The sequence below is a fragment of the Streptomyces sp. NPDC104381 genome (assembly GCF_055583745.1).
On the sequence record NZ_JBVJNK010000009.1, the window covers coordinates 165,252 to 222,007 of the forward strand.

The window sequence follows — 56,756 nt, forward strand, 5'->3', positions numbered from 1 at the left end:
AGGGGGGCGGACCGGGGGGGTTGCGCGGGGGGGTGGGGGGGGCCGGGGTGGGGGGGTGGGGGGGGGGGGGGGGGGTGGGGGGGGTGCGGGGGGGGGGGGGGCGGGGGGGGGGGGGGGGGGGGGGGGGGGGGGGGCGCCCCCCGCGCCCGGTCTTCCCGGGGTCAGGACAGGGCCAGCTCGGGGGAGTACATGTCGAGCCAGAGGGCCAGGTCCAGGGTGCGTTCGAGGCCGCGCCGGGATGCCTGGGAGATCTGCGGGGTGTCCTGGTCGGCGGCCCGTCGGACGCGGGCGGGGTCGACGAGGTCGAAGACCCGGTGCGAGGGCTGGGAGAGCAGGTCCTTGGCGTGGTCCTGGAGTGCCAGGGCGTACTTGGGGTCCTGGGTGGAGGGGTAGGGGCTCTTGACCCTGTCGTACACGGAGCGGGGCAGGACGTCGGCGGTGGCTTCGCGCAGCAGGGTCTTCTCCCGGCCGTCGAAGGACTTCAGGGCCCAGGGCGTGTTGTAGACGTACTCGACGAGGCGGTGGTCGCAGAAGGGGACGCGCACCTCCAGGCCGACGGCCATGCTCGCGCGGTCCTTGCGGTCGAGGAGTACGCGGACGAAGCGGGTCAGGTGCTGGTGGCTGATCTTGCGCATCGTGTATTCGAAGTCGCTCTCGGCGTCGAGCCGCTGGATGCCGGAGACGGCGTCGCGGTAGCTGTCGGCGACGTACGAGGTGAGGTCGAGGCGGGTGGTGAGATCGGGGCGGAGTACGTCGGTGTCCTCGCCGAAGTGCCGGCTGAACTGGGCCAGCCAAGGGAAGGTCCGGCCCTTGCGGGCCTCCTCGTCGAAGAACTGGAGGTAGCCGCCGAAGACCTCGTCGGCGGACTCGCCGGACAGGGCGACCGTGGAGTGTTCGCGGATCGCTTTGAAGAGGAGGTACAGCGAGGCGTCCATGTCCCCGAAGCCCATGGGTAGGTCGCGGGCGCGGATGACCCGGGAGCGGACATCGGGGTCGGCGAGGGCGTGCGAGTCGAGCACGATGTCGCGGTGGTCGGTGCCGGAGGCCCGCGCCACGTCGTGGACGAAGGGGGTGTCGGGGGTTCCGCGGAGTTCGTCGGCGACGAAGTTCTCGGTCTGTCCGGCGAAGTCGACGGCGAAGCTGCGGACGGTCTCCCCGGTCTCGCCGAGCTGACGGGCGGCCAGTGCGGTCATGGCGGAGGAGTCGAGTCCTCCGGAGAGCAGGGTGCAGCGGGGGACGTCCGAGACGAGCTGGCGGCGCACGATGTCGTCGAGGAGGGTGCGGACGGTGGCGACGGTGGTGTCGCGGTCGTCGGTGTGGGGCCGGGTCTCCAGTTGCCAGTACACGTGTCGGCGCAGGCCGGTGCGGTCGACGGTGATGACGGTGCCGGGTTCGACCTCGTGCATGCCGTCCCACACCGCGTGGCCGGGTGTCTTCACGAAGGTGAACAGTTCGCGGAGGCCGTCGAGGGTGACGCGGGGCCGGGCGAGCGGGTTGGCGAGGATGGCCTTGGGCTCGGAGCCGAAGAGGACGCCGTCGGGTGTCTCGTAGTAGTAGAACGGCTTGATGCCCATGCGGTCGCGGATCATCACGAGCTTGTCGTGCCGTCCGTCCCACAGGGCGAAGGCGTACATGCCGTTGAGGCGTCCGGCGACCGCCTCGCCCCATTCCAGGTAGCCGCGGAGCACGACCTCGGTGTCGGAGTCGGTGGTGAACCGGTGGCCGCGGCGGGCGAGTTCCTGCCGGAGTTCGGTGTAGTTGTACGTCTCGCCGGAGTAGACCATGGCGACGGCGCCCTGGGGGGTGTCGACGGTCATGGGCTGGCGTCCGCCCGGCAGGTCGATGATGGCCAGTCGTCGGTGGCCGAGCGCGGCGGGTCCGTCGATCCAGGTTCCGCGGTCGTCCGGGCCGCGGCAGGACATCGTCTCCGTCATGGCGTCGAGCGTTCCGGCCGAGGCCCGCAGGTCACGGTCGAAGGAAATCCAGCCGGTGATGCCGCACATCCGGTATTCCTCCTGCTTCCGGTCGCGTCCCGGCCTCCGGGCCGCCGCTTCCGGCCGGTGACGCCGGGGGGAGGGGCGGACAGACAGCCGGCGAAACCAGTTGTAGTGAGCACCTATGTGACGAGCGTGTGACATGCCGGGGTCCGGGTCAACCAGTTGGTTGCACACCGGGCGGGACCGCCCCGCGATTTTCGGACGCACACGGTGGGCTCTTTGCGAAGACGCGCCCCCCGAAGGCCCGTCCCCGAGTGGGGTGGGGGCTTCCGGAGGGCGCGCGGGTGGGCAGGGATCCGGCCATGGGCAAAGCTTTGGCCAACCCGGGCGGGCCGTATCCGATCCATCGGCCGGCCTCGGTCGCCCGGGTGGCCGGAGACCGGATGCCCGGGTGTTCAGGGGCGGTTGGGGCCGGCGGGGTCCTGGTCGTCCCTGAGCTCCCTCGTGCCGGTGCTGTCCGGGCCGGCCGTCCTGTCGGTGCGGGCGGTGCCGTCGCCGTCCCGCCGGCCCGCCGGGCGGCTGTCGGCGGGCTCCCCGGCGGCGGGGGCGCGCGCGGGTGCGTCGGCGGGGGTGGCGGTGTGGAGCGCCCCCGCCGCCGGTGAGGCCTCGGAGGGGGCTTCCGGTGCGCGGGAACGGTCGTCGCCCCGCCTCCGCTCGCGGGAGTCGCCCGGCTTCTCGGTGGAGCCGCCGTCCCTCGGCGCCTTGGTGCCCCCTGCCTCCTCGGTGTCCTCGCCCTCCCCGCTCTCGTCCGGGTCGGGCTCCTCGGGTCCCTCGTCGGCCTCCAGGTCGAAGTCCTGCACCTCGCTGCCCTCCAGGGCGGCCCGGGTGTAGGCGGCCCAGGTCTCGGCGGGTGCGCCGCCGCCGTTCATGCGGGCCAGGCCGAGCGCGCCGTACAGGGGCTTCTGTACGCCGGATTCGGGGTCCTGGCCCATGACGGCGATGACGGTGGCGAGGTCGGGGGTGTAGCCGGCGAACCAGGCGGCCCTGTCCTCCTCGGCGGTGCCCGTCTTGCCGGCGGCGGGCCGGCCCGCGCCCTGGGCGGCGGTGCCGGTGCCGCCGTCGACGACGCTGCGCAGGACCGAGGTGGTGGTGTCGGCGGCCTCGCGGCTGATGGCCCGGCGGGTGTTCCTGGCGGGGAGCGGAAGCGCGTCGGCGTTCTTGCTGATCTTGGAGACCAGGGTGTGGGGCCGCTGCTTCCCGTGGTCGGCGAGGGTGGCGTAGGCCGAGGCCATGTCCAGGACGCTGGCGGTGGCGGGGCCGAGCGCGATGGAGGGGGAGGCGGTGAGGTCGGGGGTGTCCTTGGGGATCCCGAGGGCGATCGCGGTGTCCTTGACCTCGTCCGGGCCGACGTCCTGGGCCATCTGGGCGTAGACGGCGTTGACGGACTTGTCGGTGGCTTCGCGGACGGTGATGGAGCCGTAGTCGACGTCGTCCTCGTTGGCGGGGGAGTAGCCGGTGGAGCCGGTGGCGCTCTGGACGGTGCGTTCGTTGGTGCCGTCGTAGCGGGTGTTGGGGGTGATGTCCTTGTGCTTCTGGGTGGTGGACCCGTTGGCGAGGGCGGCGGCGAGGACGAACGGCTTGAAGGTGGATCCGACCTGGTAGTCGCGGCGGGTCGCGTTGTTGACGTACTGCTTGGTGTAGTCGATGCCGCCGTAGAGGGCGACGACGTGGCCGGTGGCGGGGTCGATGGAGGCGCCCCCCGCGCGGACGTTGCGGTCGGCTTCGCGGTCGTCGCTGGTCTTGGCGAGGACGTTCTCCTTGACGGCTTCGACGAGGGCGTCCTGCTTGCTCTTCTGGAGCGTGGTGGTGATGCGGTAGCCGCCGGTGGCGAGGGTCTTCTCGTCGATGATCCCGTTGGCGACGAGGTAGTGCTCGACGGCCTGGACGATGTAGCCGCGCTGGCCGGAGAGGGCGTTGGCGGGCTTGGCCTTGTCGGGGACGGGGAAGGTCATCGCTTCGCGGTCGGCGGCATCGAGCCAGTGGTGCTTGACCATGCCGTCGAGTACGTAGTCCCAGCGGGCCAGCACGGCCTTCTTGTTCTCGGGGTGGGCGACGACGTCGTAGGAGCTCGGGGCGTTGAGCAGGGAGGCGAGGTAGGCGCCCTCCCCGGCGTCGAGGTCCTCGACGTCCTTGCCGTAGTAGGCGTGCGAGGCGGCCTGGATGCCGTAGGCGTTGCGGCCGAAGTAGCTGGTGTTGAGGTAGCCCTCGAGGATCTCGTCCTTGCTCTGTTCGCGGTCGAGCTTGATCGAGATGAAGAACTCCTTGGCCTTGCGGACGACGGTCTGTTCCTGTCCGAGGTAGTAGTTCTTCACGTACTGCTGGGTGATCGTGGAACCGCCCTGCCTGCCCTTGCCGGTGACGGTGTTCCAGCCGGCGCGGAGGGTCGCCTTGATGTCGATGGCGTCCTCGGAGTAGAAGTCCCGGTCCTCGGCGGCGAGTACGGCGTGCTGGATCGGGGTCGGGATGCGGTCCAGCGGGATCTTCTCGCGGTTGATCTCGCCGTCGCGGGCGATGACGGTCTTCCCGTCCGCGTAGACGTAGACGTTGGCCTGGGCGGTCGCGGCGGCGTTGGCGGCGGGGATGTCGATGAGCTGGTAGCCGGCGATGAATCCGCCGACGAGGAGCAGCGCGAGGAGGAGTACGCCGCCGAGGGTCATGCGCCAGGTGGGGACGGCCCGGCGCCAGCCGGTGCGCTTGGGCCGTTTGGGGCGTTTCGTGCGCCCCTCGGCCGCTGGTGCGCCGTTCGGGTGATCGGCGTCGGGGGTGGGGGCCGCTGCCGAGGTGTCTCGGGGGGCCCAGCCCTGGGAGCCCTGCTGACCAGGGTCTCCGCCGTGCTGCGGTGGCTCGTCGCTCATGACTGTGGAGGCTCCTCGACTGCGGATGATTTTCCTATAGTGCACTTTTCGGGCGGATAACCCTCGGATCCCTCCACGGAAATGGGGTCGCGGCGGCCGAACGCCGTGAACTAAGGTCGTGCGCTTTGGCGGAATGAGGGGGGCGAGGTGCGGCTCTATGCCGTGGTGGCGGCCGGAGGGTTCCGGCGGTATGCCACCTATCGGGTGGCGACGCTCGCGGGGGTGTTCACCAACACCGTCTTCGGTTTCATCATGGCGTACACCTACATCGCGCTGTGGGACGAGAGGCCGCAGCTCGGCGGCTACGACATGGCGCAGGCGCTGACCTATGTGTGGCTGGGTCAGGCGCTGCTGATGACCTGCGCGATGATGGGCGGCGGTTTCGAGGACGAGCTCATGGAGCGCATCCGCACGGGTGACATCGCGGTCGATCTGTACCGGCCCGCCGATCTGCAGCTGTGGTGGCTGGCGGGGGACCTGGGCCGGGCGGCGTTCCATCTGCTGGGGCGCGGGATCGTGCCGATGGTGCTGGGGGCCCTGGCCTTCGACCTCGCGATGCCGCGCTCCCCGTGGATCTGGCTGGCCTTCCTGGTGTCGGTGGGGCTGGGCGTCGTGGTGAGTTTCGGGGTGCGCTTCCTGGTCGCACTGTCGGCGTTCTGGCTGATGGACGGGGCGGGCGCGATGCAGATCGCCTGGCTGGCCGGGCTGTTCTTCTCGGGGATGATGCTGCCGCTGACGCTGTTCCCCGGCTGGCTCGGGGACCTGGCCCGCGTCCTGCCGTGGTCGTCGCTGCTCCAGGTCCCGGCCGATGTGTTCCTCGGAAAGTACGCGGGCTGGGACGTCCTGCGGGCGTACGCCTTCCAGGCCGGCTGGGCGGTGGTGCTGCTGCTGGCGGGCCGGATGCTGCAGTCGGTGGCGACCAGGAGGGTGGTGGTCCAGGGTGGCTGAGATCCAGGCCGAGCGGACGGCCGCCCCGCCTCCGGTCGTGTTCGCCCAGCGGTCGCGGCTGGTCGAGGGGGTGCGGGCGTACGGGCTGATCGTGGCGATGTGGCTGCGCTCGACGATGGCGTACCGCGCCTCGTTCGTGATGACGACCGTCGGGAACTTCGTGTCGACCGCGTTCGACTTCGTCACGATCACGCTGATGTTCGCGCACGTCGATGTGCTGGGCGGGTTCACGCTGCCGGAGGTCGCGTTGCTGTACGGCACGTCGGCGACCGCGTTCGGGCTCGCCGATCTGGTCCTGGGGTCGATGGACCGGCTGGGACGGCGGGTGCGGGACGGGACGCTGGACACGCTGCTCGTGCGGCCCGTCCCGGTGCTGGCGCAGGTGGCGGCGGACCGCTTCGCGCTGCGCCGGCTGGGGCGGATCACGCAGGGGCTGCTGGTGCTGGGCTACGCGCTGTGGACGCTGGACATCGCGTGGAGCCCGGTGAAGGTGCTGATGCTGCCGCTGATGGTGCTGAGCGGGGCGGCGATCTTCGGCGCGGTGTTCGTGGTGGGGGCGGCGTTCCAGTTCTACGCCCAGGACGCCTCGGAGGTGCAGAACGCCTTCACGTACGGGGGGACGACGATGCTCCAGTACCCGCCGACGGTCTTCGCGAAGGACCTGGTGCGCGGGGTGACGTTCGTGGTGCCGCTGGCGTTCGTGAGCTGGCTGCCCGCCCTGTACGTGCTGGGCAGGGACTATCCGCTGGACCTGCCGCGCTGGGTGGCGGGCCTGCCGCCGGTGGTCGCGGCGGGGTGCTGGGTGCTCGCGGGGCTGGCGTGGCGTGTGGGACTGCGGTCGTACCGCAGCACGGGAAGCTGAGGAGTGGGCGTGGACGACATGGACTTCATCGAGCTGGACGGCGTCGAGAAGGTCTTCGACGTGCGCCGCAAAACGGGCTTCATGCGCCGTGAGCGGCGTGAGGTGCGGGCGGTGGACGGCATCAGCTTCCGGGTGCCGCGCGGTGAGATGGTCGGCTACATCGGCCCGAACGGCGCGGGGAAGTCGACGACGATCAAGATGCTGACGGGCATCCTCACGCCGAGCGGCGGCCGGCTGCGGGTCGCGGGGATCGACCCCTCCAGGGAGCGTACGAAGCTGGCGCACCGGATCGGTGTGGTGTTCGGGCAGCGTACGACGCTCTGGTGGGACCTGCCGTTGCGTGACTCGTACCGGCTGATGCACCGCATGTACCGGATCCCCGACAGCCGTTACCGGGAGAACCTGGACCGCTGTGTCGAACTCCTCGACCTCGGGGCGCTGTTGGAGGTCCCGGTGCGGCAGCTGTCGCTGGGGCAGCGGATGCGGGGCGACATCGCGGCGGCGCTGCTGCACGATCCCGAGGTCCTGTACCTGGACGAGCCGACGATCGGGCTCGACGTGATCTCCAAGGCCAAGGTGCGTGAGTTCCTGCGGGACTTGAACGCGGAGCGGTCCACGACGGTGCTGCTGACCACGCACGACCTGACCGACATCGAGCAGCTCTGCAAGCGGGTGATGGTGATCGACCACGGCCGTCTGGTGTACGACGGGGCGCTCGCCGGGCTCCATGAGGTAGGGCAGAGCGAGCGCACCCTCGTGGTGGACCTGGAGCGGGAGCTTCCGCCGATCGAGCTGGGGTCGGAGCCGTCGGTGCGGGTGGTGAAGGTGGAAGGCCCCCGGCAGTGGCTGGCGTTCCCCGCGTCGGCGTCGGCCGCGCCGCTGGTGGCGCGTATCGCGGCGGGCTATCCGCTGGTCGATCTGTCGGTGCGGGAGCCGGACATCGAGTCCGTGATCGCGAAGATGTACGTGTCGGATCCAGCTGTCTAGGCCCGTCCCGCTGTTGCTCTATAGGGTGCCGGTATGACAAGTGAGAGCCCGGACATGCGTGCCTCCGACGCGGAACGTGAGCGGGTCGCCGAGACCCTGCGGGAGGCCGTGGCCGAGGGCCGGTTGGAGATGGACGAGTTCGAGCAGCGGCTCGACGCGACGTTCAAGGCGCGTACGCACGGGGAGTTGGTCCCGCTCGTGCGTGACCTGCCGGTGCCGGGCGGTGTCGTACAGCCGGTGACGGGTGCGGTGGCCGAGCGGAAGGGTTCGTCCGCCGGCTGGCCCGCGCGGATCGGCGGCACGCCCACCTCGTCGGGCGCCTTCGCCTTCTGGGGCGGCTTCAACCGCAAGGGCCGCTGGACGGTGGGCCCGAGGTTCACCGCGTTCGCGATGTGGGGCGGCGGCGAGATCGACCTGCGGGAGGCGAACTTCGCCGAGCGCGAGGTCGTGATCCGCTGCTTCACGATCATGGGCGGTATGCAGGTGACGGTGCCCCCGGATCTGAACGTCCAGGTCAGTGGTCTCGGCATCATGGGCGGGTTCGGCGAGCACTCCAAGCTCGACGACGATGTCGAGCCCGCCCCGGACGCCCCCCGGGTGAAGATCACCGGCTTCGCGCTGATGGGCGGGGTCGGTGTGGAGCGCAAGCGGAGCAAGGCGGAGAAGCGGCGGCTCCAGGAGCAGGAGCGGCTGCGGCTCCAGAAGCCGGACACGGGGGACGGGCGCAAGGAGCTCGGCTGATCCCGCGGTCCCGCGGTCCCGCGAAGGCCGGCGGTGAGCCCGGCCTTCGCGTTCGTACGCGTCAGAAGGTGTCGGTCTTCGGTGTGCCGTCCACCGCGCCCAGGTCGATGGCGTGGCCCAGCGCGCGGTAGCCGGCGTCGTTGAAGTGCAGCCGGTCGCCGGAGTCGTACTCGGGCAGGATCCGGTTGGGCGCGTAGGGGTCGCGCACGGCCCGGTCGAAGTCGATGAACGCGTCGAAGACCCGGCCGGAGCGGATCTCCTGGTTGACCGCCAGGCGCACCCGGTTGTGTTCGGGCGTCCAGGTCCGGTAGCCCTGGAAGGGCGTCAGCGTCGCTCCGACGACCCGCAGCCCCTGGGCGTGAGCCCGCTCGGTCAGGGCGCGGAGGCCGTCGGTGAGGCGCCGGGGGTCGGGCTCCTGCGGGAACTGCTGTACGTCGTTGATGCCGAGCGCGATGATCACGGTCCTGGCCCCGGCGACGGACAGGACGTCACGCTCGAAGCGCCGGGCGGCGCTGCGGCCGCCGATGTTCTGGACGCCGCTCGCGGTGAGCGGGCTGTCGCGCAGCAGACGGTTGCCCGCTATCCCCTGGTTGGCGATCCCGTAGGCGTGCCGCAGCCGGTCGGAGAGGACGTCCGGCCAGCGGGTGTTGGCGTCGGTGGTGGAACCGCTGCCCGCCGTGAGGGAGTCGCCGATCACGACGATCGCGCCGGGCGACGCCTCGTTGCGGACGTCGACGGCCGTCAGGTAGCGCCACCGGGTGGTGCTCCAGGTGCCCCGGCCGTCGGCCAGGTAGGACGTCTGGTGGGCGTTCGGGTGCTGGGTGACGGGCCCGGTGGCGTACGGGGTGCGGAGGGTGACCTCCAGGTCGGCGTCGGGGGCGACGGGCACCACGACCGGGTCGCTGACGACCTGGAGACCGGCGCCGACGGTGACCGAGGACCGGCCGCGGAAGGTGACCGGGCGGGTGTTGACGGTGGCCTGGTCGATGACGAGCGGCGCGGTGCCGAAGAGGTTGGACAGGGTGATCCGGGCGGCGTCCCCGCCGACGCTGGTGTGCACGATGTTGCGGACGGTGCTGCCGGGGTAGCCCCGCCGGGCATCGGGTTCCGCGCTGACGGGGGCGGCGGTCCAGGTGGCGACCCAGGCGCCCGTGGAGTGGGCCGGTGCGGCGGGATTGCCGGCCGCCGCGTGGGTCCGGGACCCGTCGAGCGGTGCCTGCGGCTGACCGGCGGTCAGCGAGGTGCCGAACGCGACGGCGGCGGCGAGCGCGGCGGTACCTGCCACGAGGGCGATGGACAGGGCATACCCCTGGCGCCTGGGCATCTGCGGTGATTCTCCTTGCGGTGTCCGGCCCGGCGTCCGGGGCGGTGTGCGGCCCGGTGTTCGGGTCACTCTCATGATGCGACAGGTCCTGGGGAACTCGACGTGCGGCCCAGGAGTAGGTGAGGTAGGGACAATGCGTACGGCACGGGGTGACGCGTAGGCGGACGGGTGGAGCGGATGGAACAGGACGCGGGACAGGCAACGGCCTCCGGAGCGGGGGGCCGCGGGCCCGGGCACCCCGGTGGTTCCGGCGGGCGGCCGAGGCCGGCGCCGGCCGGCTTCGCGTACACCGCCGCCGATGAGGAGAAGCGGCGCGGTGTGCGCCGTATGAAGACCACCGCCACGGGTCTGCTCCTGCTCGTCGCGCTTGTGTACGTCCTCGCCACCTGGGCGAGGAACGAGGGTGTGGGCGGCTGGCCGGGCTACGTCGCGGCGGCTGCCGAAGCGGGGATGGTCGGTGCGCTGGCGGACTGGTTCGCCGTCACGGCGCTCTTCCGGCGCCCGCTCGGTCTGCCCATCCCCCACACCGCCATCATTCCCACCAAGAAGGACCAGTTGGGGGCGTCACTCGGTTCCTTCGTCGGGGAGAATTTTCTCTCCGGGGACGTCGTTCGTGACCGAATTCACGCTCTGAGGGTCGGTTCGAGGCTCGGGACGTGGCTCGCGGAGCCGGAACACGCGGACCGGGTCACCGCCGAGCTGGCCACCGCGCTGCGCGGGGCGCTGACCGTGCTGCGGGACTCCGATGTGCAGGCGGTGGTCGGGGAGGCGATCACCCGGCGGGCCGACGCTGCGGAGGTCGGCCCGGGCATAGGGAAGATGCTGGAGAAGATCGTCTCGGACGGCGGCCACCGCAGGGTCGTCGACCTCGTCTGCGTACGGGCGCACGACTGGCTGGTCCTGCACGGTGACTCCGTGATGGACGCGGTGCAGGGCGGGGCGCCGGGCTGGACGCCGCGGTTCGTCGACAAGCGGGTGGGGGAGCGGGTCTACAAGGAACTGCTGCGCTTCGTCACGGAGATGCGGGACATGCCGGGCCATCCCGCGCGGGGTTCGATCGACACGTTCCTGACGGACTTCGCCGCCGACCTCCAGACGGATTCCGACACCCGGGCCCGGGTGGAGCGGCTGAAGTCGGACATTCTGGGGCGCGGTGAGGTGCAGGACGTCATCGCCTCCGCCTGGTCCTCCGTCCGCACGATGATCCTCGCGGCGGCCGAGGACGAGCGGAGCGAGCTGCGGATGCGGGCCCGGGCCTCGCTGATCTCCCTGGGCACCAGGCTGTCGACGGACGAGCGGTTGCAGGGCAAGCTGGAGGGCTGGCTGGAGGACGCGGCGGCCTATGTCGTCACGACGTACCGCACGGAGATCACCTCGCTGATCAGCGACACGGTGGCCGGCTGGGACGCGGACCAGACGTCGAAGAAGATCGAGGCGCACATCGGCCGGGACCTGCAGTTCATCCGGATCAACGGCACGGTGGTGGGTGCGCTGGCCGGCCTGGCGATCTACACGGTGTCCCACGCGCTGGGAGGCTGACCGGGGACGTGCCCGTCCTGTCGTACGGGCACGCCCCCGGGTCGTGCGGGGAGTTGCTCTTCCGTACGCACCCGGGGGCGCCCGCGTTCAGCCCCGGGGACGCGGATGTCCGGGGCCGGGCACTCCCGCGAGCGCGGCGGGGGCGCCCGTACGGCGTGCTACCGGCCGCCGCGCCCGGTGACCGCCCAGGACGCGGCCGCGACGCCGCCCGCCACGGTGAAGACCGCGGGCCAGGCGCCGATTTTCTTGGCCAGGGCGTGCGAGCCGGCGAAGGCCGCGACGTAGGCGACGGTCAGCCCGGTCGCCGCGCGGGCCCCGGCCTGCCGGTTCCACTCGTACGCCGCCACCGAGCCGGCGGCGGCCAGTGCGACGCCGCCCAGTGGGCGCTTCCTGGTCCAGCGGGCGATTCCGTACCCGCCGACGAGTCCGCCCGCCGCCACTGCCGCTGCCGGGACCTTCGCCATTGCCGCCACCTTCTTCTTGCCTGCGTGTCCGTCGGCGTGTGCGCCGAGGATCCGAGGATAGGTTCCCGCGCGGGCCGGCCGGTCGGCAGGTCGGCCGGCCCGCGCGTCCGTCAGTCGGTACCGAACTCCATGGCGGCGCGGTCCAGCAGCTCGTCGTCGCCGGAGACCTCGCCGCGTGAGGCGATGGCCTGGGCGCCGCCCTCCGGCATGGCGCCGATCAGCCCGGTGGCCGCCGCCTGCGCGGCACCGATCAGCGAGGGCTGGGTGCCGACGAGGCCGAGGCTCGCGAACTGTTCGAGCCGGGCGCGCGAGTCCGCGATGTCGAGGTTGCGCATGGTGAGCTGGCCGATGCGGTCCACGGGGCCGAACGCGGAGTCCTCGGTGCGCTCCATCGACAGCTTGTCCGGGTGGTAGCTGAACGAGGGGCCGGTGGTGTCGAGGATCGAGTAGTCCTCACCGCGCCGCAGCCGCAGCGTCACCTCGCCGGTGACGGCGGAGCCGACCCAGCGCTGGAGCGACTCGCGGACCATGAGCGCCTGCGGGTCCAGCCAGCGGCCCTCGTACATGAGACGGCCGAGGCGGCGGCCCTCGTTGTGGTACTGGGCGAGGGTGTCCTCGTTGTGGATGGCGTTGACCAGGCGCTCGTAGGCGGCGTGCAGCAGCGCCATGCCGGGGGCCTCGTAGATCCCGCGGCTCTTGGCCTCGATGATCCGGTTCTCGATCTGGTCCGACATGCCCATGCCGTGGCGGCCGCCGATGGCGTTGGCCTCCATGACCAGTGCGACGGCGGAGGGGAACTCCTTGCCGTTGATCGTGACCGGGCGGCCCTGCTCGAAGCCGATCGTCACGTCCTCGGTGGCGATCTCGACCGAGGGGTCCCAGAACCGGACGCCCATGATCGGGTCGACGGTCTCCACACCGGTGTCGAGGTGCTCCAGCGTCTTCGCCTCGTGGGTGGCGCCCCAGATGTTGGCGTCGGTGGAGTACGCCTTCTCGGTGCTGTCGCGGTAGGGCAGCCCGTGGGCGAGCAGCCACTCCGACATCTCCTTGCGGCCGCCCAGCTCGGTGACGAAGTCGGCGTCGAGCCACGGCTTGTAGATCCGCAGGTGGGGGTTGGCCAGCAGGCCGTAGCGGTAGAACCGCTCGATGTCGTTGCCCTTGAACGTGGAGCCGTCGCCCCAGATCTGGACGTCGTCCTCGAGCATCGCCCGGACCAGCAGGGTGCCGGTCACGGCGCGGCCGAGCGGCGTGGTGTTGAAGTAGGCACGGCCGCCCGAGCGGATGTGGAACGCGCCGCAGGCGAGCGCGGCCAGGCCCTCCTCGACCAGCGCCGCCCGGCAGTCGACCAGGCGCGCGATCTCGGCACCGTAGGCCTTCGCGCGGCCGGGCACCGACGCGATGTCGGGCTCGTCGTACTGGCCGATGTCGGCGGTGTAGGTGCACGGGACGGCACCCTTGTCGCGCATCCACGCGACCGCGACCGAGGTGTCGAGGCCGCCCGAGAAAGCGATGCCGACGCGCTCGCCGGTGGGCAGGGAGGTGAGAACCTTAGACATAGGAAGAGTATGCACTCGATTGTATGTATATGCAAATGGCGATGCGGGAGCGGTGCGGGGCCCGGCCCGGGCGCCGCAGGGGCGGTCATGGGCGTACGGATCCCGGGGGGGTGCACAAGCGTTTACCCTGGGGGGTGAACATCTGTGCACCCCTCTGCGTACGGAGACCCCATGACCGCACCCGCACCCGCCGCCGCCCCGGACCACCCCCGCTTCGCCGTCGGCGTCCTGGCCTTCTGCGGCGTCGTGGTCGCGATCATGCAGACCATCGTCGTCCCGCTGCTTCCCCACATACCTCAGCTCACGGGAGCCACCCCCGCCGCCGCGAGCTGGCTGGTCACCGTCACCCTGCTGACCGGCGCGGTGTTCACCCCCGTGCTCGGCCGGGTCGGCGACATGTACGGCAAGCGCCGTGTGCTGGTCGCCTCGCTGGGCGTCCTCGTCGTGGGCTCCGTGCTGTGCGCGGTCAGCTCCCACATCGGCGTACTGATCGCCGGGCGCGCCCTCCAGGGGGCGGCCATCGCCGTCGTGCCGCTGGGCATCAGCATCCTGCGCGACGAGCTGCCGCCCGAGCGGGTCCTGTCGGCCGTGGCCCTGATGAGCTCGACGCTGGGCATCGGCGCCGCCGTGGGACTGCCCGTCGCGGCGGTGGTCATCGAGAACTTCGAGTGGCACACCATGTTCTGGGTCTCCGGCGTCATCGGCCTCCTCGACATCGCGCTGGTGCTCCGCTTCGTACCGGAGTCCCCGCTCCGCTCCCGTGGCCGGTTCGACGCGCTCGGCGCGCTCGGGCTGACCGCCGCGCTGGTCTGCCTGCTGCTCCCCGTCACCCAGGGCGGCGGCTGGGGCTGGACCTCGGCGCGCACCCTCGGGCTGTTCGCCGCCGCCGTGGTGATCGCCCTGATCTGGGGGGCGTACGAACTGCGGGTCCGCACCCCCATGGTGGACCTGCGGATCTCCGCGCGCCCCGCCGTGCTCCTGACCAACGTCGCCGCGCTGCTCATCGGCTTCGCGTTCTACGCCAACTCGCTGGTCACCGCCCAGATGGTGCAGGAGCCGAAGGCCACCGGCTACGGGCTCGGCGCCTCGCTCGTCGTCAGCGGGCTGTGCCTGCTGCCCGGCGGGGTGACCATGGTGGCGCTGTCACCCGTGTCGGCGCGGATCTCCGCCGCCCGCGGTCCGAAGACCAGCCTGGCGCTGGCCGCCGGGATCATCGCCGTCGGCTATGTGGTGCGGTACTTCACCAGCCACAGCCTCTGGCTGATCATCGCGGGCGCCACCGTCGTCGCGGCGGGTACGGCGATCGCGTACTCCGCGCTGCCGGCGCTGGTGATGCGTGGCGTCCCCGTCAGCGAGACGGGCGCGGCCAACGGACTGAACACCCTGATGCGTTCGATCGGCCAGGCGTTCTGCAGTGCCACGGTGGCCGCCGTCCTGGCCAACATGACCTTCCTGGCGGCCGGCCGCCAGGCCCCCACGCTCGGCGCGTACCAGCTTGTCTTCCTGATCGCGGCGGGCGCGGCCCTGCTGGCCCTCGCGGTGACCCTGTGCCTCCCGGGCGGCCGCGCGGCTGCGGGTACGGTCGGAGGGAAACGCCGGAGCAGCGGCCGTACGCGGACGATGCCGATCCAGGGAGGCGCATGACCACCCGAGCCACCGCGCCCGCACCGCCCGCAGCGGTGACGGACACGGCCGCCCCCGCGGCGGCCGCGACGGGTCGGGACGCGATCCTGCTCGCCGCCCGCCGGGCGTTCACCCAGCGCCCGTACGCCGAGGTGACGATCCGGGGGATCGCGGCCGACGCCGGGGTGAGCGCGTCCCTGGTGGTGAAGCACTTCGGCCGCAAGGAGCAGCTCTTCAACACGGTCGCCGACTTCGGGCCCGCCGCCGAGGAGCTCTTCGACGCCCCGCTCGACGGGCTCGGCCGCCACATGGTGCTGACGCTCGTACGCCGGCGCAGGGAGCAGAAGGGCGACCCGCTCCTGCGGGTGGTCTTCTCCCTCGGCAACCACGACGAGCGCTCCCTGCTCCGCGACCGCTTCCACGAGCAGGTCACCGCCCGGCTGACGGAGCGCCTCCCCGGCCGCGAACGCGCGCTGCGCGCCGAGCTGATCGCCGGTCACCTCATCGGTCTGGGCGCCACCCTGAGCCTCCACCGCGAGGGCGCGGGCTCCCGTGCGACTCCGGAGCACCTCGCGGACCTGTACGCCCCGGCGCTGCAGAGCCTGGTGGAGGGCTGATCCGCCGGAGTGGGGGATAAGGTCTGGTCCAACACGACGAGGGGGGCCTCATGTTGATGATCCGGACCGGCTTGCGCGCCGCCGTACCGGCCATGGTTCTGGGAGCGTTGCTGGTGGGCTGCACCGCGGCGACCACCACCGACGGACCGGGCGGCGACGTCCCGTACGTGGACCCGTCGGTGGCAGCAGCCGCCGCCGGGAAGGCGCAGGCGTCGACGGCACCCACGCCCTCACCGACGCCCACGCTCAGCCAGGCGGACCTGGACGCGCCGCAGCTGGTCCGCGACGCCTTCGCCGGACTCCAGGCGACCTACCAGGACGGCTGCTCCCCCGGGGACGGCAACTGCGCCTACTTCCTGGGCCGGGTCGACGAGGAACTGAACCGGCTGGACAAGGCGATGAAGGCGGACGCGCAGGGCCCCGGCCACTTCAAGGAGCCCATCGCGTGGATCGGCACACTGCGCACGACGCTGGCCGGTGACGTCTCCACCCCGAACCTGGAGAAGCACCGTACGGAGCTGATCGGCACCCGGGACCGCGTCAACACCTGGATGCAGGGCCACCCGGAGGACTACCGCTGACCACCGCTGACCTCGTGCCGGCCTTCCGCCGGGGTCACACCCGCAGGACGTCGATCCCCAGGGCGGTGAACTCCTCGACGACGTCCTCGGGGGCGTCCCGGTCCGTGACCAGCACCGAGACCGCTCCGGTCTCGCAGACCTGGGCGAAGGCCCGGCGCCCGAGCTTGGAGGAGTCGGCCACCACGATCACCGTGCCCGCGCACTCGGCGAGGGCGCGGTTGGCGCCGGCCTCGGACTCGTCGTGCGTGGCCGCGCCGAACCGGGCGTGCACGGCGTCCACGCCGAGGATCGTGTAGTCCAGGGCGAGGCCGCGCAGGAGCGTGTCGACGAGGGGGCCGACGAGTTCGTACGAGTTCGGCCTGGCCACCCCGCCAGTGACGACGATCTTCACCTGGGGGCGGACCGCCAGCTCGTTCGCGATGTTGATGGCGTTGGTGACGACGGTCAGCGCCACGCCTCCGCCCGAGGGCTCCGGTCGCAGGGCGAGCTCCCTGGCCACCTCGGAGGTCGTCGTGCCGCCGTTGAGGCCGACGGTCGAGCCCGTCGGGATCAGCTCCGCCGCGGCCTTGGCGATGCGCTGCTTCTCGTCGGCGCGGCGGGCCGCCTTGTAGCGCAGCGGCAGGTCGTAGGCGACGGTGCTGACGACCGCGCCGCCCCGGGTGCGGGTCAGCAGATTCTGCCGGGCGAGCTCGTCCAGGTCGCGGCGGACGGTGGCGGCGGAACAGCCGAGCCGTTCGGCGGCGTCGAGTACGTCGATCTGGCCCTGGTCGCCGAGGATCTCCAGCAGCCGGGTCCATCGCGTGTGTGCCGCCACCTGACCTCCTTGTTCCCGGTGAACCCTATCTGCCGCCCCGGGCCAGCACGTCCAGCAGGCGCGCCACCTCCGTGGCCACCGCGTCCCGGGCCGGGCCGAGGTATTTCCGCGGGTCGGCGGCCTCGGCGTGGGAGTCCAGGTAGCTGCGGACGGCCCGGGTGAACAGCTTGTTCAGGTGCGTGGAGATGTTGACCTTCGTCATGCCGGCGCCGACCGCCGTCGCCAGGCCCGTGTCCCCGACGCCCGAGGAGCCGTGGAGGACGAGCGGGACGCCCAGCGCGTCGCGCAGCCGGGAGATCAGCGCGAAGTCGAGGGCGGCGTCACGGGTCAGCATCGCGTGCGAACTGCCGACGGCCACGGCGAGCGCGTCGACGCCGGTGGCCTCGACGAACGCCCGCGCCTCGTCCGGGTCGGTGCGCACACCGGGGGCGTGTGCGCCGTCCTTGCCCCCGATCTCCCCCAGTTCGGCCTCCACCCAGACCCCGTGGCTGTGGCAGTACGCGGTGATCTCGCGTGTCGCGGCGACGTTGTCGGCGTACGGGAGCTTGGAGGCGTCGAACATGACGGAGGTGAAGCCGAGCCCGACGGCCTCGCGCACCAGCCCGGCCGACTCGGCGTGGTCGAGATGCACGGCGACCGGTACGCCCGCGGCCCGGGCGACGGCGAGCGAGGCGAGCCCGATGGGTTTGAGGGCGCCGTGGTAGCGGGCCGTGTTCTCGCTGACCTGGAGGATCACCGGCAGCCCGGCGGTCTCCGCCCCGCTCACGATGGCCTGCGCGTGCTCGATCTGCACGACGTTGAACGCCCCGACGCCGGTCGCGCCGGCGCGGGCGTCGTGCGTGAGGACACCGGTGGATATGAGCGGCATGGGCTTCCTTCGCGAGTGCGGGCTGCGTGAATCCAGGCGAATGGTGCTCGAAGTTGCTCATTTATAGCGCGTTTGAAGCAGGTTGGAAAAGAGCAGCCGCCTCCGGCGGGGCCGGAGGCGGCTGTTGAGGTGGCTGTTGAGGTGGGTGAAAGGGGGGCGGGACTACTCGCAGGCGACCCCGTCGCCATCACGGTCGAGGTGGGATCCGTAGCCCGGGTCGCCCCGGTGGATGGGGGCGGCCCCGGCGGCGCGTACGGCGGAGCAGTTGGCGTACGAGACACTGCCACCCCCTCCGCCGGAGCCCCCGCTGGTGCTCCCCCCGCTCGAACTGCCGCCGGAGGAGCCGCCGCTGGACGACCCGTACGGCTCGCACCCGACGCCGTCGTCGTCCCGGTCCAGATGGGCGGCGTAACCGGGGTCGCCGCGCCGGATGGGGGCCGCGCCGGCGGCTCGTGCGGCGTCGCAGTTCTCGTAGTACACGGAGGGTTCGGCGGGCTTCGTGGCCTTCGGCTTCGGCTTCGGGGACGGTGCGACGGTCGGGGTGGGCGTGGGCGTCGGGGACGGCGTGGGCTCGGCGACGGTGATCCGTACGACGGCGCTGCCGCCCGCCGGACCCTTCCCCTTCACCGTGACCTCGTACGTGAACTCGTCCTCGCCGGCGTACCCGCTCGCAGGGGTGTACACGAGCGTGGTGCCCTCGACCGTGACCGTCCCGTGCGGTGCCGGGCTCTCCGCGGCGAGGGTGAACTCCGCGGGCCGGTAGGTGTCCAGGAGCGCGGCGTCGGTGCCGTCCTCCAGGGTCACGAGGTCGTTGGCCAGCGCGTCCACGGTGACCTCCTGGCCGGCCTCGGTGCTCGCCGTGTCGTCGGCGAGCGCCAGCGCCCGCTGCGCGGACGGCGACGCGGACGCCGCCGCCGGCTTCGCGTCCCGGCCCGTACCGTCGTCGCCCCCGCACCCCGCCAGGGCCAGCGCGAGGACCGCCGCCCCCGCCGACATCCCGAGCCGGCTGTGTGCCACGCGTGTGTTCATGGTGCCCCCAAGGCGCTTCCGTGCTGCTGTGCGGTAGACGGGCGATGCTCGCAGCGGGGGCCCGGCGGGGCGGCGCGTTCCAAGGAACGGTGTCGAAACTGTGATGAACGTGTGAAGAGCCGGTGAACTCAGGTCATCGCCTGGGTACCGATGACGTCGAGCAGACCGAGACGGGCGGCGGCCTCGCTGCCGGGGGCCGCGGTGTACGCGACGACCCGCAGGTCGCTGCCCGCGGCGATCAGGACGTCGCAGTCCAGGGTGAGCGTGCCGATCTCGGGGTGGACGATCGCCTTGGCGCCGGACCGGTGGGTGCCCACGATGCCCGAGTCCCACAGGCCGGCGAAGGTGGTGCCGGTCTCCCGCAGGTCCTTGACCAGGGCGCGCAGACCCGGATCGGCGGGGTAACGGGCGGTGGCCGCGCGCAGGTCGCCCACCATCGTCGCCTCGAACTCCGCCTTCTGCTGCGGGGTCTGGCGGACGCGGCCCGGCCGGCCGGTGAAGTGCCGCCAGATCAGGTTGCGTTCGCGTCCGCGCAGCGCGGAGGGGTCACCGAGCAGGGCCGCCCAGGGGCGGTTCCACTCGATGAGGTTCCAGGCGGCGTCGTGGACGCTCAGCGGGGCGCCGTTCATCTGGTCGAGCAGCCGGCGGAGTCCCGGCGGGATGTGGTCCGAGATGTGGCCCGGGCCGGGCTCGGGCTGCCCGGCGAGGAGGTACAGATAGGTGCGTTCGTCCGCGGACAGGCGCAGGGCGCGGGCCAGCGAGGCGAGGACCTGCGGGGAAGGCGAGGTGGCACGGCCCTGTTCGAGGCGGGTGATGTAGTCCACGGACAGCGCGGCGAGCTGGGCCAGCTCCTCGCGCCGGAGCCCCGCCGCCCTCCGTACCCCGCCGACGGGCAGCCCCACCGTCTCCGGGGCGATCCGGTCCCGCCAGCCGTGCAGGGCCCTGCCCAGCTCGTTGGTGCCCGTGGCCCCGGACCCGGCCCTGGGCGGTGCTGTCTTCTCGGATGCGCTCACCCCTCCAGTATCCGGGCGAAGCCGCCGTACAGCCTGGTACCGGCAGTCCACCCGCTGAGGCGGGCACTCCCTGTCCGCCGGGGACACGGGCACCGTGAGGGCATCAGCCCATCGCCTGCCGAACACGGGAGCACCAGCATGACCACCACCCTCATCACCGGAGCCAACAAGGGCCTCGGCTTCGAGACCGCCCGCCGTCTCGTCGAGGCCGGGCACACCGTCTACGCCGGGGCGCGCGACCCCCGGCGCGGGCAGGAGGCGGCGGAGCGGCTCGGGGCTCGTTTCGTCCAGCTCGACATCACGGACGAGGACTCCGTCGAGGCCGCCGCCGCGTTCGTACGGAAGGACGCGGGCCGCTTGGACGTCCTCGTCAACAACGCCGGGATCGTCGGTGTCCGCAAGCCCGTCGGCGAGGTGACGGGGGCCGACATGCGGAGCACGTACGAGACCAACGTCTTCGGCGCCGTACGCGTCACCAGGGCGTTCCTGCCGCTGCTGGAGGCGGGCAAGGACCCGGTCGTCGTGAACGTGTCCAGCGGTCTCGGCTCGCTGGCGGCGACGAACGACCCGACCCGCGTCGAGTTCACCGTGGCGGCCCTCGACTACAACTCGTCCAAGACCGCGCTGGTCATGGTGACGTCGCAGTACGCCAAGGCCTACCCCGGCATCAGGTTCAACGCCGTCGATCCGGGCTACACCGCGACCGACCTCAACGCGCACTCGGGCCCCAAGACGGTGGAGGAGGGCGCGGACATCATCGTCCGTATGGCCCTCATCGGTGCCGAAGGCCCGACCGGCGGCTTCTTCGACGCGGAGGGCCCCGCCGCCTGGTGACCCCGCCCGTGGGGCCGGGCGCTATTTCGATGGCCCGGCGCGCGGGTGCGCCCGTACGGTGCGCGTATGACTGCGCAGCTCCGCCTGGAGAGAGTGACCCCGGACAACGTCCTCGACGCGTGCCGGCTGAAGGTCGCACCCGAGCAGGAACGGTTCGTCGCCCCGGTCGCCCGGTCCCTGGCCGAGGCGTACGCGGCTCCGGAGACGGCCTGGCCCCGGCTGGTCCACGACGGAGACCGGCTGGTCGGCTTCGTGATGGCGTTCTTCGACGTACGGTTCGGGCTCGAAGCCCCCGCGGGCTCCGAGGACCCGCTCCGCTCCGGGCTCTGGCGGCTGGCCATCGCCGACGGCGAGCAGGGCAAGGGGTACGGGCGCTTCGCCGTGGACGCCGTGTGCGAGGAGATCCTCCGGCGCGGACGGCAGAGGGTGACCGTGACCTGGGCGCCGGGGGAGGGCGGCCCGGAGGGGTTCTACCTCCGGCTCGGCTTCCGCAGGACCGGCGAGATGAGCGGGGACCAGGTCGTGGGTGAGAGGGACCTGCCGCGCGGGTGACGGCCCCGCCGCCCTGGTGATCCGCGCCGCCCCCGGTGATCCACATGCGGTCCGGGGGCGGGGGCGCGAGGATCGGGGTTACGGGCGGTGGCCCGGCCGCGCCTCGGCCCTCTCGGGTCGGTTCTCCCTTCCAGGCGCTCCGGTCCGCCTCCCGGCCAAGCCACCAGGGGGGTCTGGAGGTACCGGATGCCGCGGCCCCTGTGGACAGGAGCGATCAGCTTCGGGCTGGTCACGATCCCGATCAAGGTCGTCTCCGCCACGGAGGACCACTCGATCTCCTTCCACCAGTACCACCGGGAGGACATGGGCCGGATCCGCACCCGCAAGGTGTGCGAGCTCGACGGCAAGGTCCTCTCGCAGGACGAGATCGGCAAGGGGTACGAGGTCGCCAAGGACCGGACCGTGCCCGTCACCGACGAGGAACTCGACCGGATGCCGCTGCCGACGGCGAAGGCCATCGAGATCGTCGCGTTCGTCGAGGCCGACAGCATCGACCCCGTACGGATCAGCGACAGCTACTACCTCGCGGTCGACGGCCAGGTCGCGGCGAAGCCGTACGCCCTGCTGCGGAAGGCTCTGGAGCGCAGCGACAAGGTCGCCGTGGCGAAGTTCGCCTGGCACAACCGTGAGCGGCTCGGCCTGCTGCGGGTCCGGGACGACGCGATCGTCCTGCACTCCATGCGCTGGCCGGACGAGATCCGCAGCCCGGAGTCCCTCGCGCCCCGGGAGACGGAGCTGGACGAGGGCGAGATCGAACGGGCCGTGCAGCTCACCGACAGCATGGCCCTGGACGGCATCTCCGGCTTCCGCGACCGCTACCGGGAGTCCCTGGAGGAGCTGCTCACGGCCAAGTCCGAGGGCAAGGCACTCCCGGCGACCCCGGGCGAAGAGGAGGAGGAGCCCGGAAAGGTCATGGACCTCATGGCCGCTCTGAACGCCTCGGTGAAGGCGGCCAAGGAGACGCGGGGCGAGGACGCCACGGTGCACGAGATGACACCGGGGAAGTCCCGGACGCGGAAGAAGACCGCCCCCGCGAAGAAGAAGACCGCCGCCAAGAAGACGACGGCGGCGGCCAAGAAGCAGCCCGCGAAGAAGACGGCGGCGAAGAAGCGGACCGCGTCCTGAGCCGGACCGCGTCCTGAGCCGCGACCCCTGAAGCACGACTCCGGTATCCCGGGCGCCGTCACTCCAGGTCGTCGGGTGCCAGGTCCGGGCGCAGCCGGTGCCAGGAGGGGTGGCGCAGCCGCCCCGCCCTGGTGCGCGTCGAGTACCGCACCTCGCCGACCAGCCGAGGCAGCACCCAGTGGGCGCCCGCGACCGGAGGCGTCTCGTCGAAGGGGCAGGTGTCGACCGCGGCGACGCCGAGCAGTTCGGCCAGCCGGCTCCGCTCGGCGTCGCTCCAGCCCGTGCCGACGCTGCCCGCGTACCGCAGGCCTCCCGGGTGCCGCTCGCCGACCAGCAGTGCGCCGGGGAGGCCGCCCAGCCGCCCGCGTCCGGGCACCCAGCCGCCGACGACCACGTCCACCGTCCGGGTGTGGCGGATCTTGATCCACGTACGGGCGCGGATCCCGGGCTCGTACACCGAGTTCAGCCTCTTCGCGATCAGGCCCTCCAGTCCGGCCTCCCGCGTCATGGCCAGTGCCTCCTCGCCGTGGCCGACGACCACCGAGGGCGTCGACCAGTGCGGCCCGTCGAGCCCGAGCTCCTCCAGGGCGGCGCGGCGCTCGGTGTAGGGCAGGGCCACGAGGCTCCGGCCGCGCAGGAACAGCGCGTCGAACAGCACCAGGTGCGCCGGTACCCGCTGCGCCATCCGGGCGGCCTTCCCGGGCGACCCGGAGAGCCCCATCCGTGACTGGAGCCGCTCGAAGTCGCTGCGCCCCTGCTCGTCCAGCGCGACGATCTCGCCGTCCAGCACGGCGGGTACGCCCCCGAGCGCGGTGCCGAGCGCCGCCAGATCCGGGTACGCCGGGGTGATCTCGGCCCCGGACCTGGCCAGCAGCCGGAGCGAGCCGTCCCCGGGCAGCTGGACGAGGGCGCGCTGGCCGTCCTGCTTCACCTCGTACGCCCACTGCTCGTCGGCCGCGGCGGACGGCAGGCGGCCGGGGGTGGCGAGCATGGGCGCGTACCGGGGCAGAGAGGCCATGACAGCAGGCTCTCAGCAGTCACGCCTCCGGGCCCGCGGACACGGCCCGGTCCTCAGCGCGCCGCTGAAGGTGTGGACGCGGGCGGGGCGGCGGTCGGTGCGGGGCGGCGGAACACCGGGGTGAGGCCCCCGCACGTGGCTGCGGACGACTCCCGGGTGGAGACACGGGGCCCGCCGCCCCGCTCCAGCCGGACATCGAAGACGTAACACCCGTCCACGTACGTCGCGGACGCGAGGATGAACCCCGGCCCGACCCCTGTGAGTCCGACGGTGAGACGGACGGATCCGGCTTTCCGCTCGACGGCGAGCAGCCCTCGCGCCGGGCCTCCCCCCGGGAATTCCGCGGCTAGTTCGGCGTCCGTCAGCAGGCCGTCCGCCGCGGCCCCGGCGAGTCGTTCCCCGTGCGCGTCGGCGCCCGCACGCATGTCGGCACGTGCCTTGTCCTCGTTGCGCCCGGGTTGCGTGGACGCCCAGATCCAGAAGGCGGTGACGAGCGCGAGACACACGCCGAGAACGCCGATACAGCCGGTGAAGAGGCAGCTGCCGGCCGTTCGCATGCCCCCACGGCCTCCGCCAGGTGTCCTGTCCATGCGGGACAGCCTGGACGGAGGCGGATGACGAGGCCGGGTGGGACGCCGATCCGTGACCGTACCGAAGGGTGTCCGATACGGGGCCCGCCGTCAGTTGTAGCCGAAGCCCCTCGGCAGCGGAGCCTGGCGGAACAGCCGGGTGGGGACGGCGTCGGCCATCGCCCGGTAGCCCGAGGGATTGAGGTGGAGGTGGTCGCCGGTGTCCAGCGCGGCCCGGAGCTGCCGGGGCGCCTGCGGGTCGCGGACGGTCCGGTCGAAGTCGATCACGCTGTCGAAGCGCCCGCTCGTACGGATCCAGGTGTTGACGGTCTGCCGGGCCTGCTCGCGGTACCCGTCCGGGTCGTCGTACGGCGTGTTCCCGCCCATCGGGGTGAGCGTCGCCCCGTACACGCGGATGCCGTGGGTGTGGGCGCGGGTGATGATCTGCTCGTACGCGGCGATGACGTCGGCCGCGACCTGCTTCTGGGCGGCCGGGGTGGCTTCGGCCGTGCCGATGTCGTTGATGCCCTCGAAGACGAGCAGCCAGTCCACGCCGCTCTGCGCCAGGACGTCACGGTCGAGCCGGGCCAGGCCGTTGGGGCCCAGGCCGTCGTTCAGGAGCCGGTTGCCGCCGGCCGCCTGGTTGACGACGGCCGCCTTCGACGTGGCGGCCCCGGCCCTCAGCCGTTTCTGCAGCAGGTCGGGCCAGCGGTCGTTCGCGTTGGTGGTGGAGCCCCGGCCGTCGGTGAGCGAGTCGCCGAGCACGACGGCCGCCGAGGTGGTGCTCCTGGACCACACCTCGACGCCGCTGAGGAAGTACCAGTGGTCGGTGGGCGTCGCCCCGGGCAGGTCCGCGTCGTTCACATGGTCCCCGGACCGCAGGTAGGACGTCGTACGGGAACCGGGGTGAGAGGTGATGGACGTGGAGGCCTGACCGGTCGCCAGATACACCGTCGCCGTGAGGTCGGAGCCCGGCGCCAGCGTGAAGTCCAGCGGGTCGGAGACCGCCTGGGCGCCCACCGGGACCGACACCGAGGAGCGCCCCTGGAAGGTCACGGACCGCGTGGTCCCCGCCTTCACCGCACTGGTCCCGGCCCTTCCGCCGAGCGGCAGGGCCACGGACACCTTGGTGATCGGCAGTACGGCGCCACCGAAAGCATTCGAGAAGCGGAGCCGGATGTGCTCACCGCCCGCCGAGACATGGACCGTCTGACGGAGGGTGGCATCGGTCAGGACCGCGTCGTCCTGGGTGAACGGCGCGGGCGGCATGTTGCCCGGCTCCGTCAGCTGCGGCATGGACGTCCAGGTGCTCACCCAGCGGGCGTTGCGCTCCCCGGGCGCCGGTGAGCCGCCAGGCCCGTGGCCGTCCCCGGCGCCGAGCGCGGGGGTGACGACGGCGGCGGTCAGCGCGGCGGCGGCGAACAGGCTGAGCATCGACGATCTTCGGATCACGGTGGTGCTCCCTCGGGCTGGGTGGGGGAAGCAGGGTGAACCCATGGATGAGGACGGCGACATGACCGAGGTCCGGGGATTCGAGCGGCAGGCTAGCCGCTCCGACAAATTTCGGTCAACGCTCCGAAACGTTCGAAAACTTTCGGTGGGAACGGCGCCCCCGGCGGTACGCGGCACGGGTTCAGCCGAAGAGGCCCCGGGCGGCCTTCCTGAACGCCTCCTTCGTGAGGGGCCCGAGCACGGCGTGGTCGACCAGGCCGTCGTCCCGCAGGGCCGCGTCGTACGGGATGCGCACCACGTCCCGCACGAGGGGGCCCAACCGCCGCTCCGCCTCGTCGAGTCCGGCCAGGCCGGCGGTGGTCCCCGTGAGGTCGGACAGGACCAGGAGGGCGTCGGAGACGAGCGAGGCATGACGGTGCCTGATGAGCCAGTCCAGCCGGCCGGCGGCCCCGGCCACCTGGTCCGGGTCCGCGGAACAGGCGATCACGAGACGGTCGACCTCGCCGAAGGTGCCGCGCAGCGACGGTCCGGGCGGTTCGAAGCCGCCGCTGAAGTCGACCACGAGGGTGCCCATCCTGCGCACACGGGAGAGGACGTCCCGGTGTTCGCGCGCGGGGGGCGGGGGCTGCCCGGCCGGAGCGTGCTGGTGGACGAAGTCCGCGCGGTTGGAGTCCTTGAGCGTCACCCAGACCCCGGTGGGGGAGAGCCGGATGTCGGCGGGTGAGAGCGTCGCGGACACCCGGTAGCCGGGAAGGCCCCGCCGGTACGAGGCGCCCTCCTCGGCCACCATGCGGTATCCGATGACGTGCGCCGCGGGGTCGAACGGCAGCATCAGCACAGGGGGTCGCCGGGATGCGGGGGCCGCCGCCGCGAGAGCGGAGGCGAGCTGCACGGCCACGGTCGACCGCCCCGAGCCGGTGCCCGCGCCGAACACCACGGCGAGACGGCCCGGGTGGTCCGGCCGGTCGTCGAGCGGACGGATGACGGTCTCCTCGCCCGGCTTCGCGCGGCGGCGCAGGACACGGCGCGAGGCCTGCTCGGGGCGGCCCGGCAGACGGAACCACTTCGTGAGCTGCCGGCCACGGCGGCCCGGCTCATGCGTCCCGTCGTCCGCGGTGGGCGCCACGTCCGGAACGGGAATCTCGGCGCCGGGCGGCAGCTGCGCCGGGAGCAGGATCTGCGGATCCGGCGCAGCTCTGGAGGAGAGGTCGAGCCGGGCGTGGTCGATGACGGCCGTCGTGCTCGCGGGGAGCCACCAGGAGAACGGCTGCAGGAACGCGTCCCGGGGGACACGGTCGCGGAAGGCGGCCAGCATGGACTCCGCCGTCATCGCCCGGTGGTGCGTCGGGAGCGTCAGGAACGGGCGGAGGAGGGCGGCCAGGGACGGATCGGAGATCTCCTCGGCGAGTTCCCGGCCCACCTCAGGAGCGTTCTCCCCGTCGGTCAGCAGGGGCGCGAATTTCCGCGTGCCGGACGGGTGCCAGTCCGTATGGGCCCCGAGGAGACCGAGCAGGGCGGCGAGCGCGCGTACGTCCCCGGCCGCCCGGCCCGGCGCGGGTGCGGCACCCGGGGCGGCGATCTCGGAGCGGTGCCAGCCGATGAGCAGCGGGCCGTCGAGGGTGAGCAGGACGCGGTCCGCCGACAGATGGCCGTGCACGACCCCCGCGTGGTGGCTGTGGTCGAGGGCCGAGGCGAGCCGCTGGCCGAGGACCAGGATCAGGTCCGTGCCGAAGCTCTCGTACACCCGCAGCGCCTGCGCGACGCCTCGCAGCGCCGGGGCTCCCTGCCCCAGCCGGTTGAGCGCACCGGTGGCGGCGGCCCAGGGGGTGCCGGCGCCGAAATCGGCATCGAGGAGCGACGGGAGGCAGGGGTGGTCGAACCGGGCGAGGGCGAAGGCCTCCCGGCGGACCTCCGCCACGCTCCGGGGGTGCGTCGAGGCGGCCCGGATCACCGCCTGGTCCTCGCCCTTGGACCCGGCGAACAGCGACGGCCCGCCGGGCTGGTTGGCCTGCCCGGTGAGCCGGTATCCGCCGAGGGTCACGAGGGAACCGCCCTCGACCGCGGACCAGGTGGTGTTCGCCGGCGAGTAGCCCACGAGCGGGAACTGGGGGTAGATGCTCCCCGGCGGACTGAGCCGTATCTCCCGGGGCAGCGTGGGCTGTTCGGTCCACTCCTGCGCCGACAGCCCGGTCAGCCCGAGCCGGTCCTGGAGCGCCGGGCTCAGCCAGGCGAAGGCGCTGCTGTCGTCGGGCAGCCGGCTCGTCCCGTCGGCGCGGTCCAGCCACGCGGGGAAGTCCGGCGAACGGCCCACCAGTTCGGCGATGTGCTCGGACACCCGGCGGGTGGAGGCGAGGACCTCGGTGGTGGGGACCGCGTCCAGAAGGATGTCCCGGGAGCGGCTGGTGAACGCGAACACACGCTGCTGGGGCAGGACATCGGCGGCCGGGGGCCCGTGCTCCGCCTCCGCCGGGCGCAGCATCCCGCTCAGGAACACCTCGGCCAGATGAGCCGTGGTGACCGGGCGCGGAAGGGAGTGGACGACGAGGCGCATCACCGGGATGGTCAGCGGTGAGACCGCCGCGAGATGGGCGGCCAGACGGTAGGCCTCCGGGGAGACGGCCCGGCGGAACCGCTGCACCTCCGCGTCGGGCCGGACCCGCCGGGGCGGCTTCTCCGTACGCGGACGGGCCCGGACACCCGACGGGCGCTGCCGTTCCGCCGTGTCCGCGTCCCACAGGGCGAGCACACCTCCGGAGCCGCCGGCCGCGGTGACCCTGGCCCAGTCGGCGAACGACCGCGGTGACGGCGTCAGCACCGGGATCGGAACCGTGCCGAACGAGGAGAGGGCCTCCGGCAGCACCGGATCCCGCACCCGCCACGTGGAGTTGGCGGCCCCCGGCCCCGGCGCCTGGACCGACCGGCGTCGGGTGGGCAGCCCGGAACCCCGCCACATGCGGGGCGGCAGCGTGTGGATCACCGCTGTGGGACCGTGCGCCGCCCAGCGGGACAGCACGGCCCGCATGGCACCGGTACGCCACCCGGGCCCCGCCCCGTCGGAGATCACCAGCGTCATGGTCCGGCCCGACGGGTCGGTGAGCACCTCGGCGGAGACCGTCGGCGCGTCCGGCACGAAGGGGCGGGAGCTGAGCCGCGGCGCCCGCCCGGGCCTCAGCCGCAGTCCGTACGTACGGATCTGGCGGAAGGCGCCGAGGTGCGCCAGCAGCGAGTTGAGCTCCGAGCAGAGCTGCTGCCACAGGAGCATCGAGACACCGTCGTCGACGACGACCGTGAGGTCCAGCCAGCGGTCACGGGCGGGGCGGGTCACCACGTCGATCAGGCCCGAGTGGGCGATCCGCGCCGCGGTCTCCGCCTCGTCCAGCTCCTCGGCCGAGGGGTGCGGGCGGTACTGCTTCAGCGGCCGCAGCGCGCGAGCCGTACGCAACGGGAGGGCCAGCGCGTGCGGATGGGGGATGCGCACGGGCAGCGCGGCACTGCGGTCCTCCACGGGCTCCGCCTCCGCCGCCGGCACGGGCTCCGGGTCGGCGGGGCCTTCGTCCTGGCCGACATCCTCGGGGCCGCCCGCGTCGACGGCCTCTCCCCGGGGCACCTCCGCCGGCGGGCCCGCGGAGGCGTGCAGTTCGGCCCGCTCCGGCTCGTCCGCCGGGGCGTCCGGCCGGCCGGTGCTCTCCTTCTCCTCCGGCCACGATGCCGGGGGAGGGGCGCCGGGTTCCCGCGCCGGCGCGGGCGGCCGGGCGCCGCCTCCCAGGAGCCCCGTGGCCACCGCCAGCGGCGCGTCGCCCGGCATCCGCTCGGCCAGCCACAGGCAGTCGACCAACTCCTCGGCGGTGACGTCGAAGCCGACGTCCCGCAGCAGGGAGAGAAGACGGTCGGGCACGGCTACAGAGCACCCCCCAGCCGGTGCAGCACCGCTTCCAGCAGCCCCTCGGCGTCCAGATCGACCCCTCCGAGCCGCAGGAACGCCGCGTTCAGCAACTGGTCCGTGGCCAGCTCACCCGGAGCCCGCCGGGCCAGGAACGCCCGTACCAGGTCGTCCACCCGGGGCAGGGCGTCCGCACCCAGATGGGCGGCCACGATGGCGCGCAGCCGTTCCTCGTCGGGGTCCGGCAGGTCCAGCCGCAGACACCGCCGCAGGAAAGCGGGCGGGAACTCCCGCTCGCCGTTGCTCGTGATGACCACGACCGGGAACTCCTGGCAGCGCACCACTCCCCGGTGGACGGTCACGGTGTCACCGCCCCGCGAGCTGTGGACCTCGATGTCGTCCTCACCGGGGGGCAGCCGGGAGAGCTCGGGGATCTCGAACTCGCCCTCCTCGAACACCGTCAGCAGGTCGTTCGGCAGATCGACGTCACCCTTGTCGAGTTCGTCCACGAGCAGCACGCGCGGCCGCCCGTCCGCCACCAGGGCCGTCCCGAGCGGGCCGAGCCGGATGAAGTACCCGATGCCCGGGGCGGTCCCGTCCGCATGCTGCCTGAGGTTCGTCTCGCGGAGCCTGCCCACCGCGTCGTACTGGTACAGCGCCTCGGCGAGGGTGGACCGGCTGTTGACCGGCCACCGCAGTACGGGACCCAGCGAGAGCTCATGGGCCACGGCATGGGCCAGCGACGACTTGCCGGTGCCCGGATGACCGGTGACCAGCAGCGGCCTGCGCAGATGGAGGGCCGCGTTCACGATGTCCCGCTGGGTCGGCCCGATCAGGTACGGGCGCGGCGCCCTGGGCGCGGCTGCCTCCGGCCCTGCCGTGTCCGGCCCTCCGAACCGCCGCCACGGCGGTGCGGGTGGCATCGTCACCTGGCGCGGCGGCCCTTCACCGCGGAAGAGCCGCCAGCCGTCGGGGTCCTGCGGCGTGAGGTGATCTGCTGCCGTCATGAGGTCGCGTCCTCCCAGGACGGGTCGCTCCAGTAGGGATCGGGCGGAGTGCGGGAGGCGTCGTCCCACACCAGTACGGGGGCCACCGTGTCCTCGCCGGAGCCCCCCAGCGTCCGGGCGCGGTGCGCCCGGACACGCTCGGGCAGGCTCCGCGGGTGGCCGTTGAGCATGAGCCCGGTGAGCTGGTCGATCCGCCGCGGTGAGTCGTTGCGGTCCCACAGCACGACGGGGATGCCGTGTGCCAGACAGACCACCTGGAGCCTGCGCCGGTGCTCCGGCGCACAGCCCACGGCCAGGCGGCCGGTCTTCTGGTCCTGGTGCAGCAGCTTGTACACGTGTTCCGGCTCGCTGTGCTCCGGCATGAGCCGGGCGAACCCGCCGGAGGGGAACCCCACCGACCGGGTCTCCCAGGCCCTGAGCCTCTTCAGCGACTGCGTGCGCAGCTCCGGGCACCGCACCACGACGGCGTACTCCACGCCCAGGACGGACGGGAAGCCGTCGTCCGCGTCACCGTCGTCCCAGTGGTCCACCGGCAGGTCCAGGTCCTCCGGCTCGACCACGAACTCGATCAGCGGGGTGCTGCGCACCCGCACCGCGGCGGGGACCTCGCGCAGCAGGACGTCCTGGACCAGCCGGGCCACCTCCTGGGGTCCGCGCGGGTCGTCGTCCGCCCGCACCAGCCGGAGGGCACCGTCCTGCCCGGTGCCCGGGTCGTACCAGACGGTGCAGCGGTGCCCGCCCGACGGGTCCCGGTCGAGCCGCACGGTCAGCCGGGGCTCCGCAGGTGTCGTACGGGATCGCCTGGCGCGGGCCCAGTCCTCCGCGTCGGTGCGCCGGGACAGCAGCACCGACTCGTGCACGCCGGTCCTCTCCGCCACCACCGCGACCCACTCGCGCAGTTCCCGCCGCTGCCCGGGGCCGGTGAGAGCGGCGACGTACTCGACCGCCGTCAGCAGGGCGGGCACCCGGTGCGGGGTGTCGGTGGACGCGCTGTCACCCCAGTAGTTCTCCAGGGCGAGCACGAGGGTGCGCACGGCGTCGTCCGGGTCGCCCCGGAGGGTGTCGAGCGGCTCGTCCCAGAACGTGGTGTTGACCAGCGCGTCACGCGCCGCCTCCTCCAGCAGCCGGCCCGGCTCCCCTTCCAGCAGGGCCAGCAGGGACGCGAGCTCCAGCGGGGTGAGGATCCCCGGGACCAGCGCGCCACGGCACAACGACAGCAGCTTCAGCGCGGTTTCGCGCAGCCTGCCGGGCAGTTCGTCGGTGAGGACCGCCGCCGCCCGGGGCCGGGTCAGCACGAGGTCCACCAGCGCGGCCACCGAGGCGTCGGCCGCGGAGTCGCCCGGCAGCCCGAGGGCCGACAGCACCCGGTGGGTGTGGCGCAGGCGCTGCTCCTCATCGGGCAGGAGGCTCAGGACGACCTTGTGGAGCTTGTGCCGCAGGACCGGGGCGACCGGCCCGGGCGTGAGCCGGCCGGTGTCGCCGGGTGCCGGGCCGGCCTTCATCTCCTTGGCGGCCAGGAACCGTTCGACGCTCTGCCACGGGGCGACGATGGCGCGGCGCTGGACGTTCTCGGCGCGGAAGGGACCGTCCGGCGGCGACATCACCCCGAGGACGAGCCCGACGGCCGCCTGTTCCTTCTCGCACCACAGCAGCCCACCGCTGTAGCCGGGGCCGATCGCGGCACCGCGCGGCGCGCCGTCGACGAAACCGTGGTCCTGGTGCACCGCGCCGACACTGCTGTCGGCGTAGGTGAACGTCGCGCCGTCGCCGTACCACGCACGGACCTCCTGGCCGCGGTCCATGTACTGCCAGGGCGCGGGTGTCACGGGCGCCCCGGGTTCCTCCGCCAGTTCCAGTACGGCCAGGTCGCCGCCCCAGAGGGGCTCGCCGAGCAGCACGGGGATGTCGGGCGCCCCCGCGCGGTGGGCGGGTTTCCACGCCACGAGCCGTGCCGCGAGATCGGGCCCCTCGGGAAGGCACGGGAAGCCCACCCGCAGGGAGGCGTTCTCCGGGGCGGGCCGGGTGAACATGGCACGGCCCAGTGCCTCGTTGACCACATGGGCGCACGTCAGCAGCCGGCGCCCGCCCATGTAGACGCCGCTGCCCACGACGCGCGCGGTGCCCGGGCTCAGGACCGACACCAGGGACAGCCGCGCGGCGTCCTTGCCGGACGCGCCGCGATCCCCCCGTCCGAGCACCTCAGCCGTCCGTGGTGGCTTGCTGCCCCAGGTGCCAGTTGGCGGTGACGGTCAGCGTCGCCTCACCCGCCACGCCCACCACCCCCAGCTTGAGGTCGTGCCCGACCCGTACTCCGAAACTCACCGAGATCTCGTCGGGCGGGTCGGGGACGGCGGCAGCCGTGTCACGGACCTGCTGGAGCAGCGGGACCAGGGGAGCCAGCACCCCGCGTAGCGCGGTCCCGGCCACCGCGCCCAGCCGCGACCCCCGCGCCACCGGCACGGACGTGCCGAAGCCCGGCGCCGATCCCTCGGCAGGGGTGGCCGCAGGGAACACCTGGAGGGCCAGGGATGAACCGTCGTCGAACTCGAACTCCATGAAGTCTGACACGGAGTAATCCTCTCCCAACGGCCCGTCGCTTAGGCGCGATTGGATAAAGACGATCCGCGCGAAGGACACGGGGAGCCGGCGGGGGACGCGACCCCCGCCGGCCGGTGGGAGTGCCCGGATCAGACCGTCGTGCAGGTGCTGCCGCTGAGCGTGAACGCGGACGGGGCCGTGTTGGTGGCTCCGCTGGTGCCGGTGAAGCCGAGCGTCACCGAGCCGTTCGCGGCGATCGCCGCCGTGTAGCCGGCGGGGGCGACGCTGACCGTGGCGCCGCTCTGGGTGGGGGTGCCGCCCCACATGTTGGAGATCGTCTGGCCGTCGGCGAAGGCGAAGCCGAGGTTCCAGCCGTTGATGGCGCCGGTGCCCGTGTTGTGGATGGTGATCTCGCCCTGGAAGCCGCCGGGCCAGGAGCCGGTCACCCGGTAGCCCACGGAGCAGCCCACGCCCGGTGTCGGGCCGCTGTCGTCGGTGGTGACGCGCACCGTGGCGGAGCGCGCCGAGCGGTTGCCGGCCGCGTCACGGGCGTAGACGGCGAACTCGTACGCGGTGGCGGCACTGAGCCCGGTCACGGTGACGGTGTTGGTGGTGGAGGAGGCGGCCGCGCTCTCCGTGCCACCGCTGACCCGGACGACGTCGTAACCGCTGATGGCAACGTTGTCGGTGGCCGCCGGCCAGGTCAGTGTGGCGGAGGTGGCCGTCACCGCGGAGGCCACCGGGGCGCCGGGGGCGGTCGGGGCCTGCGTGTCGTCCGGGTCCGTGCCGGTGCCGAAGACGGTGGCCTCCTGGGAGGTCTGGGCGATGCCGTTCGCACCGTGGAAGATCCGCTCGCCCCAGGAGCTCAGCCGACTCGGGTCGAAGTCGATGGCCAGGTCGAGGATCGGGTCGGTGTTGCCGCTCCAGGACCACGCCAGGTAGCCGAGGCCGAGCTGCTCGGCGGCGGCCATCATGGTGTCCTCGTCCGGGTCCCCGTACTGGTCGGCGGGGCCGCCGAACTCACCGATGAGCAGCGGAAGTCCGGCATCCACGAAGGCGTTCAGGTAGTCGGTGACGGCCTGCGCCGTGCTGTAGACGCTGTACATGTGGATCGAGAAGATCAGGTTGCCCGTGGTGTCGGCGTCGTACACGGCCCGGGCGTTGTCGCGCATGACGCCCTGCCAGTCCTGGCCCCAGTTGGGCGCGTCCACCATGATCGTGTGGGCGAAGCCGGCGCCGCGCAGCTTCTGCACGGCGGCGGTCGTGGGGGCGGTCCAGCCCGCGGGGTCGGTGTTGCCCCAGGGCTCGTTGCCGATGTTGATGATGACGTAGTCCTCCTGGCCCGCGAGGACGTCCTTGAGCCCGATCCAGTAGTCGGCCGCGTGGTCGAGGGTGCCCGCCGCGGTGTCCTCGCCGTACCCGGTGGTGTCGTGCACCTCCAGGACGCAGATCAGCCGGTTCGCCTTGCAGTCGTCGACGATGCCCGCGACCTCGGCGGGGCCGTTCTTCGTCCAGCGGTGGCCGTCGGACAGGACGACGCGGACGGTGTTCGCGCCGAAGGCCTTGATGTCGGCCAGCGACTGGGTCTCGCCCGGATACCAGGTGTGCGCGTGGTTGACGCCGCGCATCACGAAGTCGTTGCCGTTGCCCTCCAGCAGGCGGCCGTTGCTGATGTGCAGACCGGTGGCCGCGGCCTCGGCCCGCGCGGGCGCCGCCTGTGCGGCGGCGGGGCCGAGCGCGCCCAGCAGGACGATGCCGAGCAGGGCGGCCAGGCCCTTCAGCAGGGCGGTGCTTCTCGCGAAAGCGGTCAGGGGGCTCTTCCGTGCCGTGTTCGTTGCTGATCTCACTGCGACTCCAGAAAGTGGGTGCCGGGTGACGCCAAACATCGGATGGCTCTATGGGAGCGCTCCCATGAAGCCATCTCGACAGGGGCACGTCAAGGCATCGCGCACACTTCGACACGGCATGCACGACACGCACGCATGGCCCGGCACGCACACGGCACGCCCGGCCCGGCACGCGGCGCGACCCGGCCGGGCCGGGCTCCCGTGGACACGGGCCCCGCTCCCGCCGACGCGGGGCCCGGCCGCCCCGCGTCAGGCCTTGCTGGTGCAGATCGCGTCGTACGGGCGGCCCGGGCTCGGGAAGAGCTCGATCGGGTTGTCCGCGGCCGCCGGGCACTCCTCGGCCGTCTTGGTCAGGGCGAGGACCTTGTTCCCGCCGGTCGCGCAGGCCACTTCCTTCGCCTCGTCGCTCACGCAGTCGCCCACCACGAGCTGACCGCCGCCCGCACCCGCGTCCCCGGGGTGGTCGTCGGAGAGGTTACGGCCGCAGATCGTCTTGCTGGGCAGGCCGCCGCCGGAGCTCCCGCCGAAGGAGACCTTCACCGAGATGATCTCGTCGGTGCCGGCCGGACACTCGACGGCACCGGCGAAGATCTCGCCGTCCTTGATCTCCAGCGCCTTGATCGTCGCCTTCGGGTCGTCGCAGTCGAGGGGCTGGAAGCCGTCCTTCGACTCACTCGTGTCGGGCCCGGCGCAGTCCCCGACCTTCCAGTCCTTGGCCTTGTGACTGCCGCCCTTCGACGACCCGCTCCCGTCCGAGGGGCCGCAGGCCGCAGCGCCGCCGACCACGAGCGTGAGCACCAGGACGCCCTTCGCGCAGTCCCGGAGAACCGTGCGCGCACTCCGCGTCGACAGGGAACCGGTGCTCATCGGGCGGCTGTTCCGGGGTCGCGTACTGCCGTGGGCGGTCATGCTGCTCCTTGGATACATGGGGTGTCCCGCACGGCACCGACTGTGCCCGGCGCGGTGGTTCGGCCGTGAGGACGGCCGAACCACGCCCCACGGTTCCCGTTGGGATTCCGGCACTTCGGCATGCCTCCCGAGGCCCGTACCGTCCGCATTCCCCTCGCTTCCCGCCGCCTCCCACCATCCGCGGGGCCCCCGAGCCGTGGGGCCGGTACCGTCACCGCCATGGACGCCTCACCCCAGGACCCGGCCGCCGCCCTGATGGCACGTGCCGACGGCCCCGTCACCCGCCGCCGGATCGGCCGCGACCTGGCCGCGCTCGGGCTCGGCGCGGGCGACACCGTCATGTTCCACACGCGGATGTCCGCCATCGGTTACGTGACCGGAGGCCCCACGACCGTCGTCGCCGCCCTGCGGGACGTCGTGGGGGAGCGGGGGACGCTGGTGGTGAGCTGCGGCTGGCACGACGCCCTGCCGTACGGGTTCACCGACTGGCCGGAGCCCTGGCAGGACGCCGTGCGCGCCGAACACCCGGCGTACGAACCGGAGTCGAGCGAAGCCGATCACGACCACGGCAGGCTCCCCGAGGCGGTGCGCCGGTGGCCGGGGGCCGTCCGCAGCAGGCACCCCGACGTGAGCCTCGCAGCGCTCGGGGCGGGAGCCGCCGCGCTGATGGCCGACCACCCGTGGGACGACCCGCACGGCCCCGGCAGCCCGCTGGCCCGGCTGGTCGAGACGGGCGGCCGGGTGCTGATGCTGGGCGCGCCGCTGGAGACGCTCACGCTCCTGCACCACGCGGAGGCGCTCGCGGACGCGCCCGGGAAGCGGTTCGTGGAGTACGAGCAGCCGGTGCTGGAGGACGGGCGGCGGGTCTGGCGCCGCTTCCGCGACATCGATTCCTCGGGCGGGGCTTTCGACTACTCCTCCGTCACGCCGAGCGGCCAGGACCCGTTCGAGACGATCGTCCGGGACATGCTGGCCGCCGGGATCGGGCGCCGGGGCACGGTCGGCGCCGCCGACAGCCACCTGTTCGAAGCCGCCGAGGTCGTGGAGTTCGCCCTCGCGTGGATCCGGGAGAAGCTGGGCGGCGGCCGGTAGGGCCCACTCGGCCCCCGGCTAGCGGTCGTACGCGCGGTCAGAGCTCCGGGGCGGGCGCCGGTGCCGGAGTCCCCGAGCCCGCCCGCCCGCCGAGTGCACGCACCAGCCGCAGCGCCTCCGCGTACTCCCGTTCGCCACGGGCGGCCTGTCCCGCGAGCGACGGGAGGCCGGCCGCCAGAGTGAGGCCGGTGGCGACCACGGTGACGGCCATCCCCATCTCCTCCCCGAGGATCAGCTCGAGGACGGGAGTCGCGTGGTCCCGCCCCTCGTTCACGGTGCCCTCGCCGTAGTCGCCGCCCCGGCTGGTGACCAGCACCGCCGGCCGTCCGGCCAGCGGGGCGCCCGACCGCGCCGACGGCGCCGTCCGCCCGGGTACGTGGATGTGGTCGAGCCAGGCCTTGAGGCTGGAGGGCAGCGAGTAGTTGTACAGCGGTACGCCGATGAGGAGCACGTCCGCGCCCAGGAGTTCCTCGACGAGTCGCTGCTGGAGCTCCTCGGCCGCCGGGTCGGGGCTCGCCCCCGGCGGCCGCAGCCCCGGGGCCCAGTGCAGGCTCGCATCGGGCAGGTGGGGCAGGGGTGCGGCGTGCAGATCGTGGTGGATCACCACGTTGTCCGGCCCGGCTTCGGAGAAGGCGGACGCGAAGGCCGCGGTGAGGGCCCGCGACCGTGACGCCGCGCGGTCGGCCGAGGAATCCAGGTGGAGCAGCGTCGCCATGGCGTCATCCTGCCACCCCACCCCCCGGTGGCCGCCGCACGGAACTGCCGTCAGCCGGTGGTCCGTTCCACGGGGATCCACAGCTCGGCGTCCGCCCGGGTCCCGTTCTCCGAGAGCCGTACGCTCAGGATCTCGGGTCCCGGCCTGCTGACGTACGGATTCGACGGGAACCACTGCGTGAACACGTCCCGCCAGAGGTACTGGAGCGCCTGCGGGAACTGGCCGGAGTGCTCGAACACGGCCCACGGACCGGCCGGGACGGCCAGGGCGTCCATGTCGTCGGGCACCTCGGCTCCCGTCACCACCCCGTGGTAGTAGTCGAGTTCGGTGCCCTCCGCCCGGCTCGGGTCGAGCTGGTCGCTGACCCCGACGATCCCCGCGGGCTCCTGGTCGGCCAGTGCGGCGATGCGCCGCAGCGTGTCCGGGGCGATGCTCCGGACGAAGTCGGCGATGGCCGGGTTGGCCCCTTCATGGACGAGCGGGACGCGCGCCTTCCTGCCGGCCACCCGGAAGGCGTCCTTGTCCACGATCCTGTATCGCATGCTGCTGTTCCCTTCGACGACGAGGCGGAAGGACATCCGTTGCTGGGAGTGCAGCGCGGCACCCGTGCGCCGGGCCTCGCCGGGGCCCACGCCGTGCATGGCGCGGAACGCCCGCGCGAAGGCCTCGCCCGAGCCGTAGCCGTAGCGGATCGCGATGTCCAGCAGCGTCCGGTCACCGGCGAGCACCTCGGCGCCCGCCACGGTCAGCCGTCTGCGCCGGATGTACTCCGACAGCGGCAGGCCCGCCAGCGCGGAGAACATCCGCCGGAAGTGGTACTCCGACGTCATCGCGACGCGCGCGAGACCGGCCACGTCGACCGGCTGGTCGAGGTGGGACTCGATGTGCTCCATGGCCTCGTTCAGCCGGTCCAGCATCCCGGACTCCTTCCCTTTCGCTTCCTCACGTTAGGAAGGCCCCACCCTGCCGGACCCGACATCCTGTGCCCGATGCGGTGGGGTGGGGGACCCCGGCGGCCCGGACGCCCTCGCACTCCTGCCTGAGGAGGAGGGCGCGGCAGGGCTCGTGTGAGGGCACCAGGCGGAAGTGACGGTAGGCGCACGACGCCGTGGGGGCCCGTTTTCGCGAGCCTGGACCGGTACCCCAGATCGGATGCGGAGATCCCAGACTCGTGGCTACCTTCCTGTATCGCATGGGCCGCGTCGCCTTCCGGCGGCGATGGCTCGTGGTCATCCTGTGGGCCGTGCTCCTCGGTGCCGTCGGGGCCGGTGCCGCCAAGGCTCCCGCCGCCGGTGACGAGGGCACGTCCTTCATGCCGGGCATCGAGGCGCAGAAGGCCTTCGACCTCATCGAGGAGCGCTTCCCCGGCTCCGACGCGGACGGCGCCACCGCGCGGATCGTGTTCATCGCCCCCGAGGGCGAGAAGGTGACGGCGGCCGGTCACCGTGCCGCCGTCGAGACCCTGGTCGAGGAGGCCGCCGACGAGCCTCGGGTTGCCGGTGCCGCCAGCCCCTTCCGGGCCGGGGCGGTGAGCAAGGACGCCTCGACGGCGTACGCCACCGTCACCTACGACGTCGCGGCGAGCGATCTCACGGACGCGGACAAGAGCGGCCTGGAGCGCATCGTCGGTGAGGCCCGCGACTCCGGCCTCACCGTGGAGACGGGCGGTACCGCGCTCGCCACGCAACCGGCTGCGGGCGGGCCGGGCGAGGCCATCGGTATCGGGCTCGCGGCCGTCGTCCTGCTCGTCACCTTCGGCTCCCTCGCGGCGGCCGGGCTGCCCCTGCTGACCGCTGTCGTCGGCGTGGGGATCAGCATGTGCGCGATCCTGGCACTCGGCAGCGCCTTCGGGCTGTCCATGACCACCGGCACGCTCGCCTCGATGCTCGGCCTCGCCGTCGGCATCGACTACGCCCTGCTCGTGGTCTCCCGCTATCGGGAGGAGCGGGCGGGCGGGCACGAACCGCGGGAAGCCGCCGGACTCGCCGTCGGCAAGGCGGGCTCGGCCGTGGTCTTCGCCGGCCTCACGGTCGTCATCGCGCTGGCCGGGCTGTCGGTCGTCGGCGTACCGATGCTGACGAAGATGGGTCTCTGCGCCGCAGGGGCCGTCGTCCTCGCCGTCCTGGTGGCGCTGACGCTGGTGCCCGCGCTGCTCGGGATGTGGCCGGACGCCGTCCTGTCCCGCAGGGTGCGGCGGCGTGCGGCCGGTGGCCCCGCCGGGCGGGCCGCGCGTTCCGAGGGCAATGTCGGCTCCCGGTGGGCCCGGTTCGTGCTGCGCCGCCCGGTGGCGGTGCTGCTGGTCTGCGTGGCGGGCCTGGGCGTGCTCGCCCTGCCGGCCGCCGATCTGGAGATGGGCATGCCGGGTGACGAGGCCAAGCCGGTCTCGTCGACGGAGCGCCGTGCTTACGACGCGCTCGCCGAGGGCTTCGGCGCGGGCTTCAACGGTCCGTTGACGGTCGTCACCGATGTCGGCGGTGCGGCCGACCCCGAGGCCGCCGCCGCGACGATCGCCGAGCGGATCAAGGGGACGGACGGTGTCGTGTCCGTCTCGCCGCCGCAGTTCAACGCGGAGGGCGACACGGCGCTCTTCTCCGCCGTACCGGCCACCGGGCCGAGCGACAGCACCACGAAGGACCTCGTGCAGACCATCCGGGACGAGCGGCCCGGGCTGGAGAGCGAGACCGGGGCGACCTTCGAGGTCACCGGTTCCACCGCGATGAACATCGATGTCGCCCGGTCGCTCCAGGACGCGCTCGTGCCGTATCTGATGGTGATCGTGGTGCTGTCCCTGGTGCTGCTGATGGTGGTCTTCCGCTCGGTGCTGGTGCCCGTCAAGGCCGCCGTCGGGTTCCTGCTGTCGGTGCTGGCCTCGCTCGGCGCTGTCGTGGCCGTGTTCCAGTGGGGCTGGGGTGCCGAGCTGCTCGGCGTGGAGCAGGCGGGACCGGTGATGAGCCTGATGCCGATCTTCCTGGTGGGCATCGTGTTCGGCCTGGCGATGGACTACGAGGTGTTCCTCGTCGCCCGGATGCGCGAGGCGTACGTCCATGGGGAGCGGCCCGCGCAGGCGGTCGTCACCGGTTTCCGGCACAGCGCCCGTGTGGTCGCCGCCGCTGCCGTGATCATGATCGCGGTCTTCTCCGGGTTCATCGGCGCCGGCGAGTCCATGATCAAGACGATCGGTTTTGGTCTGGCCGTCGCCGTGCTGTTCGACGCCTTCGTCGTCCGGATGGCCTTCGTGCCCGCCGTCCTCGCCCTGCTCGGGCACCGCGCGTGGTGGCTGCCCCGGTGGCTCGACAAGGTGCTGCCGCACGTCGACATCGAGGGCGCGGGACTCACCCGGGAGCCGGCTCCCGTCCAGGACCCCCCGGCCGGGGGCGTCCACCCGCAGGAGCGGGTCCGCACCTGAGCGCGTACGCCCAGCGGGTCGCGGTGCCGTGGTCGGCGGCACCGCGACCCGCGTCTGTCACGATGGCCGCATCCGTTCCGACCTCGGAGATCCCACGATGAGCACCACCTGGCGGCGCCGGGTCATGAGCGGCCCCCGCACCACCGAGGTCGTGACGCTCGCACTGCTGCTCGCGACCGCTGCGGGAGGCACCCTCCTCAGCCACTGGACGTTGCCCGGCCCGCACACCCCGTGGCCCGGCCTCGGCCTGTCGGCGCTGGCCTGCGCCGCGCTGACCTGGCGTCGGAGCCACCCGGTGCAGGTACTGGTGGCGACCGCGCTGTGCGCCGTCGCCGAGGGCGCGTCGGGGTATCTCATGACGCCCCTCCTGTTCAGCCCGCTGCTGGCCGCCCAGTACTCGGTCAGTCTGCGGATCAACCGCGCTGCCGCCTGGTGCTGCGCGCTGACCGCCGCCGTGGTGACGGTCGCGCCCGGCGCCTGGCGCAGCGAACTCCACACCGGCTGGGTCATCGGCGTCGTCAACCCGGCGGCCTGGGTCCTGCTGTCCGCCGCCCTCGGGAGCTACGTCCGGGTCCGCCGTGACTACGCTGCCGCCCGCGCCGAGCACACCGCCCGCGAACGGGAGGAGGAGGCGCGCCACCGTGTCGTCCAGGAGCGCATGCGCATCGCGCGGGAACTCCACGACGTGGTCGCCCATCACCTCGCCCTGGCCAACGCCCAGGCGGGGACCGCCGCGCATCTCGCACGGGTCGATCCCGACCGGGCGTACGAGATGCTGGACAACCTCTCCGGGACGACGGCTGCCGCTCTGCGCGAACTCAAGGCCACCGTCGGCCTGTTGCGCCAGGACACCGACACCCCCGACGGTCTGGCCCCCGCACCCGGTCTGGGGCAGCTGCCCGATCTGACCGCCGCCTGCGCCGCGGCCGGCCTGGACGTCACCGTCGTGGTGGAGGGGGAACCGCAGCCGCTCCCGCCGGGGCTCGACCTGACGGCGTACCGGATCGTCCAGGAAGCCCTGACCAACGTGACCAAGCACGCCGCCACGCACACCGCCCGGGTGGGGCTCGCCTACGGGCCGCGCCTCCTCACCCTCACGGTCACCGACGACTCCTCCTCCACACGCCCCGCGGACCGGCCGGGCCCCGGCCACGGGTTCGGGATCCTCGGCATGCGCGAGCGTGCCCTCGCCACCGGCGGCACCTTCCGGGCGGGGCCCCGCCCGGAAGGCGGCTTCGAAGTCTCCTGCGCCCTCCCCCTCGACAGCCACGACGAAAGCACGGCCCCATGACCATCCGCGTCCTGCTCGCCGACGATCAGGCCCTGCTGCGGGCCACCTTCCGCATCCTCATCGATTCGGACCCCGGCATGACCGTGGTCGCCGAGGCCGCCGACGGCCAGGAGGCGATCGGTCTCACCCGTGAACACCGGCCGGACGTGGTGCTCATGGACATCCGCATGCCCGGTACGGACGGCCTGGCCGCCACCACCGACATCTGCGCCCGGCCCGAACTGGCGGCCACCCGCGTCCTGATCCTCACGACCTTCGAGAACGACGAGAACGTCGCCGAGGCCCTGCGCGCCGGTGCGAGCGGGTTCCTCGGCAAGGACGTCGGCGCGGACGTCCTCCTGGCAGGCATCCGTACGGTGGCGGCGGGTGACTCGCTGCTCTCTCCTACGGCGACCCGCGCGCTCATCACCCGCTTCCTGGCCACCCCCGACGACACGCCGTCGGCGCCGCCCGAGGGCCTGGGCTCCCTCACGGACCGCGAGCGCGAGGTGATGGCCCTGGCCGCCCACGGCAAGTCCAACGCCGATATCGCCGAGCAGCTCGTGGTCAGCCCCCTGACCGTGCGCAGCCACATCCAGCGGGCCATGAACAAGCTCCACGCCCGCGACCGTGCGCAACTCGTCGTCGTCGCCTACCAGAGCGGGCTGGTCCGGCCGCGTCCGTACGGGAACGGGTGACGGCGAACGCGAGCACGCGGCCTTCAAGGTGACGTGAGCAGGTCCCTGAGTCCGGCGGCGAGCGTACGGACGTCCTGTTCGCCGGGGCCGCGAGCGCCGGGACCGCGCCCTCCGCACGGAAGTTCGGCCCGGGTGCAACTGCCGGGCCGCGCCTGACGTTCTTCTCTGCATGAACGAACTGATCGAGACGTGGGCCGGTGTCACCCCGGACGCCGACCCCGCCCAGGCGGACCCCGTCGTCCTGGAGTGCGCCCGCCTGCTCGCCGCCGAACCGGGCGGCGAGGACGCGGTCCTGCTGGCCTTCGGGCTGGCCGGCATGGCCGGATACGTCATCGGGCGGCGCGGCGCCCCCGTCGAGCAGGCGTCGGCGGACGCCCTCGCCGCTGCGGCCGAGGCCCTGGACGCGAAGCTTCCCGAGAGCGACGACTGCGGCCACGACGACCATCCGTACACCAAGGCGCTGGAGCAGTGGGAGACGGACGCCGACGCGCTGTTCGACCTCCCGGACACGCAGGTTCCGCTCGGCGAGTGGGACGGGGCCGAGGCCTGCCCCCGTAACGCCGCCGGCTGGGCCCGTACGGTCGCCGACGTGATCCTTCCGGGGTGCGTGGGCGGGATACCCGAGATCGTCCCGAGGCATCACGAGAGCAGCATCGGCTCCCTGGACAGGGTGCTCAACGACTATCCGAACGGCGATCCCCGCTGGGACCTGGAGATCCACGCCCAGCCGCCCACCCGCCTCCTCTCCAGGGCCGCACTCGCCGGCTACGTCGTCGTCGCCCACGCGTGCTGCTGGTACACGGGGTCGGGCCGGATCAAGCAGCGGCCGCTCCTCGACGACATGATCGAGGGCCTGGAGTCCGTCCTGCCGCTGCTTCCGGACGCGCCCTGCGCCCACGGCCCCGGCGAGCACCCCGCCCTGAACGGGGGCGCCGACCAGCAGGCCGGCGAAGGGATCCACCTCCAGAGCCCCGGCGGCCGGACCGTCCTGCGCGACGAGTACGACGAGGGCGACGGGCCCTCGCTGGAGGCGTGGACCTGCACCGCCTTCCTGCGTCCCCTCGCCGTCGAGGCGCGCGACCACCTGCGCGGGGCGGTCGAGACCCTCTTCGGCACCCGGCGGACGGATCACCTGGACCCGGTGTACCTGCGCCCCGACGGCCGGCTCCACATCGAGGCGCTGACCGCGCGGCACGTGCCGTTCAAGGACGAGACGGCCTCCGAGGAGGCGGCTCTCTGGGCCGCCCGGCGCTACGAGCGACTCGGTCCCGACGGGCCCGCCGCCGACCGGACCGTCCTGCTGCTCCTGATGGCGACGGCGGCCACCTCCCTGAACCTGTCGTCCGGCATCGCCCAGGAGATCCTCGGCATCCTCCGGAACGCCGCCAGCACCCTGAGCGCCGACGGCACGTGCGCCCACCCGGACGGCCACGCGCGCCGGGGCGAGCGCACCCAGGACCTCATGGCCCGCGTCGCCCGCCTCTACGAGCCCGGATCCGACGCCGCCGACCAGGAGTTCGCGCCCGGACTGCTGGCCTGCCCCGCCCATCTGGCGGGCGTCGTGACGAAGGGCATCGCGGACATGGAGGAGCAGTACACGGAAGAGCCCGACCTGTTCGAGCAGCTCCTGGCCGAGTGAGGCGGGCGGCGGCCGTCGCGGTACGACCGGCACGCGCGGCGACCAGGCCCCGGCCCGCCCGCCCCGTCCTCAGTGCAGCGAGGCGGGCAGCTCCTCCCGGTGCACGATGCCCAGGCGCTGCGTGGCGCGGGTCAGCGCCACGTACAGGTCGCTCGTCCCGAACCTCCCCGGCTCCACGACCAGTACGTGGTCGAATTCGAGCCCCTTCGCCTCACGCGGCCCCAGCAGCACCACGGGCCGCGTGAGGTCGGGTTCGGCGCCCGGTGTGATCCCGTCGAGCGGGGCCGCGATCTCCTCGTGCAGCTCACGCGGCGCGATCACCGCGAGGCGCCCCTCCTCCGGAGTCAGCTCCTCGACGGCCCGAGCCACCGCGCCCGCGAGATCCGCGCCGGTCTCCCGCGTCCACGGCGTCTCACCCGTGGACCGCACCGAACCGGGTGGCTCGAACGACGGGTCATCGGCCCGTACGACCCTGGCCGCCAGCTCCATGATCTCGGCGGGCGTACGGTAGTTGACGCCCAGCCGTACGTGCTCGAAGCGGTCGCCGACGTACGGCTCCAGGATCTTCTCCCACGAGCCGATGCCCGCTTCCTCGGACGTCTGGGCCGGGTCGCCGACCAGGGTCAGCGAGCGGGTCGGCGACCGGCGCATCAGCAGCCGCCAGGCCATCGGCGACAGCTCCTGCGCCTCGTCCACGATGATGTGGCCGAACGCCCAGGTCCGGTCGGCGGCGGCCCGCTCGGCGGCGCTGCGGTGGTCGGCCTCCTCCTGACGCTCCGCCATCCGCTCGGCGTCGATGATGTCGTGGGCGGCCAGGACCTCGGAGTCCTCCTCGTCCTCGAACTCGTACGTCTCCGAGCCCCGGGACAGGTCCAGGACGCCCTGCGCGTACGCGACCCGTTCCTGTCGCTCCGCCTCGGCGGCGGCCCGCTCGGCACTGTCGTCGGAGCCGAGCAGCTCGGCCGCCTCGTCGAGGAGCGGCACATCGGCCGGCGTCCACTCCCGGTCGTCCGGTGCGCGCCGGATGGCTCCGGCGTCCTCGTCCGGTACGTACACCGGCTCGGCCAGGTAGTCGGCGAGGAAGTCCTCGGGGGTGAGCAGCGGCCACAGCTCACCGACGGCGGCGTGCACCTCCTCGCTCGCGGCGACGCTCTTGCCGAGCTGGGCGACGTCGTCCGGGCCCAGGAAGTTCGGGCCGCCGTAGGGGTCGGCGCCGATGCGTTCGGTGAGCTGCCGGGTGAGGGCGTCGATGACGTGGAACGTGAAGTACGGGCGGGCGAGGTTGTGCGGCAGCCGGGTCTCGCGGGCCGCCTGCCGGGCCTCGTAGGCGATCTCCCAGTCCAGGACGAGGTCGCCGTCGTCGTGCGGGACGACCAGGGGCGCGCCCGGCTCCGGCAGCCCCTGCCGGTCGCGTACGGCGAGGGCGAGCGCCTCCGCCATGCCCGCGCCGCCCTTGACGGCCGCCGCGCGGGGCGTGTCGGTGCCACGGGCGTGGACGCCGGGGAACAACTCGGCCTGGGTGGCGAGCATGACGCCGGTCTCGCCGAGCGCGGGCAGCACCTCGCCGATGTAGCGCAGGAAGGCCGGGTTGGGGCCCACGACCAGGACGGCGCGCTTGGCCAGCAGCTCACGGTGCTCGTACAACAGGAACGCGGCCCGGTGCAGCGCGACCGCCGTCTTCCCGGTGCCGGGTCCGCCCTCGACGACGAGGACCCCACGGTGCGGGGCGCGGATGATGCGGTCCTGCTCGGCCTGGATGGTCCGCACGATGTCGCCCATGCGACCGGTGCGGGCCGAGCTCAGCGCGGCGAGCAGCACGGCGTCGCCGCTCGGGTCCTCGAAGCCGGTGCGCTCGTCGTCCCCCAGGTCGAGGATCTCGTCGTGCAGCTCGGTCACCGTGCGGCCCTCGGTGGTGAGGTGTCTGCGCCGGCGCAGCCCCATCGGCGTATGCCCGGTGGCCAGATAGAAGGGGCGGGCGACCGGTGCCCGCCAGTCGATCAGAAGGGGCGTGTGCTCGGTGTCGTCCTCACGAATTCCGATACGGCCGATATGGTGCGCGACGCCGTCGCGGAGATCGATTCGGCCGAAGCACAGCGAACCGTCCACCGCATTCAGGGCGGCCAGCAGTCCGGAACGCTCCGAGACGAGCACATCGCGTTCGAGCCGGGCCTGCAGGTTGTTCCCCACCGGGGTCAGGGCGTCCTCGACGCGCTGTGCGGCGACCCCGCGCAGCGCGTCGACACGGTCGTAGAGCCGGTCGATGAATTCCTGTTCCTTCTGCAATTCGACGTTTTCGCGAGTTGACAAAATCGCTCCCTGCCGGATATGGTGTTTCTAGTGGCCCCCGGTGAGGGGCCTTTTCTGTGGGCACACAGAACCACTCAATGTACGTGAGGAAATCCCCGTTCCGCAATTCCGGAACGGGGATTTTTCTGTACTCGGCGGCAGCACGGGGGCGTGGGCCGGGGGACGGGGCCGGGTGAGGTCTGTCATGGACCGGCATGACAGCCGTCATACGGACCTGATGACAGAGCGCACTGCCCTCCACCCCGTGTCGCCGGGAGTGTGGAGGACATGGACGCAGTCATCGAAACCATCGGACTGAAACGAAGCTACCGGGACTTCGAGGCCGTACGCGGCATCGACTTCACGGTCGCCCGGGGAGAGCTCTTCGCCCTGCTGGGGACCAACGGCGCGGGCAAGACCTCCACGCTGGAGCTCCTGGAGGGCCAGGACACCCCCACCGGCGGGAGGGTCCGGGTGCTGGGCCACGACCCGTTCCACGAGCGGAGGAAGGTGCGCCACCGCATCGGGGTGATGCTCCAGGAGGGCGGCTTCCCGCCGGAGCTGACGGTCCTGGAGACCGTACGGATGTGGGCGGGCTGCACGACCGGCGCCCGCCCCGCCGAGGAGGCCCTCGAACTGACCGCCCTGTCCGGTCGGCGCGCCGTCCGGGTCAAGCAGCTCTCCGGCGGCGAACGCCGCCGCCTCGACCTCGCGCTGGCCCTGCTCGGGCGGCCCGAGGTGCTGTTCCTCGACGAGCCGACGACCGGCCTGGACGCCCAGTCCCGCCGCGACACCTGGGACCTGATCCGCGAGCTGAAGGCCCAGGGCACGACCGTGCTGCTCACCACGCACTACCTGGAGGAGGCCGAACAGCTCGCCGACCGGCTGGCGATCATGCACCAGGGGCTGATCGCCACCACCGGACGGGTCGCCGACGTGGTGGCCGAGCGGCCCTCCCGGATCAGCTTCCAGCTGCCCCGTGACCGCTTCCTCGGCGAACTGCCGCCGCTCGCGGCGATGGGCGTGACCCGGCACACCGACGAGGGAGGGACCGTACGGCTGGAGACCCGGGACCTCCAGCGCACCACCACCGAACTGCTCACCTGGGCCCACCGCGCGGGCGTCGCGCTGCACGCACTCGACGCGCGGTCGGCGTCGCTGGAGGAGGCGTTCATGGAGATCGCCAAGGGCTTCGAGGACTTCGGGACCGCCCGCAACGGCACGACCACCGGAAACGGCACGACCACCGGGAACGGCACGACCACCGGAAACGGCACAACCACCGGAAGCAGCACCATCACCGCGACCACCGCGACCACCGGGAACGGGGAGACACGATGACGACGACCGCGAGCGTGACCCGACCGGAGACGACCGCGCCCGCGCGGAGCGGGACCACGGCCCGGCTGGCCGCCCTCGGCCGCGCGGAGCTGACCCTCCTGCTGCGCAGCAGGGCCGCGCTGGTCACCGCACTCCTCGTACCGGCCGTCACGGCCTTCTCGATGCGGGGCATGGTGAAGGGACTGGACCTGGGCGGCACCGGCCTGTCGATCGCGACGGTCCTGCTGCCCGGTTCGCTGGGCCTGGCGCTGTTCTTCTCCGTCTACTCGAACCTCGTCGGTGTGTACGTCACACGCCGGGAGAGCCTCGTGCTCAAGCGGCTGCGTACGGGCGAGGTGCGCGACTGGGAGATCTTCGCCGGTGGAGCGATCCCGGCTCTGATGCTGGCGCTGGTGCAGTGTGTCCTGCTGATCATCGGTCTGACGGTGGTCCTGGACGCACCCGCGCCCGCCGCGCCGCACCTGGTGGTCCTCGGCCTCCTCGTGGGAGTGGCGATGCTCGTGGCCGCGGGCGCGCTGACGGCCGCGGTCACCCGGACGGCAGAGAGCGCGCAGCTGACCTTCCTGCCGTTCTGGCTGCTGAGCATGGTCGGCTCCGGGATGTTCGTACCGCGCGGGGTGCTGCCGGGCGTGGCCGGCGACATCAGCGCCTGGCTGCCCTTCTCACCGGTGATGGACCTCCTCCAGGGCGGCTGGGCCGGCGGCCTCGACGGCCTGGACCAGATCCGTCTGCTCTTCGCCGCCCTGGCCTGGACAGGTGTGGCGGCCCTCGGAGTGCGGCAGTGGTTCCGTTGGGGCCCGCGCAGTTGACGGCACGCCATGACGGACGCGGGCGGAGCGACGAGGAAGCTGGGGACCATGAGCACCATGAGCGTGGAGGAGTGGGTGGAGCGGCTCGGCGGCCCCGACGGCCCCAGCCGGTACCGCCGCTACGCGGTGGGCAGCGTCGGCTTCATGTCCGTCTGCGAGGCGGGGCTGTGGACGATCTGGGTCGTACGGGGCGGCTTCGGCGCGCTGGTGACGGCCACCGTGATCGTGCTGGGCGTGGCGCACGCCGGAGCCCAGCTCCTGCTGTGGCGCTCGGCCCTGTACCACTACCTGGCCCTCGGCCCGCGGCCCTACGGCCTCGCGGCGGCGTACACGACCGTGACCGTGACCATGGCGGCCTGGGGATGCGTGCTGCTGTCGTCCGGCCGCATCGAGAACGGCGACCTGACGGCGTACATGCTGTGGCTGCTGATGTTCTACGCCGGGCCGCCCGTGCTGGGGCTCGGGCTGCGCACGGGGGTGGTCCTCGTGGCCGTCGTGTCGGTCGCGTCCGTGACGGGCGCGGCGGTGGCGGGGCTTTCGGGCGAGACCCTGGTCCTCCTCATCGGCGCGACCGCGGTGATGGTGCCGTTCATGGCCACCGCGTCCCTGGCCTCCGGCTGGGGGGTCCGGCTCGTCGAGGAACTGGTGGCCGCCCGCGAGACGCAGGCCCGCCTGGCGGTCGCCGAGGAACGCCTGCGCTTCGGGCGTGACCTGCACGACGTCCTGGGCCGCAACCTCGCCGTCGTCGCGCTCAAGGGCGAGCTCGCCGCGCAGCTGGCCCGGCGCGGCAGGCCCGAGGCGGTCGAGCACATGGAGGAGGTGCAGCGCATCGCGCGGGAGTCGCAGCGGGAGATCCGGTCGGTGGTGCGCGGCTACCGCACCGCCGACCTGCACACCGAACTCGCCGGGGCGCGCTCCGTCCTGGAGGCCGCCGGCATCGACTGCCGCATCGAGTACGGGCCCGCCGCCCGCCTGCCCCCGGAGGTGCAGTCGGCCCTCGGCTGGGTGGTGCGCGAGGCGACGACGAACGTGCTCCGCCACGCACAGGGCGCCTCCCGCTGCACCATGGCCCTGCGCACGGCGGGCCCGACCACGGCCCTGCTCGTGATGGAGAACGACGGCGCGCCCGACGAGGGGACCGGCGCGGGCACGGGCCTCAGCGGCCTGCGGGAACGCCTGACCGGGCTGAACGGCACGCTGGCCGTCGAACAGAGCGGCGGCACCTTCCGCCTCACCGCACACATTCCCTGGGAGGAAGGCGCATGATCACGGTCCTGCTGGCGGACGACGAGCACCTCATCCGGGGTGCGCTCGCCTCGCTCCTCACCCTGGAGGACGACATCACGGTCGTCGCGCAGGCCGCGACCGGCGACGAGGCCCTGGCGATGGCGCGGGCCCACCGCCCCGACGTCGCCGTACTCGACCTCCAGATGCCCGGCCTCGACGGGGTCGCGGTCGCCGACCAGCTGCGCGGCACGGTGCCCGGCTGCGCCACGATGATCGTCACCAGCCACGCCAGGGCCGGAGCCCTGAAGCGGGCGCTGAGCGCCGGGGTGCGCGGCTTCGTACCCAAGACGGTCTCCGCGCAGCAGCTGGCGCAGATCATCCGGACCGTCCACACGGGCGGCCGCTACGTCGACCAGGAACTGGCGGCCGACGCCATCGCCGCCGGTGAGTCGCCCCTGACGCCCCGGGAGGCGGAGCTCCTGTCGTACGCGGAGGACGGGGCGCCGGTCGCGGACATCGCCGCCCGCGCCTCGCTGTCCAGCGGGACCGTACGCAACTACCTCTCGTCCGCCGCGATGAAGCTCGGCGCGGAGAACCGCCACGTCGCCGCCCGCATCGCCCGGGAGCACGGCTGGCTCTGAAAGCCCAGGCCCTCAGTCCCGGTCCGAAAGCCCCTGTCCGGAAGCCCCGTCCGACAGCCCTGGCCCGATTGCCCCTGGAGGGCTCGCGCGCAGGAGTGTACGTTTGTACATACTCATCCGGGGGCGGCGTCCGCCCGGCCGTGCACTCCTGAAAGAGCGCGTCACTGATGGACCTGGCCACACGCCGCCGACGGGCGTCACTGTTCCTCTTCTTCCTCATACCCGGCCTGTCGATCTCCTCCTGGGTGACCCGCACGCCGGACATCAGGGATCAACTCGGGGCGTCCACCGCCCAGATGGGCCTTGTGCTCTTCGGCCTGTCCGTGGGCTCCATGCTCGGCATCCTCAGCTCCGGCGCGCTGGTCGCACGGTTCGGCACCCGGCCCGTCATGGGCGTGGGGACCGCGCTGATCATCGCCGGATCGGTGGCCATCGGCTGCGGCGCCCTGTTCTCCTCCGCGCCCGCCGTCACCGCCGGACTGTTCCTCTTCGGCGCCGGGATGGGCGGCGGCGAGGTGGCCGTCAACATCGACGGCGCGGAGGTCGAGCAGATCACCGGCCGCACCGTACTGCCCACGCTGCACGGCTTCTTCAGCCTGGGCACGGTCGTGGGGGCCGCGCTCGGCATCCTGTGCACCGCCGTCGAGTTCCCGGTGCAGTGGCACCTGGGCGGCATGGCCGTGATCACCGCCGCGATGTTCGCGTACGCCTTCCGGGCCATCCCCGCCGGCGTCGGCAGGACCAGGAGGAGGACGGCCGACGGCGGGACCGCACCGGCCCGCCCCGCCGTCTGGAAGGACCGGCGCCTGCTGCTGATCGGCGGGATCATCCTCGCGATGGCTCTGGCCGAGGGCGCCGCCAACGACTGGCTGCCGCTGCTCATGGTCGACGGCCACGGCGTCGACCCCGCCCTGGGATCGGCCGTCTACGCGGGCTTCGCCGCGGCCATGACGCTCGGCCGCTTCTGCGGCGGCTTCTTCATCGACCGTTTCGGCCGGGGCCCCGTCGTCCGGGCCAGCGCCCTGTCCGCCGCCCTCGGGCTCGCCCTCGTCATCTTCGCCGACTCACCGGTCCTCGCGGGCGCGGCCGTCCTCTTCTGGGGCCTGGGGGCCTCGCTGGGCTTCCCCGTCGCCCTCTCGGCGGCCGGCGACTCGGGCCCCGACCCGGCGGCCCGCGTCAGCCTGGTCGCGATGATCGGCTACATCGCGTTCCTCGTCGGTCCGCCCGGGCTCGGCTTCCTCGGCGACCACTACGGACTGCGCTCCGCCATGATCGTCGTCCTGGCGTTCGTCGCGGTGGCGGTCTTCCTCGCTCCGGCGATCGGCACACGGAAGGCGACGGTGGCGGGAGGCACCCCGGCCACCGCCGACGAACCGGACGAACAGCCGGTCACGGAGAAGTAGCGGGGGGCGCGGGGCTCACGCCGTGCGACGCCAGCCCCGCCGTCACCCACGACGGGGCGGGGCTCAGCACGGGAGGCGCCCGTAACCCCCGACGGCGGCCGCAGCGCCCCTCAGCGGCCGGGGCCCGGCGGATAGGTGTGCACGATGTACGCCCAGCGTGCCGCGCCGGCCGCGAGGAAGACCAGCGACGGCGCCAGCCACCAGCGGCTGAGCACCCTCTGCCGTACGGGGACCAGGGCGAGCAGCGTGATGACGACGCCGAGGACGATCGCCAGCGCCGATGCGACCTCGATCCCGGTCAGGGTGTGCTCGTCCCAGACGCCCTGGGGCCGGATCACCAGAGCGCCGTAAACGACGTAGGCGTTCAGCAGGTTGGCGGGCACGAGAACGACGCCCCAGAACCACCGCAGCTCACCGGTCACTTCGGGGCGCTCCTCGCCTCGTACGTCCGGACACTCGTCGAAGCCGCGGCCGTGGGCCTCGGCGCTGCCATCCTGTCAGCAGGGCGGCCGCCGCGGAGATGTGCACGGGTGCGATCCTCGGTGTATGAACGATCTTGGCGACGCCCACCTGCGCACCCTGACGCTGCGCTTCATGGCTCTCCTCGCGGCCGACACACAGGACCAGTTGGCCTGGCTGGGCGGCCGTGAGCAGGACACCCGTTCCGTGGTCGCGGAGGCGGAGCTCCTCTGCCGTATCTCGGAAGGCTTGGGGGAGCGCGGCGTCCTCGACCCCGAGGACCTGCGTGATCTCCAGGCCATAGGCCGCCGGCTCGGCGAGATGGACGCCGTGGGCCGCTCCGGCCTCTGGGCCGATGACCTGCCCGTGGACCCGGCATGGGACGACGTACGGGCTCCGGCCCGCCGGTTCCTCGTCAGGACGCTGGGCGACTGGCGGCAGCCACTGCCGCGTCCGGCGAGCCCGGCAGCGGGCGGGCGCTGACCAGGTCCGGCCGGGGGCCGCTGCGCCGCCTCACGAACTGCTCCCCGCAGCTGGTTTGTTCGCCGCAGACGCCAGCCGGGGCGCCGGGGGCAGCGGTACCCGCTCGGGATCGGCCGCGAACGCCTGGATCGCCAGCGCCGCGAAGCGCCGGGAGGCCGCGACCTGGGTGGCGGGCGACCTGGTGTGGATCCCCTTGTTGGCCATGAGGACGAGAACGAGGTCGTCCAGGACGAAGTCCGGCCGCAGGCCCCCTGCCTTCTTGGCCCGCTCGGCCAGCCCCGCGAGCGCTCCGAGCGTGTACGCACGACCCGCGAGATCCGGACCCCCGGGCACGGTGGACAGGAAGGCCTCGGTGAAGCCCCGGTCGAGGGCGTGCACCTCACAGATCCTCTCGATCACCCCGCGCAGACCACGCCATGGGTCGGGGTCCGCGCACCCCTCGTCGACGATGGTGCGACAGGCGTGCAACTGGTCCGCGAAGGCTTCGGCGATCAGCGTCTGCTTGGTCGGGAAGTGCCGGTACAAGGTGGCGGGCCCGACCCCGGCGCGCCGCGCGATCTCCCGCATCGGCACGTCCAGGCCGTCGGCGGAGAACAGCGCCCGGGCCGCGTCGAGGAGGCTCGCGCGGTTGTCCAGCGCGTCGGAACGCGGGGTGTGAGGCAAACGCTCGCTCATGCTCTCACTTTAGCCAAACGGACGGGGGCGTCCGTTAACGTCCGGGACGTAGGGAGCTCGCGTCGCGCCGGTTCCCCTGCCGGCGGCGACCGCGCAGGTGGAGGGCCGTTGGCGGGCATCGCGCAGGACCGCACCCCGGCGTTCCTGGAGTACGTGGAGGAGACGAGACACGGGTGAAGGCATTCGCGATCCAGACGTACGGCGGCCCCGAGGGCCTGGTCGCCGTCGACCTGCCGGCCCCCGCGCCCGCCGCCGGGCAGGTGCTGATCACCACCGAGGCGATCGGCGTCGGCGGCGTCGACACGGTGATCCGCAGCGGGGCCCTGGCCGCCTACGGCTTCGAGGAGGGATTCGTCCCGGGCAGCGAGGTGGCGGGCACCGTGACCGCGGTCGGCGACGGCGTCGACCCCGCATGGACCGGCCGGCGGGTGTGGGCGTTCACCGGCACCGGCGGAGGTTACGTCGAACAGGCCGCCGTGCCGGTCACGGACACCGTCCCCCTCCCCGAGGGCCTGTCCGCCGTCGACGCGGTGACGCTCGGCAGCTCCGGTGTGGTGGCCCACTTCGGCCTCCGCCACGCCCACTTCACCGCAGGGGAGACGGTCCTCGTACGCGGCGCGGCCGGAAGCATCGGGATCACGGCGGTGCAGCTCGCCGCCCGCGAAGGTGCCGGCGCGGTGGCGGTCACCACGTCCTCGGCCGAGCGCGGGGAGAGACTGCGCCGGCTCGGGGCGACCCACGTGCTGGACCGTTCCGGCGGGGGAGAGGAAGGGGCCCCCGCCGGCTACGACGTCATCATCGACGTCGTGGCCGGGAAGGACATGCCGTCGTTCTTCGACAGGCTCCGTCCGAACGGCCGCTTGGTGGCCGTGGGCGCCGTCGGGGGCCAGCCACCCGAGGACTTCGGCACGAGGATCATGGCGGCGTTCCAGAAGTCGATGTCCTTCGCCACCTTCAGCTCGGCCACTGTCCCCGAGGCCCAGCGGTACGCCGTACGGAGCGCCCAGTTCGCCGCAGCGAGCCGCGGCGAGATCGAGACGGTCGTGCACGAGGTGCTGCCCCTGGACGCGGCCGTACAGGCCCACCGGAAGATGGACGCGGGCGAGGTCTTCGGCAGGATCGTGCTGACGCCGTGACCGTGCCGTCGGGGGCGGCGCGGGCAGCCGGTGGCAGGCTTACGGGGTGCAGATCAAGGGATACGACGCCCCGCTGGTCCCGGGCGAACCGCTGCTGGCCCGCCCGGGCTTCTGGTCGAACTACCTTCTGGCGATGTGCGATGAGGGGACGAGCGCCGCGCGGCCCTCTCCGGAGTGGTTCGGCGACGACGGTGCCGATACGGACGCCATGTCCGAGCTCCTCTTCGACCCCGAGCGGTGGCCGGTGTTCCGCGTCCCGGCCGCGAACGGCGCCGGCGTCGTGGTGATCCACCGCAACCTGGCCGGCGACTACGGCACCGACTACCTCCTCACGCACCCGGGCGGGAGTGTCGCGCGGCGGATGGGCAGCGGGGACGGTGAGTTCTCGGGGTCCGGGCTGCCCTGGCAGGAGCTGATCCGTATCGCGGACACCCCGTCCCCCACGGCTGAGGGAGTCCAGCACCCGGCCGCGCGCCTTTTGTTGCTCATCCCCCTCCTCGACGACCTGGACCTACCGGAGACGGCGTCGACGAGGCTCGGCGCCGCACTGGTTTCCGTCGGAGCACCGCAGGACACCGCCCCCGACACGGCGGCGCGCCTGCTCGCCCACCTCGCGCGGAGGCCCCGGCACGAATCCGCCTGGGGGTCACCGCTGAGCGGCAGCTGAATGGGGAGGCGGGGCGGGCCCGCCGTGCGGGATCATCCGGGCATGCCAGATCGCGCACCAGGACAGGACGTTCCGTCCGGCTTCCGATTCCACCCCTATCGAGACGCGGACGAAGTCCACGACGCCATGGCCACGGTGCGTCTGGGCTGCGCCGTACGGGACGGGACCGATGCCCGTTCGGTGGTGGAAGGGCCCCCGACAGCGCAAGAGATCGCCGAAGCCTCCGCAGCACTGGAGGAGCCGTCCAGGAACCAGGTCCTGGTGACGCGCGACGGCGAAGTCGTCGGCTACGCGACGATCCGGTGGTGGCGGGAGCGGGACGGCACGTGGCTCTACCTGCACCGCGGCTACCTCCTGCCCGAGCACCGACGGCAGGGCGTCGGCTCGGCGATGCTGAACTGGGCCGAGGAACGGATCCGCGGGCTCGTCCGACAACACGGAACGGCGCGCACGGCGGTGATCGGCGCGAACGCCACGGCCTCCGAGCAGGACGCCACGGAGCTGCTGCTGACCGCCGGCTACCGGCGCGTCTTCAGCCTGGTCGAGCTGGAGCTGGCCGATCTGGCCCGGTTGCCCGAGCAGGAGGCCGAACTGCCGGCCGGGCTACGGACGGGACCGATCGGGCCGAGCCACTACCGCGCGGCCTGGCGGACGGTGGTGGACTCGTACGCGGGCACCGGCTTCACCCAGGAATGGGCGTACCAGGACTTCGCCGCCACCGCCGACCCGGCCTGCTGGCGGGCGGCATGGAACGGCCAGGACATGGTGGGGGCCGCCCTCTGCTCCCTCCGCCCGCACGAACGCACCCTGGGCGAGGTCGAGGAGCTGAGCATCCGGACGGACCACCGCCGGCTCGGTATCGGCCGGGCGCTCCTGCTGGACGGCCTGCGAAGCCTGCGCGAACACGGCGCGACGACGGCCAGGCTCTTCACGGGCACGGCCAACCCGCACCGCTCCTACGACCTGTACGAGAGCGTGGGCTTCCAGCGCCGGAACGAGTACGTCCGCTACCGCAGACCGCTGACGTGACCGGAGGGCCCCGGGAAGCCGGTTGATTCCGCCCTGTGTATGTGAGGACCGCAGGCGGCGGCACGCCCCTTATCCTGTCCTTCCCCCGGCGCGGCCGAGTGCGGCAGCGGGGGAGCGTGACGTGACCGGTGACCACGTACCTGTCACTTCTGACCTGCCGGGGGGCGAACGTTGGTGCACGGTCCTGTTCCTGTCCCGAATCACCTGAATCTGCCGCCGGGCCGGCCCGGA

48 protein-coding genes are annotated in these 56,756 nt (G+C 72.8%); 25 read left to right on the top strand and 23 right to left on the bottom strand.

Going from position 1 to position 56,756, the window contains the following annotated elements:
• Window positions 1-161: 161 nt before the first annotated feature.
• Complete coding sequence (gene asnB, locus ACZ607_RS29760; RefSeq protein ID WP_469739710.1) at window positions 162-2,003, bottom strand: asparagine synthase (glutamine-hydrolyzing); 1,842 nt, start codon at window positions 2,001-2,003, stop codon at window positions 162-164.
• A 389-nt stretch (window positions 2,004-2,392) separates the two neighbouring features.
• The gene (locus ACZ607_RS29765) at window positions 2,393-4,852 is read right to left on the bottom strand and encodes a transglycosylase domain-containing protein (RefSeq protein ID WP_469739713.1); all 2,460 of its coding nucleotides are present in this window, start codon (window positions 4,850-4,852) and stop codon (window positions 2,393-2,395) included.
• A gap of 147 nt (window positions 4,853-4,999) precedes the next feature.
• Here ACZ607_RS29765 and ACZ607_RS29770 point away from each other — a divergent pair, with 147 nt between their 5' ends.
• Genes ACZ607_RS29770 through ACZ607_RS29785 form a run of 4 tightly spaced genes read left to right on the top strand, consistent with a single transcriptional unit; the run spans window position 5,000 to window position 8,390 of the window.
• A complete protein-coding gene (locus ACZ607_RS29770; protein WP_469739716.1) occupies window positions 5,000-5,800 on the top strand; it encodes an ABC transporter permease in 801 nt (266 codons plus the stop codon).
• Entirely contained in the window at window positions 5,793-6,662 is an 870-nt protein-coding gene (locus ACZ607_RS29775; protein WP_469739719.1) for an ABC transporter permease, read from the top strand. Before ACZ607_RS29770 ends, ACZ607_RS29775 begins: the two co-directional genes overlap by 8 nt.
• A gap of 18 nt (window positions 6,663-6,680) precedes the next feature.
• Window positions 6,681-7,649: an ABC transporter ATP-binding protein gene (locus tag ACZ607_RS29780; protein ID WP_469739936.1), complete on the top strand. Its 969-nt coding sequence runs from the start codon at window positions 6,681-6,683 to the stop codon at window positions 7,647-7,649.
• 54 nt (window positions 7,650-7,703) lie between these two features.
• Window positions 7,704-8,390, top strand: a complete 687-nt coding sequence (locus tag ACZ607_RS29785; protein WP_469739938.1) for a DUF1707 SHOCT-like domain-containing protein — start codon at window positions 7,704-7,706, stop codon at window positions 8,388-8,390.
• A gap of 61 nt (window positions 8,391-8,451) precedes the next feature.
• On the opposite strand, the gene ACZ607_RS29790 is transcribed toward ACZ607_RS29785, so the two are convergent.
• Window positions 8,452-9,714, bottom strand: coding sequence for an SGNH/GDSL hydrolase family protein (locus ACZ607_RS29790; protein WP_469739721.1), 1,263 nt, complete (start codon window positions 9,712-9,714; stop codon window positions 8,452-8,454).
• A gap of 177 nt (window positions 9,715-9,891) precedes the next feature.
• Here ACZ607_RS29790 and ACZ607_RS29795 point away from each other — a divergent pair, with 177 nt between their 5' ends.
• Window positions 9,892-11,253, top strand: coding sequence for a DUF445 domain-containing protein (locus ACZ607_RS29795; RefSeq protein ID WP_469739723.1), 1,362 nt, complete (start codon window positions 9,892-9,894; stop codon window positions 11,251-11,253).
• Window positions 11,254-11,411: 158 nt separating this feature from the next.
• Here ACZ607_RS29795 and ACZ607_RS29800 read toward each other — a convergent pair whose 3' ends face one another.
• Window positions 11,412-11,717 (bottom strand): hypothetical protein, encoded by a 306-nt coding sequence (locus tag ACZ607_RS29800; RefSeq protein ID WP_469739725.1) that lies wholly within the window; start codon window positions 11,715-11,717, stop codon window positions 11,412-11,414.
• A gap of 110 nt (window positions 11,718-11,827) precedes the next feature.
• Window positions 11,828-13,273, bottom strand: a complete 1,446-nt coding sequence (gene argG, locus ACZ607_RS29805; protein ID WP_469739727.1) for an argininosuccinate synthase — start codon at window positions 13,271-13,273, stop codon at window positions 11,828-11,830.
• A gap of 171 nt (window positions 13,274-13,444) precedes the next feature.
• On the opposite strand from argG, the gene ACZ607_RS29810 reads away from it, so the two are divergent.
• The 3 genes from ACZ607_RS29810 to ACZ607_RS29820 are packed head-to-tail and all read left to right on the top strand — an operon-like array spanning window position 13,445 to window position 16,094.
• The gene (locus ACZ607_RS29810) at window positions 13,445-14,917 is read left to right on the top strand and encodes an MFS transporter (protein WP_469739729.1); all 1,473 of its coding nucleotides are present in this window, start codon (window positions 13,445-13,447) and stop codon (window positions 14,915-14,917) included.
• Complete coding sequence (locus ACZ607_RS29815) at window positions 14,914-15,513, top strand: TetR/AcrR family transcriptional regulator (RefSeq protein ID WP_469739732.1); 600 nt, start codon at window positions 14,914-14,916, stop codon at window positions 15,511-15,513. The genes ACZ607_RS29810 and ACZ607_RS29815 overlap by 4 nt, the downstream gene beginning before the upstream one ends.
• A 50-nt stretch (window positions 15,514-15,563) precedes the next feature.
• On the top strand, window positions 15,564-16,094 hold the full coding sequence (locus ACZ607_RS29820) for a hypothetical protein (protein WP_469739735.1): 531 nt from the start codon (window positions 15,564-15,566) through the stop codon (window positions 16,092-16,094).
• A 34-nt stretch (window positions 16,095-16,128) separates the two neighbouring features.
• On the opposite strand, the gene ACZ607_RS29825 is transcribed toward ACZ607_RS29820, so the two are convergent.
• The 4 genes from ACZ607_RS29825 to ACZ607_RS29840 form a co-directional block, all read right to left on the bottom strand.
• Entirely contained in the window at window positions 16,129-16,908 is a 780-nt protein-coding gene (locus tag ACZ607_RS29825; RefSeq protein WP_469739738.1) for a DeoR/GlpR family DNA-binding transcription regulator, read from the bottom strand.
• Window positions 16,909-16,933: 25 nt separating this feature from the next.
• Window positions 16,934-17,776 (bottom strand): class II fructose-bisphosphate aldolase, encoded by an 843-nt coding sequence (locus ACZ607_RS29830; RefSeq protein WP_469739742.1) that lies wholly within the window; start codon window positions 17,774-17,776, stop codon window positions 16,934-16,936.
• A gap of 162 nt (window positions 17,777-17,938) precedes the next feature.
• Complete coding sequence (locus ACZ607_RS29835; protein ID WP_469739744.1) at window positions 17,939-18,805, bottom strand: excalibur calcium-binding domain-containing protein; 867 nt, start codon at window positions 18,803-18,805, stop codon at window positions 17,939-17,941.
• A 128-nt stretch (window positions 18,806-18,933) separates the two neighbouring features.
• Window positions 18,934-19,818 carry a helix-turn-helix domain-containing protein gene (locus tag ACZ607_RS29840; RefSeq protein WP_469739747.1) on the bottom strand — a complete coding sequence of 295 codons (885 nt, stop codon included), beginning with the start codon at window positions 19,816-19,818 and terminating at the stop codon, window positions 18,934-18,936.
• A 138-nt stretch (window positions 19,819-19,956) separates the two neighbouring features.
• Here ACZ607_RS29840 and ACZ607_RS29845 point away from each other — a divergent pair, with 138 nt between their 5' ends.
• From ACZ607_RS29845 to ku, 3 genes are all read left to right on the top strand, one after another.
• Window positions 19,957-20,652, top strand: coding sequence for an SDR family oxidoreductase (locus ACZ607_RS29845; RefSeq protein ID WP_469739749.1), 696 nt, complete (start codon window positions 19,957-19,959; stop codon window positions 20,650-20,652).
• A gap of 66 nt (window positions 20,653-20,718) precedes the next feature.
• Window positions 20,719-21,204 (top strand): GNAT family N-acetyltransferase, encoded by a 486-nt coding sequence (locus ACZ607_RS29850; RefSeq protein WP_469739751.1) that lies wholly within the window; start codon window positions 20,719-20,721, stop codon window positions 21,202-21,204.
• A gap of 186 nt (window positions 21,205-21,390) precedes the next feature.
• Entirely contained in the window at window positions 21,391-22,329 is a 939-nt protein-coding gene (gene ku / locus ACZ607_RS29855) for a non-homologous end joining protein Ku (RefSeq protein ID WP_469739753.1), read from the top strand.
• Between the two features lie 58 nt (window positions 22,330-22,387).
• On the opposite strand, the gene ligD is transcribed toward ku, so the two are convergent.
• The 9 genes from ligD to ACZ607_RS29900 all read right to left on the bottom strand — a co-directional run bounded on the left by ligD (window position 22,388) and on the right by ACZ607_RS29900 (window position 35,549).
• Window positions 22,388-23,347, bottom strand: coding sequence for a non-homologous end-joining DNA ligase (gene ligD, locus ACZ607_RS29860; RefSeq protein ID WP_469739755.1), 960 nt, complete (start codon window positions 23,345-23,347; stop codon window positions 22,388-22,390).
• Window positions 23,348-23,400: 53 nt separating this feature from the next.
• On the bottom strand, window positions 23,401-23,937 hold the full coding sequence (locus ACZ607_RS29865; RefSeq protein ID WP_469739757.1) for a hypothetical protein: 537 nt from the start codon (window positions 23,935-23,937) through the stop codon (window positions 23,401-23,403).
• 90 nt (window positions 23,938-24,027) lie between these two features.
• Window positions 24,028-25,350: an SGNH/GDSL hydrolase family protein gene (locus tag ACZ607_RS29870; protein WP_469739940.1), complete on the bottom strand. Its 1,323-nt coding sequence runs from the start codon at window positions 25,348-25,350 to the stop codon at window positions 24,028-24,030.
• Between the two features lie 199 nt (window positions 25,351-25,549).
• Complete coding sequence (locus ACZ607_RS29875; protein ID WP_469739759.1) at window positions 25,550-29,263, bottom strand: SAV_2336 N-terminal domain-related protein; 3,714 nt, start codon at window positions 29,261-29,263, stop codon at window positions 25,550-25,552.
• Window positions 29,264-29,265: 2 nt separating this feature from the next.
• Entirely contained in the window at window positions 29,266-30,255 is a 990-nt protein-coding gene (locus ACZ607_RS29880) for an AAA family ATPase (protein WP_469739762.1), read from the bottom strand.
• The gene (locus ACZ607_RS29885; protein ID WP_469739764.1) at window positions 30,252-32,453 is read right to left on the bottom strand and encodes a VMAP-C domain-containing protein; all 2,202 of its coding nucleotides are present in this window, start codon (window positions 32,451-32,453) and stop codon (window positions 30,252-30,254) included. The genes ACZ607_RS29880 and ACZ607_RS29885 overlap by 4 nt, the downstream gene beginning before the upstream one ends.
• 1 nt (window position 32,454) lies before the next feature.
• The gene (locus ACZ607_RS29890) at window positions 32,455-32,823 is read right to left on the bottom strand and encodes a CU044_2847 family protein (RefSeq protein WP_241748454.1); all 369 of its coding nucleotides are present in this window, start codon (window positions 32,821-32,823) and stop codon (window positions 32,455-32,457) included.
• A gap of 119 nt (window positions 32,824-32,942) precedes the next feature.
• Window positions 32,943-34,604, bottom strand: coding sequence for a cellulase family glycosylhydrolase (locus tag ACZ607_RS29895; RefSeq protein ID WP_469739942.1), 1,662 nt, complete (start codon window positions 34,602-34,604; stop codon window positions 32,943-32,945).
• A gap of 285 nt (window positions 34,605-34,889) precedes the next feature.
• A complete protein-coding gene (locus ACZ607_RS29900) occupies window positions 34,890-35,549 on the bottom strand; it encodes a hypothetical protein (RefSeq protein ID WP_469739767.1) in 660 nt (219 codons plus the stop codon).
• A gap of 219 nt (window positions 35,550-35,768) precedes the next feature.
• Here ACZ607_RS29900 and aac(3) point away from each other — a divergent pair, with 219 nt between their 5' ends.
• A complete protein-coding gene (aac(3), locus tag ACZ607_RS29905; protein ID WP_469739775.1) occupies window positions 35,769-36,641 on the top strand; it encodes an aminoglycoside 3-N-acetyltransferase in 873 nt (290 codons plus the stop codon).
• Between the two features lie 37 nt (window positions 36,642-36,678).
• Here aac(3) and ACZ607_RS29910 read toward each other — a convergent pair whose 3' ends face one another.
• On the bottom strand, window positions 36,679-37,356 hold the full coding sequence (locus tag ACZ607_RS29910) for an FMN-dependent NADH-azoreductase (protein WP_469739780.1): 678 nt from the start codon (window positions 37,354-37,356) through the stop codon (window positions 36,679-36,681).
• Window positions 37,357-37,406: 50 nt separating this feature from the next.
• Complete coding sequence (locus ACZ607_RS29915; protein WP_469739783.1) at window positions 37,407-38,273, bottom strand: AraC family transcriptional regulator; 867 nt, start codon at window positions 38,271-38,273, stop codon at window positions 37,407-37,409.
• A 254-nt stretch (window positions 38,274-38,527) separates the two neighbouring features.
• On the opposite strand from ACZ607_RS29915, the gene ACZ607_RS29920 reads away from it, so the two are divergent.
• The 4 genes from ACZ607_RS29920 (at window position 38,528) to ACZ607_RS29935 (ending at window position 44,369) form a co-directional block, all read left to right on the top strand.
• The gene (locus tag ACZ607_RS29920; RefSeq protein ID WP_469739785.1) at window positions 38,528-40,762 is read left to right on the top strand and encodes an MMPL family transporter; all 2,235 of its coding nucleotides are present in this window, start codon (window positions 38,528-38,530) and stop codon (window positions 40,760-40,762) included.
• A gap of 97 nt (window positions 40,763-40,859) precedes the next feature.
• A complete protein-coding gene (locus ACZ607_RS29925; RefSeq protein WP_469739787.1) occupies window positions 40,860-42,053 on the top strand; it encodes a sensor histidine kinase in 1,194 nt (397 codons plus the stop codon).
• Window positions 42,050-42,730 carry a response regulator transcription factor gene (locus tag ACZ607_RS29930; protein WP_469739789.1) on the top strand — a complete coding sequence of 227 codons (681 nt, stop codon included), beginning with the start codon at window positions 42,050-42,052 and terminating at the stop codon, window positions 42,728-42,730. Before ACZ607_RS29925 ends, ACZ607_RS29930 begins: the two co-directional genes overlap by 4 nt.
• Window positions 42,731-42,899: 169 nt before the next feature.
• Window positions 42,900-44,369 carry a hypothetical protein gene (locus ACZ607_RS29935; protein ID WP_469739791.1) on the top strand — a complete coding sequence of 490 codons (1,470 nt, stop codon included), beginning with the start codon at window positions 42,900-42,902 and terminating at the stop codon, window positions 44,367-44,369.
• Between the two features lie 69 nt (window positions 44,370-44,438).
• Here ACZ607_RS29935 and ACZ607_RS29940 read toward each other — a convergent pair whose 3' ends face one another.
• Window positions 44,439-46,652: a HelD family protein gene (locus ACZ607_RS29940; RefSeq protein WP_469739944.1), complete on the bottom strand. Its 2,214-nt coding sequence runs from the start codon at window positions 46,650-46,652 to the stop codon at window positions 44,439-44,441.
• Between the two features lie 291 nt (window positions 46,653-46,943).
• Here ACZ607_RS29940 and ACZ607_RS29945 point away from each other — a divergent pair, with 291 nt between their 5' ends.
• From ACZ607_RS29945 to ACZ607_RS29965, 5 genes are all read left to right on the top strand, one after another.
• The gene (locus ACZ607_RS29945; protein ID WP_469739793.1) at window positions 46,944-47,996 is read left to right on the top strand and encodes an ABC transporter ATP-binding protein; all 1,053 of its coding nucleotides are present in this window, start codon (window positions 46,944-46,946) and stop codon (window positions 47,994-47,996) included.
• The gene (locus tag ACZ607_RS29950; protein WP_469739795.1) at window positions 47,993-48,805 is read left to right on the top strand and encodes an ABC transporter permease; all 813 of its coding nucleotides are present in this window, start codon (window positions 47,993-47,995) and stop codon (window positions 48,803-48,805) included. Before ACZ607_RS29945 ends, ACZ607_RS29950 begins: the two co-directional genes overlap by 4 nt.
• Window positions 48,806-48,853: 48 nt before the next feature.
• Window positions 48,854-50,071, top strand: coding sequence for a sensor histidine kinase (locus tag ACZ607_RS29955; RefSeq protein WP_469739797.1), 1,218 nt, complete (start codon window positions 48,854-48,856; stop codon window positions 50,069-50,071).
• Window positions 50,068-50,673: a response regulator transcription factor gene (locus ACZ607_RS29960; protein WP_469739799.1), complete on the top strand. Its 606-nt coding sequence runs from the start codon at window positions 50,068-50,070 to the stop codon at window positions 50,671-50,673. The genes ACZ607_RS29955 and ACZ607_RS29960 overlap by 4 nt, the downstream gene beginning before the upstream one ends.
• Before the next feature lie 167 nt (window positions 50,674-50,840).
• Window positions 50,841-52,076 carry an MFS transporter gene (locus ACZ607_RS29965; protein WP_469739801.1) on the top strand — a complete coding sequence of 412 codons (1,236 nt, stop codon included), beginning with the start codon at window positions 50,841-50,843 and terminating at the stop codon, window positions 52,074-52,076.
• A gap of 110 nt (window positions 52,077-52,186) precedes the next feature.
• Here ACZ607_RS29965 and ACZ607_RS29970 read toward each other — a convergent pair whose 3' ends face one another.
• Entirely contained in the window at window positions 52,187-52,498 is a 312-nt protein-coding gene (locus tag ACZ607_RS29970) for a hypothetical protein (protein ID WP_469739807.1), read from the bottom strand.
• Window positions 52,499-52,622: 124 nt separating this feature from the next.
• Between ACZ607_RS29970 and ACZ607_RS29975 the strand changes: the two genes are divergently transcribed.
• A complete protein-coding gene (locus ACZ607_RS29975) occupies window positions 52,623-53,018 on the top strand; it encodes a hypothetical protein (protein WP_469739809.1) in 396 nt (131 codons plus the stop codon).
• A gap of 30 nt (window positions 53,019-53,048) precedes the next feature.
• Here ACZ607_RS29975 and ACZ607_RS29980 read toward each other — a convergent pair whose 3' ends face one another.
• The gene (locus tag ACZ607_RS29980) at window positions 53,049-53,693 is read right to left on the bottom strand and encodes a TetR/AcrR family transcriptional regulator (protein ID WP_469739811.1); all 645 of its coding nucleotides are present in this window, start codon (window positions 53,691-53,693) and stop codon (window positions 53,049-53,051) included.
• Window positions 53,694-53,866: 173 nt separating this feature from the next.
• Here ACZ607_RS29980 and ACZ607_RS29985 point away from each other — a divergent pair, with 173 nt between their 5' ends.
• The 3 genes from ACZ607_RS29985 to ACZ607_RS29995 are packed head-to-tail and all read left to right on the top strand — an operon-like array spanning window position 53,867 to window position 56,525.
• Window positions 53,867-54,829: a zinc-dependent alcohol dehydrogenase family protein gene (locus tag ACZ607_RS29985; protein ID WP_469739813.1), complete on the top strand. Its 963-nt coding sequence runs from the start codon at window positions 53,867-53,869 to the stop codon at window positions 54,827-54,829.
• 46 nt (window positions 54,830-54,875) lie between these two features.
• A complete protein-coding gene (locus ACZ607_RS29990) occupies window positions 54,876-55,496 on the top strand; it encodes a hypothetical protein (protein WP_469739816.1) in 621 nt (206 codons plus the stop codon).
• A 42-nt stretch (window positions 55,497-55,538) separates the two neighbouring features.
• On the top strand, window positions 55,539-56,525 hold the full coding sequence (locus ACZ607_RS29995) for a GNAT family N-acetyltransferase (RefSeq protein WP_469739820.1): 987 nt from the start codon (window positions 55,539-55,541) through the stop codon (window positions 56,523-56,525).
• Window positions 56,526-56,756: the final 231 nt, after the last annotated feature.

What these genes read in the sequence shown, in the direction of transcription:
- asnB (WP_469739710.1), bottom strand. Translation starts at nt 2,003, where the DNA reads ATGTGCGGCATCACCGGCTGGATTTCCTTCGACCGTGACCTGCGGGCC.
- ACZ607_RS29765 (WP_469739713.1), bottom strand. Translation starts at nt 4,852, where the DNA reads ATGAGCGACGAGCCACCGCAGCACGGCGGAGACCCTGGTCAGCAGGGC.
- ACZ607_RS29780 (WP_469739936.1), top strand. Translation starts at nt 6,681, where the DNA reads ATGGACTTCATCGAGCTGGACGGCGTCGAGAAGGTCTTCGACGTGCGC.
- ACZ607_RS29785 (WP_469739938.1), top strand. Translation starts at nt 7,704, where the DNA reads ATGCGTGCCTCCGACGCGGAACGTGAGCGGGTCGCCGAGACCCTGCGG.
- ACZ607_RS29790 (WP_469739721.1), bottom strand. Translation starts at nt 9,714, where the DNA reads ATGCCCAGGCGCCAGGGGTATGCCCTGTCCATCGCCCTCGTGGCAGGT.
- ACZ607_RS29795 (WP_469739723.1), top strand. Translation starts at nt 9,892, where the DNA reads ATGGAACAGGACGCGGGACAGGCAACGGCCTCCGGAGCGGGGGGCCGC.
- ACZ607_RS29800 (WP_469739725.1), bottom strand. Translation starts at nt 11,717, where the DNA reads ATGGCGAAGGTCCCGGCAGCGGCAGTGGCGGCGGGCGGACTCGTCGGC.
- argG (WP_469739727.1), bottom strand. Translation starts at nt 13,273, where the DNA reads ATGTCTAAGGTTCTCACCTCCCTGCCCACCGGCGAGCGCGTCGGCATC.
- ACZ607_RS29810 (WP_469739729.1), top strand. Translation starts at nt 13,445, where the DNA reads ATGACCGCACCCGCACCCGCCGCCGCCCCGGACCACCCCCGCTTCGCC.
- ACZ607_RS29815 (WP_469739732.1), top strand. Translation starts at nt 14,914, where the DNA reads ATGACCACCCGAGCCACCGCGCCCGCACCGCCCGCAGCGGTGACGGAC.
- ACZ607_RS29820 (WP_469739735.1), top strand. Translation starts at nt 15,564, where the DNA reads ATGTTGATGATCCGGACCGGCTTGCGCGCCGCCGTACCGGCCATGGTT.
- ACZ607_RS29830 (WP_469739742.1), bottom strand. Translation starts at nt 17,776, where the DNA reads ATGCCGCTCATATCCACCGGTGTCCTCACGCACGACGCCCGCGCCGGC.
- ACZ607_RS29835 (WP_469739744.1), bottom strand. Translation starts at nt 18,805, where the DNA reads ATGAACACACGCGTGGCACACAGCCGGCTCGGGATGTCGGCGGGGGCG.
- ACZ607_RS29845 (WP_469739749.1), top strand. Translation starts at nt 19,957, where the DNA reads ATGACCACCACCCTCATCACCGGAGCCAACAAGGGCCTCGGCTTCGAG.
- ACZ607_RS29850 (WP_469739751.1), top strand. Translation starts at nt 20,719, where the DNA reads ATGACTGCGCAGCTCCGCCTGGAGAGAGTGACCCCGGACAACGTCCTC.
- ku (WP_469739753.1), top strand. Translation starts at nt 21,391, where the DNA reads ATGCCGCGGCCCCTGTGGACAGGAGCGATCAGCTTCGGGCTGGTCACG.
- ligD (WP_469739755.1), bottom strand. Translation starts at nt 23,347, where the DNA reads ATGGCCTCTCTGCCCCGGTACGCGCCCATGCTCGCCACCCCCGGCCGC.
- ACZ607_RS29865 (WP_469739757.1), bottom strand. Translation starts at nt 23,937, where the DNA reads ATGGACAGGACACCTGGCGGAGGCCGTGGGGGCATGCGAACGGCCGGC.
- ACZ607_RS29870 (WP_469739940.1), bottom strand. Translation starts at nt 25,350, where the DNA reads ATGCTCAGCCTGTTCGCCGCCGCCGCGCTGACCGCCGCCGTCGTCACC.
- ACZ607_RS29880 (WP_469739762.1), bottom strand. Translation starts at nt 30,255, where the DNA reads ATGACGGCAGCAGATCACCTCACGCCGCAGGACCCCGACGGCTGGCGG.
- ACZ607_RS29900 (WP_469739767.1), bottom strand. Translation starts at nt 35,549, where the DNA reads ATGACCGCCCACGGCAGTACGCGACCCCGGAACAGCCGCCCGATGAGC.
- ACZ607_RS29910 (WP_469739780.1), bottom strand. Translation starts at nt 37,356, where the DNA reads ATGGCGACGCTGCTCCACCTGGATTCCTCGGCCGACCGCGCGGCGTCA.
- ACZ607_RS29915 (WP_469739783.1), bottom strand. Translation starts at nt 38,273, where the DNA reads ATGCTGGACCGGCTGAACGAGGCCATGGAGCACATCGAGTCCCACCTC.
- ACZ607_RS29925 (WP_469739787.1), top strand. Translation starts at nt 40,860, where the DNA reads ATGAGCACCACCTGGCGGCGCCGGGTCATGAGCGGCCCCCGCACCACC.
- ACZ607_RS29930 (WP_469739789.1), top strand. Translation starts at nt 42,050, where the DNA reads ATGACCATCCGCGTCCTGCTCGCCGACGATCAGGCCCTGCTGCGGGCC.
- ACZ607_RS29935 (WP_469739791.1), top strand. Translation starts at nt 42,900, where the DNA reads ATGAACGAACTGATCGAGACGTGGGCCGGTGTCACCCCGGACGCCGAC.
- ACZ607_RS29945 (WP_469739793.1), top strand. Translation starts at nt 46,944, where the DNA reads ATGGACGCAGTCATCGAAACCATCGGACTGAAACGAAGCTACCGGGAC.
- ACZ607_RS29950 (WP_469739795.1), top strand. Translation starts at nt 47,993, where the DNA reads ATGACGACGACCGCGAGCGTGACCCGACCGGAGACGACCGCGCCCGCG.
- ACZ607_RS29955 (WP_469739797.1), top strand. Translation starts at nt 48,854, where the DNA reads ATGAGCACCATGAGCGTGGAGGAGTGGGTGGAGCGGCTCGGCGGCCCC.
- ACZ607_RS29960 (WP_469739799.1), top strand. Translation starts at nt 50,068, where the DNA reads ATGATCACGGTCCTGCTGGCGGACGACGAGCACCTCATCCGGGGTGCG.
- ACZ607_RS29965 (WP_469739801.1), top strand. Translation starts at nt 50,841, where the DNA reads ATGGACCTGGCCACACGCCGCCGACGGGCGTCACTGTTCCTCTTCTTC.
- ACZ607_RS29975 (WP_469739809.1), top strand. Translation starts at nt 52,623, where the DNA reads ATGAACGATCTTGGCGACGCCCACCTGCGCACCCTGACGCTGCGCTTC.
- ACZ607_RS29980 (WP_469739811.1), bottom strand. Translation starts at nt 53,693, where the DNA reads ATGAGCGAGCGTTTGCCTCACACCCCGCGTTCCGACGCGCTGGACAAC.
- ACZ607_RS29995 (WP_469739820.1), top strand. Translation starts at nt 55,539, where the DNA reads ATGCCAGATCGCGCACCAGGACAGGACGTTCCGTCCGGCTTCCGATTC.